59 protein-coding genes (1 of these 59 running past the window's edge) are annotated in these 57,671 nt (G+C 26.6%); 21 read left to right on the forward strand and 38 right to left on the reverse strand.

What is annotated here, in order from left to right; genetic code table 11:
• Positions 1 to 23: 23 nt before the first annotated feature.
• The 6 genes from fabG to AMYT_RS01840 are packed head-to-tail and all read right to left on the reverse strand — an operon-like array spanning position 24 to position 4,999.
• Positions 24 to 767 (reverse strand): 3-oxoacyl-ACP reductase FabG, encoded by a 744-nt coding sequence (gene fabG, locus AMYT_RS01815; protein WP_114840860.1) that lies wholly within the window; start codon positions 765 to 767, stop codon positions 24 to 26.
• 13 nt (positions 768 to 780) lie between these two features.
• Complete coding sequence (locus tag AMYT_RS01820; protein WP_114840861.1) at positions 781 to 1,836, reverse strand: 4Fe-4S binding protein; 1,056 nt, start codon at positions 1,834 to 1,836, stop codon at positions 781 to 783.
• A 2-nt stretch (positions 1,837 to 1,838) separates the two neighbouring features.
• Entirely contained in the window at positions 1,839 to 2,591 is a 753-nt protein-coding gene (locus AMYT_RS01825) for a 7-carboxy-7-deazaguanine synthase QueE (protein ID WP_114840862.1), read from the reverse strand.
• Positions 2,584 to 3,117, reverse strand: a complete 534-nt coding sequence (locus tag AMYT_RS01830; protein ID WP_114840863.1) for a 6-carboxytetrahydropterin synthase — start codon at positions 3,115 to 3,117, stop codon at positions 2,584 to 2,586. Before AMYT_RS01830 ends, AMYT_RS01825 begins: the two co-directional genes overlap by 8 nt.
• Positions 3,117 to 3,785, reverse strand: a complete 669-nt coding sequence (gene queC / locus AMYT_RS01835; RefSeq protein WP_114840864.1) for a 7-cyano-7-deazaguanine synthase QueC — start codon at positions 3,783 to 3,785, stop codon at positions 3,117 to 3,119. The genes AMYT_RS01830 and queC overlap by 1 nt, the downstream gene beginning before the upstream one ends.
• Positions 3,782 to 4,999 (reverse strand): molybdopterin molybdotransferase MoeA, encoded by a 1,218-nt coding sequence (locus AMYT_RS01840; RefSeq protein ID WP_114840865.1) that lies wholly within the window; start codon positions 4,997 to 4,999, stop codon positions 3,782 to 3,784. Before AMYT_RS01840 ends, queC begins: the two co-directional genes overlap by 4 nt.
• A 70-nt stretch (positions 5,000 to 5,069) precedes the next feature.
• On the opposite strand from AMYT_RS01840, the gene AMYT_RS01845 reads away from it, so the two are divergent.
• Together AMYT_RS01845 and AMYT_RS01850 are read left to right on the forward strand one after the other, a co-directional pair.
• Positions 5,070 to 5,474: a hypothetical protein gene (locus tag AMYT_RS01845; protein WP_114840866.1), complete on the forward strand. Its 405-nt coding sequence runs from the start codon at positions 5,070 to 5,072 to the stop codon at positions 5,472 to 5,474.
• Positions 5,474 to 6,145, forward strand: coding sequence for a 16S rRNA (uracil(1498)-N(3))-methyltransferase (locus AMYT_RS01850; RefSeq protein ID WP_114840867.1), 672 nt, complete (start codon positions 5,474 to 5,476; stop codon positions 6,143 to 6,145). Before AMYT_RS01845 ends, AMYT_RS01850 begins: the two co-directional genes overlap by 1 nt.
• Positions 6,146 to 6,180: 35 nt before the next feature.
• Here the strand turns inward: AMYT_RS01850 and AMYT_RS01855 are convergent, their stop codons facing one another.
• From AMYT_RS01855 to AMYT_RS01885, 7 genes are all read right to left on the reverse strand, one after another.
• The gene (locus tag AMYT_RS01855) at positions 6,181 to 6,576 is read right to left on the reverse strand and encodes a hypothetical protein (protein ID WP_114840868.1); all 396 of its coding nucleotides are present in this window, start codon (positions 6,574 to 6,576) and stop codon (positions 6,181 to 6,183) included.
• Positions 6,577 to 6,756: 180 nt separating this feature from the next.
• Positions 6,757 to 7,629, reverse strand: coding sequence for a c-type cytochrome (locus tag AMYT_RS01860; protein WP_114840869.1), 873 nt, complete (start codon positions 7,627 to 7,629; stop codon positions 6,757 to 6,759).
• Positions 7,629 to 8,876: a cytochrome b gene (locus AMYT_RS01865; RefSeq protein WP_114840870.1), complete on the reverse strand. Its 1,248-nt coding sequence runs from the start codon at positions 8,874 to 8,876 to the stop codon at positions 7,629 to 7,631. The genes AMYT_RS01860 and AMYT_RS01865 overlap by 1 nt, the downstream gene beginning before the upstream one ends.
• 11 nt (positions 8,877 to 8,887) lie before the next feature.
• The gene (locus AMYT_RS01870) at positions 8,888 to 9,388 is read right to left on the reverse strand and encodes a Rieske 2Fe-2S domain-containing protein (RefSeq protein ID WP_114840871.1); all 501 of its coding nucleotides are present in this window, start codon (positions 9,386 to 9,388) and stop codon (positions 8,888 to 8,890) included.
• A 165-nt stretch (positions 9,389 to 9,553) separates the two neighbouring features.
• A complete protein-coding gene (gene thrC / locus AMYT_RS01875) occupies positions 9,554 to 11,035 on the reverse strand; it encodes a threonine synthase (RefSeq protein ID WP_114840872.1) in 1,482 nt (493 codons plus the stop codon).
• A 12-nt stretch (positions 11,036 to 11,047) separates the two neighbouring features.
• Positions 11,048 to 11,950: an acetylglutamate kinase gene (gene argB, locus AMYT_RS01880; protein WP_114840873.1), complete on the reverse strand. Its 903-nt coding sequence runs from the start codon at positions 11,948 to 11,950 to the stop codon at positions 11,048 to 11,050.
• An 83-nt stretch (positions 11,951 to 12,033) separates the two neighbouring features.
• Complete coding sequence (locus AMYT_RS01885) at positions 12,034 to 13,860, reverse strand: GGDEF domain-containing protein (protein ID WP_162919454.1); 1,827 nt, start codon at positions 13,858 to 13,860, stop codon at positions 12,034 to 12,036.
• Positions 13,861 to 13,975: 115 nt separating this feature from the next.
• On the opposite strand from AMYT_RS01885, the gene AMYT_RS01890 reads away from it, so the two are divergent.
• A complete protein-coding gene (locus AMYT_RS01890) occupies positions 13,976 to 16,717 on the forward strand; it encodes a RecB-like helicase (protein WP_114840875.1) in 2,742 nt (913 codons plus the stop codon).
• A 22-nt stretch (positions 16,718 to 16,739) separates the two neighbouring features.
• Here AMYT_RS01890 and AMYT_RS01895 read toward each other — a convergent pair whose 3' ends face one another.
• From AMYT_RS01895 to ilvA, 4 genes are all read right to left on the reverse strand, one after another.
• A complete protein-coding gene (locus AMYT_RS01895) occupies positions 16,740 to 17,297 on the reverse strand; it encodes a thiamine phosphate synthase (RefSeq protein WP_114840876.1) in 558 nt (185 codons plus the stop codon).
• 83 nt (positions 17,298 to 17,380) lie between these two features.
• Positions 17,381 to 19,639, reverse strand: coding sequence for a methyl-accepting chemotaxis protein (locus tag AMYT_RS01900; protein WP_114840877.1), 2,259 nt, complete (start codon positions 19,637 to 19,639; stop codon positions 17,381 to 17,383).
• Between the two features lie 160 nt (positions 19,640 to 19,799).
• Positions 19,800 to 20,486: a F0F1 ATP synthase subunit A gene (locus tag AMYT_RS01905; RefSeq protein ID WP_114840878.1), complete on the reverse strand. Its 687-nt coding sequence runs from the start codon at positions 20,484 to 20,486 to the stop codon at positions 19,800 to 19,802.
• A gap of 97 nt (positions 20,487 to 20,583) precedes the next feature.
• Positions 20,584 to 21,789, reverse strand: coding sequence for a threonine ammonia-lyase (ilvA, locus tag AMYT_RS01910; RefSeq protein WP_114840879.1), 1,206 nt, complete (start codon positions 21,787 to 21,789; stop codon positions 20,584 to 20,586).
• Positions 21,790 to 21,899: 110 nt separating this feature from the next.
• Between ilvA and trmD the strand changes: the two genes are divergently transcribed.
• Genes trmD through AMYT_RS01930 form a run of 4 tightly spaced genes read left to right on the forward strand, consistent with a single transcriptional unit; the run spans position 21,900 to position 24,722 of the window.
• On the forward strand, positions 21,900 to 22,577 hold the full coding sequence (gene trmD, locus AMYT_RS01915; RefSeq protein WP_114840880.1) for a tRNA (guanosine(37)-N1)-methyltransferase TrmD: 678 nt from the start codon (positions 21,900 to 21,902) through the stop codon (positions 22,575 to 22,577).
• Entirely contained in the window at positions 22,574 to 22,930 is a 357-nt protein-coding gene (gene rplS, locus AMYT_RS01920; protein ID WP_114840881.1) for a 50S ribosomal protein L19, read from the forward strand. Before trmD ends, rplS begins: the two co-directional genes overlap by 4 nt.
• Positions 22,931 to 22,962: 32 nt before the next feature.
• Positions 22,963 to 23,481, forward strand: coding sequence for a 5'-methylthioadenosine/S-adenosylhomocysteine nucleosidase family protein (locus AMYT_RS01925; RefSeq protein WP_114840882.1), 519 nt, complete (start codon positions 22,963 to 22,965; stop codon positions 23,479 to 23,481).
• The gene (locus AMYT_RS01930; protein WP_114840883.1) at positions 23,478 to 24,722 is read left to right on the forward strand and encodes an SPL family radical SAM protein; all 1,245 of its coding nucleotides are present in this window, start codon (positions 23,478 to 23,480) and stop codon (positions 24,720 to 24,722) included. Before AMYT_RS01925 ends, AMYT_RS01930 begins: the two co-directional genes overlap by 4 nt.
• A 2-nt stretch (positions 24,723 to 24,724) precedes the next feature.
• Here the strand turns inward: AMYT_RS01930 and AMYT_RS01935 are convergent, their stop codons facing one another.
• The gene (locus tag AMYT_RS01935; RefSeq protein ID WP_114840884.1) at positions 24,725 to 26,461 is read right to left on the reverse strand and encodes an ABC-F family ATP-binding cassette domain-containing protein; all 1,737 of its coding nucleotides are present in this window, start codon (positions 26,459 to 26,461) and stop codon (positions 24,725 to 24,727) included.
• Positions 26,462 to 26,636: 175 nt separating this feature from the next.
• On the opposite strand from AMYT_RS01935, the gene AMYT_RS01940 reads away from it, so the two are divergent.
• Positions 26,637 to 27,488 (forward strand): delta-class carbonic anhydrase, encoded by an 852-nt coding sequence (locus AMYT_RS01940; protein WP_114840885.1) that lies wholly within the window; start codon positions 26,637 to 26,639, stop codon positions 27,486 to 27,488.
• Between the two features lie 15 nt (positions 27,489 to 27,503).
• Here AMYT_RS01940 and AMYT_RS01945 read toward each other — a convergent pair whose 3' ends face one another.
• Entirely contained in the window at positions 27,504 to 27,917 is a 414-nt protein-coding gene (locus tag AMYT_RS01945; protein WP_114840886.1) for a hypothetical protein, read from the reverse strand.
• A 116-nt stretch (positions 27,918 to 28,033) separates the two neighbouring features.
• On the opposite strand from AMYT_RS01945, the gene AMYT_RS01950 reads away from it, so the two are divergent.
• The 4 genes from AMYT_RS01950 to AMYT_RS01965 all read left to right on the forward strand — a co-directional run bounded on the left by AMYT_RS01950 (position 28,034) and on the right by AMYT_RS01965 (position 30,915).
• Positions 28,034 to 28,636 (forward strand): DedA family protein, encoded by a 603-nt coding sequence (locus AMYT_RS01950; RefSeq protein ID WP_114840887.1) that lies wholly within the window; start codon positions 28,034 to 28,036, stop codon positions 28,634 to 28,636.
• Positions 28,624 to 29,256 carry an SDR family oxidoreductase gene (locus AMYT_RS01955; protein WP_114840888.1) on the forward strand — a complete coding sequence of 211 codons (633 nt, stop codon included), beginning with the start codon at positions 28,624 to 28,626 and terminating at the stop codon, positions 29,254 to 29,256. The genes AMYT_RS01950 and AMYT_RS01955 overlap by 13 nt, the downstream gene beginning before the upstream one ends.
• Positions 29,257 to 29,317: 61 nt before the next feature.
• Complete coding sequence (locus AMYT_RS01960; RefSeq protein ID WP_114840889.1) at positions 29,318 to 30,148, forward strand: hypothetical protein; 831 nt, start codon at positions 29,318 to 29,320, stop codon at positions 30,146 to 30,148.
• Positions 30,149 to 30,150: 2 nt separating this feature from the next.
• On the forward strand, positions 30,151 to 30,915 hold the full coding sequence (locus tag AMYT_RS01965) for an ATP-binding protein (RefSeq protein WP_196779639.1): 765 nt from the start codon (positions 30,151 to 30,153) through the stop codon (positions 30,913 to 30,915).
• Here the strand turns inward: AMYT_RS01965 and AMYT_RS01970 are convergent.
• Complete coding sequence (locus AMYT_RS01970; protein ID WP_114840891.1) at positions 30,912 to 32,882, reverse strand: EAL domain-containing protein; 1,971 nt, start codon at positions 32,880 to 32,882, stop codon at positions 30,912 to 30,914. The genes AMYT_RS01965 and AMYT_RS01970 overlap by 4 nt on opposite strands.
• 141 nt (positions 32,883 to 33,023) lie before the next feature.
• Between AMYT_RS01970 and AMYT_RS01975 the strand changes: the two genes are divergently transcribed.
• From AMYT_RS01975 to AMYT_RS02005, 7 genes are all read left to right on the forward strand, one after another.
• The gene (locus AMYT_RS01975; RefSeq protein ID WP_114840892.1) at positions 33,024 to 33,356 is read left to right on the forward strand and encodes a hypothetical protein; all 333 of its coding nucleotides are present in this window, start codon (positions 33,024 to 33,026) and stop codon (positions 33,354 to 33,356) included.
• Positions 33,325 to 33,969, forward strand: coding sequence for a type III pantothenate kinase (locus tag AMYT_RS01980; RefSeq protein ID WP_114840893.1), 645 nt, complete (start codon positions 33,325 to 33,327; stop codon positions 33,967 to 33,969). Before AMYT_RS01975 ends, AMYT_RS01980 begins: the two co-directional genes overlap by 32 nt.
• Positions 33,947 to 34,555 (forward strand): ATP phosphoribosyltransferase, encoded by a 609-nt coding sequence (gene hisG, locus AMYT_RS01985; protein WP_114840894.1) that lies wholly within the window; start codon positions 33,947 to 33,949, stop codon positions 34,553 to 34,555. Before AMYT_RS01980 ends, hisG begins: the two co-directional genes overlap by 23 nt.
• Entirely contained in the window at positions 34,555 to 35,247 is a 693-nt protein-coding gene (locus tag AMYT_RS01990; protein ID WP_114840895.1) for a class I SAM-dependent DNA methyltransferase, read from the forward strand. The genes hisG and AMYT_RS01990 overlap by 1 nt, the downstream gene beginning before the upstream one ends.
• Before the next feature lie 73 nt (positions 35,248 to 35,320).
• Positions 35,321 to 35,917: an FmdE family protein gene (locus AMYT_RS01995; RefSeq protein WP_114840896.1), complete on the forward strand. Its 597-nt coding sequence runs from the start codon at positions 35,321 to 35,323 to the stop codon at positions 35,915 to 35,917.
• 66 nt (positions 35,918 to 35,983) lie between these two features.
• Positions 35,984 to 36,328 (forward strand): hypothetical protein, encoded by a 345-nt coding sequence (locus AMYT_RS02000; RefSeq protein ID WP_114840897.1) that lies wholly within the window; start codon positions 35,984 to 35,986, stop codon positions 36,326 to 36,328.
• A gap of 286 nt (positions 36,329 to 36,614) precedes the next feature.
• Entirely contained in the window at positions 36,615 to 37,304 is a 690-nt protein-coding gene (locus tag AMYT_RS02005) for an outer membrane protein (protein WP_162919455.1), read from the forward strand.
• A 19-nt stretch (positions 37,305 to 37,323) separates the two neighbouring features.
• Here the strand turns inward: AMYT_RS02005 and trpS are convergent, their stop codons facing one another.
• The gene (trpS, locus tag AMYT_RS02010) at positions 37,324 to 38,295 is read right to left on the reverse strand and encodes a tryptophan--tRNA ligase (RefSeq protein WP_114840899.1); all 972 of its coding nucleotides are present in this window, start codon (positions 38,293 to 38,295) and stop codon (positions 37,324 to 37,326) included.
• Between the two features lie 193 nt (positions 38,296 to 38,488).
• Here trpS and AMYT_RS02015 point away from each other — a divergent pair, with 193 nt between their 5' ends.
• Positions 38,489 to 39,424, forward strand: a complete 936-nt coding sequence (locus AMYT_RS02015; protein WP_114840900.1) for a cyclic nucleotide-binding domain-containing protein — start codon at positions 38,489 to 38,491, stop codon at positions 39,422 to 39,424.
• Here AMYT_RS02015 and AMYT_RS02020 read toward each other — a convergent pair.
• The 9 genes from AMYT_RS02020 to AMYT_RS02060 all read right to left on the reverse strand — a co-directional run bounded on the left by AMYT_RS02020 (position 39,410) and on the right by AMYT_RS02060 (position 51,047).
• Positions 39,410 to 40,693, reverse strand: a complete 1,284-nt coding sequence (locus AMYT_RS02020; protein WP_114840901.1) for a TAXI family TRAP transporter solute-binding subunit — start codon at positions 40,691 to 40,693, stop codon at positions 39,410 to 39,412. The genes AMYT_RS02015 and AMYT_RS02020 overlap by 15 nt on opposite strands.
• A 77-nt stretch (positions 40,694 to 40,770) precedes the next feature.
• Positions 40,771 to 41,445 (reverse strand): amino acid ABC transporter permease, encoded by a 675-nt coding sequence (locus AMYT_RS02025; RefSeq protein ID WP_114840902.1) that lies wholly within the window; start codon positions 41,443 to 41,445, stop codon positions 40,771 to 40,773.
• Positions 41,445 to 42,221 carry an amino acid ABC transporter substrate-binding protein gene (locus AMYT_RS02030; protein ID WP_114840903.1) on the reverse strand — a complete coding sequence of 259 codons (777 nt, stop codon included), beginning with the start codon at positions 42,219 to 42,221 and terminating at the stop codon, positions 41,445 to 41,447. The genes AMYT_RS02025 and AMYT_RS02030 overlap by 1 nt, the downstream gene beginning before the upstream one ends.
• An 80-nt stretch (positions 42,222 to 42,301) precedes the next feature.
• A complete protein-coding gene (locus tag AMYT_RS02035) occupies positions 42,302 to 42,856 on the reverse strand; it encodes a manganese efflux pump MntP (protein WP_114840904.1) in 555 nt (184 codons plus the stop codon).
• On the reverse strand, positions 42,850 to 44,028 hold the full coding sequence (locus AMYT_RS02040) for an MFS transporter (RefSeq protein WP_114840905.1): 1,179 nt from the start codon (positions 44,026 to 44,028) through the stop codon (positions 42,850 to 42,852). Before AMYT_RS02040 ends, AMYT_RS02035 begins: the two co-directional genes overlap by 7 nt.
• Positions 44,015 to 45,238, reverse strand: coding sequence for an MFS transporter (locus AMYT_RS02045; RefSeq protein ID WP_114840906.1), 1,224 nt, complete (start codon positions 45,236 to 45,238; stop codon positions 44,015 to 44,017). Before AMYT_RS02045 ends, AMYT_RS02040 begins: the two co-directional genes overlap by 14 nt.
• Positions 45,235 to 47,013: an ABC transporter ATP-binding protein gene (locus AMYT_RS02050; protein WP_114840907.1), complete on the reverse strand. Its 1,779-nt coding sequence runs from the start codon at positions 47,011 to 47,013 to the stop codon at positions 45,235 to 45,237. Before AMYT_RS02050 ends, AMYT_RS02045 begins: the two co-directional genes overlap by 4 nt.
• Positions 47,006 to 48,787, reverse strand: coding sequence for an ABC transporter ATP-binding protein (locus AMYT_RS02055; protein ID WP_114840908.1), 1,782 nt, complete (start codon positions 48,785 to 48,787; stop codon positions 47,006 to 47,008). Before AMYT_RS02055 ends, AMYT_RS02050 begins: the two co-directional genes overlap by 8 nt.
• 163 nt (positions 48,788 to 48,950) lie before the next feature.
• Positions 48,951 to 51,047: a TonB-dependent receptor gene (locus AMYT_RS02060; protein ID WP_114840909.1), complete on the reverse strand. Its 2,097-nt coding sequence runs from the start codon at positions 51,045 to 51,047 to the stop codon at positions 48,951 to 48,953.
• A 115-nt stretch (positions 51,048 to 51,162) separates the two neighbouring features.
• On the opposite strand from AMYT_RS02060, the gene AMYT_RS02065 reads away from it, so the two are divergent.
• Positions 51,163 to 52,146: a helix-turn-helix transcriptional regulator gene (locus tag AMYT_RS02065; RefSeq protein WP_114840910.1), complete on the forward strand. Its 984-nt coding sequence runs from the start codon at positions 51,163 to 51,165 to the stop codon at positions 52,144 to 52,146.
• A gap of 11 nt (positions 52,147 to 52,157) precedes the next feature.
• Here the strand turns inward: AMYT_RS02065 and AMYT_RS02070 are convergent, their stop codons facing one another.
• From AMYT_RS02070 to AMYT_RS02105, 8 genes are all read right to left on the reverse strand, one after another.
• Entirely contained in the window at positions 52,158 to 53,321 is a 1,164-nt protein-coding gene (locus AMYT_RS02070) for a tetratricopeptide repeat protein (RefSeq protein ID WP_114840911.1), read from the reverse strand.
• The gene (locus AMYT_RS02075; RefSeq protein ID WP_114840912.1) at positions 53,318 to 53,944 is read right to left on the reverse strand and encodes an energy transducer TonB; all 627 of its coding nucleotides are present in this window, start codon (positions 53,942 to 53,944) and stop codon (positions 53,318 to 53,320) included. The genes AMYT_RS02070 and AMYT_RS02075 overlap by 4 nt, the downstream gene beginning before the upstream one ends.
• Positions 53,945 to 53,947: 3 nt before the next feature.
• Positions 53,948 to 54,352: an ExbD/TolR family protein gene (locus tag AMYT_RS02080; RefSeq protein ID WP_114840913.1), complete on the reverse strand. Its 405-nt coding sequence runs from the start codon at positions 54,350 to 54,352 to the stop codon at positions 53,948 to 53,950.
• Positions 54,353 to 54,871 carry a MotA/TolQ/ExbB proton channel family protein gene (locus AMYT_RS02085; protein ID WP_114840914.1) on the reverse strand — a complete coding sequence of 173 codons (519 nt, stop codon included), beginning with the start codon at positions 54,869 to 54,871 and terminating at the stop codon, positions 54,353 to 54,355.
• Positions 54,864 to 56,189 (reverse strand): MotA/TolQ/ExbB proton channel family protein, encoded by a 1,326-nt coding sequence (locus tag AMYT_RS02090; RefSeq protein WP_114840915.1) that lies wholly within the window; start codon positions 56,187 to 56,189, stop codon positions 54,864 to 54,866. The genes AMYT_RS02085 and AMYT_RS02090 overlap by 8 nt, the downstream gene beginning before the upstream one ends.
• Complete coding sequence (locus AMYT_RS02095) at positions 56,186 to 56,932, reverse strand: DUF3450 domain-containing protein (RefSeq protein WP_114840916.1); 747 nt, start codon at positions 56,930 to 56,932, stop codon at positions 56,186 to 56,188. Before AMYT_RS02095 ends, AMYT_RS02090 begins: the two co-directional genes overlap by 4 nt.
• A 108-nt stretch (positions 56,933 to 57,040) precedes the next feature.
• Positions 57,041 to 57,520, reverse strand: coding sequence for a hypothetical protein (locus tag AMYT_RS02100; protein ID WP_114840917.1), 480 nt, complete (start codon positions 57,518 to 57,520; stop codon positions 57,041 to 57,043).
• Positions 57,521 to 57,530: 10 nt separating this feature from the next.
• Positions 57,531 to 57,671 carry the final stretch of a PepSY-associated TM helix domain-containing protein gene (locus AMYT_RS02105; RefSeq protein ID WP_114840918.1) on the reverse strand. It continues 1,416 nt past the right edge of the window, so the window shows 141 of its 1,557 coding nt (coding positions 1,417-1,557); its start codon lies beyond the right edge, outside the window — the gene reads right to left on this strand; it ends in the stop codon at positions 57,531 to 57,533.

A 57,671-nucleotide genomic window follows, 5' to 3' on the forward strand; every position in this document is an offset into this window, starting at 1 on the left:
TTTAAATTACTTTTTTAGCAAAATTAAACGTATAGTCCACCATTAACTTTTAAGATTTCACCTGTAATATACGAAGAGTGATCACTTAATAAAAACGCAACTGCTTCAGCGATTTCAGCAGGTTGTCCAAATCTAGCTAAAGGAATATTTTTTTCATATTCAGCTTTAACTTCATCTTTTAATTCATCTGTCATATCTGTTTGAATAAATCCTGGAGTAATTGCATTGTATCTAATACCTCTTGCTGCAGCTTCTTTTGCAAAAGATTTAGTCATAGCATTTAATCCACCTTTTGAAGCTGAGTAGTTAGTTTGACCAGGGTTACCCATTTCTCCCACAATTGATGAGATATTTACAACAGAACCAAATCTTTTTTTACCCATTACTTTTAATGCACTTTTACATCCAATAAAAGCAGAAGTTAAATTTGCACTAATTACATCATTGAAATCTTCAATAGACATTCTTAATGCTAATTTATCTTTTGTAATTCCAGCATTGTTTACAAGGTATGATAATTCACCATCTGCATCAATAATAGTTTTAATAGCATCGTTAAATTGTTCTTCAGAAGTAACATCAGCTTTTATAATAGCAGCTTGACCACCATTTGCTTCAATCTCTTCTTTGATTTTTAAAGCAGCATCTGCGCCACTTCTATAGTTTATCCATACTTTTAAACCATATGATGCTAATGTTTTAGCTATTTGTGCTCCAATTCCTCTACTTGCACCTGTAACTAATACATTTTTTCCGCTAAATTTCATTTTTATCCTTTTTTTAAAAATCTTTTGCAAGTGTAAACATAGACGAGTGATTATCTCTAAAATCTTTACATCTAGGACATATTATATCACCATTTTTATAAATAAATACACTATTACACTCTTGACAAGTTTTATAAGTGAACTCTACAAGTTTTGAAGCTTTATCAAAAGTAAAGTCTATAAGATTTATTTTTTCTTTATTTGAAATAGCTTTTTCTTTACAAATATCATCACAAATATTACAACCTATGCACTTACCAGCTTGAAAATAAATTGAGTCTTTTTTTTCATTTTGAAATAAAGCATTTGTAGGACAGAAGTTAATACAATCTAAGCAATTTGTACAACTATTAAAATCTATTTGTTTATTAAAAAGTAAGGTAGAATCCAAAGTAGAAAGTTCTATATTTTCAACTTCTTCAATAATTAATTTTATAGAGTTTTTTAGTAAAATAAGTTTTGAAATAGTTTCTTTATTTTTTATTTTTAAATTATTTGAAACTGAAGTTTCTTTTTGCAATTGTTTTTTATTTTCAAAAATTGTTTTAAAAAGATTTCTTCTAATTTTATTTTCAATATTTAGTTCATCAATATGTTTTTTTAGTTCCACTTTATATTTAAAGTTTATACTTTGCAAAAAGTTATTAGTTTGTTTTTGAATTTGTTTTAAATATTCTAAGTTTTTACAGGCTTCATCATATTCTAAATATAAATTTTCTTTTTTTCTTATAATTATTGTAAGAAGATGGTGAGAATCTAACATTCCAAAACTTGGAATATCAACTTTTTCTAAAATTGTTGATTTTTGTGTATTTATAAAATTTAAGATAAATTCTTCTGTATCAAAATTTTCCAAGTTTAGTGCTTGAGTTGGGCAAATACCAATACAATCCCCACACTCAATACATCTATTTTCAAAGAGTTTAATTTTTTCTTTTTGTAAACCTAAAGCCATTTCAGAACATCTGCTAAAGCATAAATCACATTCATTGAAAAAATATTCATTTCTTAAACACTTTAGAGTATTTAATGAAAAAAGCTCTTTTTTTTGTAAAAAATTGTTATGCAAAGTTAAACACCTCTTTTATTATCCCAAACTCTTATATGTAATCTATCACAATATTTAAAGCCACTTTCAAGTGCAAGATTTATTACTGCTTCACTATTTTCATTCATTTGTAAAGCAGTATCTCCCATAGGCATAAGATAAACTTCTACTTTTGGAATTTGCTTTAAAATTTCATCTATTTCCTCTTTTGCTTTTACTAAAAAATCTTTATTTATTACAAATTTTAAATATTTATCTTCACAGTTATTAATAATTTGTGTTAAAGTTTTTATATTAACTCTTTTTTTTAGAGGTTCTAAAGAGTTACTTAATTTTACACTCATAGAAAAAAGAATCTTTTTTTGATACTCTTGTGTAATTTGCATATTTAAAGAAGCATTAGTTTCAAGTGTAACTGTATATTCATTTTCAATATAATATTTTAAAACTTTTTGAAACTCTTCATTTTTCCAATATAATAAAGGCTCTCCACCTGTTATTACAATATCACATTTGTATGAAGGAAGAAAAGTATTTACTTTTAATATTAGTTCTTTTGCAGAAGAAAAAGTATGCCATTGGTCTTTAAATGCAGGATCAACAGCATAATATGAATCGCATGAACACTTTTTTACACCACTTGGAGTTTCATATTCAACAGCAAAACCTTCACATCTAAAATTACATTTACCAAATCTTATAAAAACAGAAGGGGAACCAACTCTTTTCCCTTCTCCTTGTATTGTTGGCCCAAAGATTTCATTTACTTCAAGCATAAAAAGTGCTCTTACTTTTTGGCGTTTCTAAAAACTCCACATGGGATACTTTTATCCCTAGATGATTCATTTTTTCTTGAACTATTTTTAAAAACCAAGCTGAAAGATTTTCACTAGTAGGAACAAAATCAACTAATACATAGCCTTCATATAACTCTTTTATATAATGTTCATCATTTGAAAATTTTGTTAAATCAACTAAATAATACCCTTGCTCAAAGTTTATAAGTTCTTCTTTTTTTACTTTTGGTAAAAGTGTTTGAAAAAGTGGATCATTTATATCTAAAATAAATTTATGGTCTAATACATCATCTATAAAAGCTTTAAACCAATTTAGATGTTTAAAATCTGTAACCATCCCATCTTGCAATTTTGAAGCTTCCAAATATACTAAAATTTTACCTTGATGACCGTGCAAATGTCTACACTTTAAACATCCATCTAAAGAAAAGTCAGTATTTAAAGTCTGTGACCAAACCCTATGCCCATAGCAAAATTCAAACTCTTTTGATATTTTCCAATGCATTATAAAACCTTATAAGGAATTTTATCTTCACAATTTGCTTTTTTAAATCCATTTAATCTTAATCTACAACTATCACAAACCCCACAAGCTTCCTCTTCTTCTTTGTAACAAGACCAAGTTAAATGTAGTGGCACATTAAGTTCAATAGCTTTTAATACAATTTCATTTTTCATTAAATGAACAAGTGGAGTTTTTATTTGTATTTTTGTTGTCTCTTTTGTTCCTGTATTTATACTATTTGTAATTGAACTTATAAACTCTTCTGTACAATCAGGATAACCAGAGCTATCCTCTTCAACAACACCAATATAAATAGCTTCAGTATTTTCTTTTTCAGCAATTGCTGCTGCAATTGATAAGAAAATCCCATTTCTAAAAGGAACATAAGTAACAGGAACACCAGCTTCAATTCCACCTATTGGAACTTCAATTGATTTATCAGTTAATGCACTTGCTCCAATTTGAGTAAAAAATGGAATATCAATTTCGTATTTTTCTTTAATTTGTAAATCTTCACAAATATCTCTAAAGGCTTTTAGTTCTCTAGTTTCTGTTCTTTGTCCATAATTGAAATGAACAGCAATAATTTCATAACCTTCATTTTTTGCAATATAACTACTTAAAGTAGAGTCCATCCCTCCACTTAATATACATACAGCTTTTTTCATTTTGTTAAAAAATCCTTTTTCTCTTCTGTAAAGAATTTCCAATCTATTGGTAAGATTTTAATTTTTTCATCTTTTTTGATTTTTTCTACATTTTCATCTAAAACAATTATAGAGTTTGCAGTAGCTAGTGTTGAAACCATACCAGGAGTTCTTTTTTGAGAAGGAGTAAAATATTCTCCATCAAAAAAACCTGGAATAATAGTAATTCTTCCTTTTTTATTATTAAAGTTTTCAGCCATTTTTGCATAGATAAAATTATGATAAATTTGTGAAGAACCAAGAAGTTTTTGTATAATCAATCTTCCAAATAGTTCAAAAACTAAAGTTGAAGCTAAAGGATTACCTGGAAGATTTAAAATATATGTATCTTCTATTTTTCCAAAAACTGTTGGTTTTCCTGGTTTTATTTTAATTCCATCAAAAATAGCTTTAAACCCTAAAGTATTAAAAGCCTCTTTTGTAAAATCAGCATCTCCAACACTTACTCCACCAGAAGTAATAATTAAATCAGCATCCAAAGAGTTTTGTATTAATTCTTTAATTGCTTCAATACTATCTTTTGCTTGTCCCATAAAAGTAACTTCACATCCAAGCTCTTTTGCCCTTGCTATAAAAGTTGGAGTATTTGAATTATAAATTTGATAATCTTCTATTTTTTCATAATGAAGTTTTAACTCTTCTCCTGAAGCAAAAACTGCAACTTTAGGTTTTTTATAAACTTTTATATGTGAAATTCCTTGAGATGAAAGTAGGGTGATTTTGGCAAAATTTATTTTTTGTCCTTTTTTTATTAATAATTCACCTAATTTTATATCTTCACCAATAAATCTAATATGTTGAAACTCATTTACATTTTTTGTAATTTCTATTTTATTGTTATTTATAATTGTCTCTTCTTTTGGTATTATAGCTGTGGCATTATATGGAACTTTTGCACCAGTCATTATTTTTACACAAGTGGCAGTATCTAACTGTATATCTTTATTATCTCCTGCAAAAACTGTATCAACTACTTCCAATGGTTTATTATAATCTTCATATCTAATAGCATATCCATCCATTGCAGAATTATTAAATTTTGGTAGTGCATAAGTAGAAAATATCTCTTGGGCGCAAATTCTATTGATACTTTTTTCAATAGGAATTATTTCAAAACCTAAGTTTTTTTCCAAATTATAGATAATTTCTAATGTATCATTTACACTTAAAGCCATATAACTCCTTTACTAATACCTTATGACAAGTTTGCTATAATACCAAAATTTTTTAAAAGAGAGATAAACAATGGAAATTATGCAAGAAGCAGTAACAACTCATATCTATGCTATATATATCTTTTTAGCAATTATTTTATTTAATTTTTACAGTGTAGTTACACAAAAAGATTTTATAAAATTAGCTAAAAGACTAAAATTTATGACTCCTATGTATCATCTATCAAATGCAATTATTATGTACACAGGAGCAATAGTTTCAGCATATGCAAAAAACTTTAGTTTAACAGTTGTTTTAATGATAGCTGCTTCAATATTTTTATTAGTAATTGAGATAAAAAGATATAAGAAGATGAGAATTATAAAAAGTAATGAACTTAAACTTCAAGAAGAATTTATTCCTTATGCAAAAAAGATTTATACAATTGAAGTTAGTGTTTTAGTTTTTGTATATATTATTTCTAAGGTATTTTAATGCAATACACATATGATGAAAATGCTGGAATAGTTCAACTTATTTTAGACAATGATAATTATAAACATTTAATAAAAGCTAGAAGGCAAAAAGTAGGGGATTTTTTATCTTTTAGAAATCTAAAAAATAGTTTTTTATATAATTATAAAATTATCTCAATTGATAAAAAAAGTGCAACATTGGAACTTTTCTCTTCTGAAGAAAAAGAAGTAGAAGTTGAAAAAAAACTTCATCTTGGTTGGTGCATTGTTGATCCAAAAACTGTAGAAAAAGAGTTGCCTTATTTAAATGAATTAGGAGTTGATAAAATCACTTTTTTCCCTAGTGATTATTCTCAAAAGAATTTTAAATTAAATTTTGAAAAATTAGAGAAAATTTTAATAAACTCTTCTCAACAATGTGGAAGAAGTTCTATTATAAAACTTGAAAGTGAAAAAAGCTTAAAAGAGTTTATCCTAAAAAATCCAGAAGCATATATGTTAAATTTCTCTTTAAAAACAGTTGATAGTGTAAAAGAAGAGATAAATACTATAATTATTGGTTGTGAAGGTGGTTTTTCAAAAGCTGAAATTCAAAGTTTTAATCAAGAAAAAATAGTAGGTTTTAAAACACCATTAATTTTAAAATCTCAAACTGCAATTAGTGCAGTTGCTTCAAAAATTATAATTTAAAAGATAAACTTTTAAAGTTTATCTTTTAATTGTTCTTACCAGCTTCTTACAATAGAGTGGCATCTAGAACATGCATTTAAAATATCAGAGTATGCATTTGCAGCATTTAAATATGCTTTATCATCTAGATTTAATTCTAATATATTAATATCTAAGTTAATTCTTTTTGCAGCATTTGAAGCAACATTTACCATATGTTTTTTATCTTTTGGTAAATATTGAGCGATTACTTTTTCTTCAGAAAATAATTTATTCCCATCTTTTACAAGTTTAACTCCACTTCTAATTAATTCAACATTATTATTTAAAAATCCTTGTTGAATTTGAGTCATACCTTGCTCCATGATAGACATAGATTTTTGCATAACATCTTGAGCATTAGCCACACCAAGAGCTAATGTACATGCTAATACGATTTTTCCTAACTTCATATTTGTCCCTTTATTTTTTGTTACAAAAATGTTACTATTTAATGCGTTAAACTGTACTTAAGTTTTATAAAAAGATTTAATAATTAAAAAAATAAAATAATTTTTAGTAAAAAAGTAGCAATAATAAAAAAAGGAGATTAGAAAGCCTAATCTCCTTTTAGATTTTTAAGAAAGAGGTTCTTAGTGAACATCTCTCCATTTGCTTGCTTTCCATAACCATGCAAAGATAGCAAAAATTACTAAGTAAATTAAGAATTTAGGACCTAAAGCTTCTCTTTCAGCTTTTTTAGAATCACCAACTTCTTGCATATATGCCACAACTTGTTGTTCAGCTTCTTGAGTTAAACCAACTCTTGGCATAGCTGTACCTTCTAAGTGTTTTTGTGGGTCATTTACAAAAGTATGTAAGTAAGACTCACCTCTACTTCTGATATATTGAGATAAATCAGGAGGTAATTTACCCATATATGCTTTGATATGTTCATTTGGAGTTTTAGCAGCCATAGAACCACCTTTCATATCTCCATATTTAATACCATGACATCTTTGACAAGCATCAGTAAATACTTCTTTGTTTGTCATTTTTTCTGGTGCAATTGATTGTAAATATGCTACCATATCTGCAATCTCTTGTGGTTGCATCCAATCATAACTTGGCATTGGATGAACTCTACCATCAACAAATTTATGCTCAACTTTTGAAGCTTTTGCAGGATTTTTAATAAATGCAGCTAAATATTCAGCATTATATAATTTCCCAGAAGAACTTAAATCTGGTGGAACAACTCCATAGCTAGCAGCTGCAGTTGCATCATCCATAACAGGAGGGAATCCCTCTTTATTAATCGAGTGACAAGCAGTACAGTTTGCTTGAACTAAAGATGCACCATTTGCAGCATCACCTTTTAGTCCTCCTAATCCATCAACATCTTTAAATTGATAGTCAGCAGCTTCAACATGTGGGTGCATTTGTGAGTGAGCGAATGGTTCAACTCCCCAGTAAGTAATAAGTGTAAAAACTACTACTACTGCTAATATTTTTAATTCTCTCATTATGCACCTCTCTTTTTAGCATCTGCTTTTGTGATAATTGGTAATACTAAGAATAAGATAATAAATAACATAGCTGAAACAAATCCAACCCATGCATTGATACCTGTTGGAGGTAATTTACCATAAACAGTTAATACTATTAAATCAACCATTAAAATCCAGAACCATACATTAAATCCAGGTCTTTTATAAGCTGGTAAAACAGCAGGATCTCTATCTAAAAATGGTAATAATAAGAAAATAGCATTTGCAAAACCAAATGCAGCTAATCCAATATCAAATGCTTTAATAGGACCAACATCAAAGAAGAAACCTCTTAATACTTCATATGACCATAAGAAATACCACTCTGGGTAAATATGTGCAGGAGTAACCATATTATCTGCTGGATCAAAGTTTACTGGGTCCATAGCAAAGTTATAATGGAAGAATACTAAATAGAAATAGAAAATTAAGAAAATTCCTAATACAGCTAAATCTTTAGAGATAAAAATTGGCCAGAAAGGAATAACTTTAGACTCTTTTTTATTTCCACTTAAATATTTTTCAGCTTCAGCATCAAAATCAATATCTTCAGAAGATTGGTTATTAACGTGAGGAATTCTTAATGTATAGAAGTGTAATCCAATTAGACCCATAATAACAATAGGTAATAAGAATACGTGTAACATAAAGAATCTTGTTAATGTAGCATCAGCAACGTTAAAGTCACCTCTAATCCATACAACAAGAGCATCTCCAATAATAGGAACACCACCAAATAGGTTTGTAATAACCATTGCAGCCCAGTAAGACATTTGTCCCCATGGTAACATATATCCAGAGAATCCAGCAGCAGAGAATGTCATAAATAATAACATACCTGAAATCCAAATCATCTCTCTACCTTGTTTATAAGAACCATAATAAATTCCTGTAAACATGTGAATATAAATAATTAAGAATACAACAGAAGCTGCAACACCATGCATATGTCTAAATAACCAACCATATGCAACTTCTTGCATAATTGTGTAATTAACTGAATCAAAAGCTAGATTTACATCAGGCTTGTAATACATCATTAAAAATAGACCAGAAATTACTAATATACCAAAAGTAGTAGCTAGTAATACACCCATTGCCCATAAGAAGTTAATATCTTTTGGAATCCAATACTCAGTCATTAAAACTTTGTTTAGTGCTGTAGTGTTTAATCTTTGATCTAACCACTCACCAACAGAGTTTGCTTTAGTAAATTTTGCCATTACTTAACTCCTTATGCCTTCATCGCAGAAGCGATTTTTTTGTATTCTGGACCTTCTTCACCTAAAGTAAGAGTATTCCCAGAAACACTAAATGGAGGTAAATCAAGAGGTCTTGGAGGAGGTCCAAATACTTGCTTACCACTTGCATCAAATTCTCCCCCGTGACATGCGCATTTCCACATAGATTTTTTCCATGCAGGAATACATCCTAGGTGAGTACATAGACCTATAGCAATTGTAAATCTATCATTTCCAATTACTAAATCTCTATCAGAATTTTCCATTTCAGCAGTTTTTTTAAGCACAAAAATCGGTTTCCCTCTCCACATGATTGTACTTGGTTCACCAGCTTTAATTCCACTAAGATCAACCTTAGTAAAACCACCTGCTAGTACGCTTGGTAGTGGATCCCATACCTTCTTCATCCCAACTAAAGAAGCGGCACCACCAACTGCAGCAACTGCAGCAAACGTATAACCAAGAAAATCTCGTCTATTTGTATCGTTAGACATTTATCTTCCTTATTTTAAAATAAAATTCATATATTATATTAATAATTTTCTTAAAGTGTTATGACGTAGGTCAAATTGAGCTATTTTAAAGCTATTTTGTGAGGAAAATACACAGTGGATATATAAGAGTAAGTTATTAATGTATAGAAATGCTCACTAGAGAGACTATTTCTCTCTAATGAAATTTACAATTTCTTTTTCTATATCTTCTTTATTAATAACCAAATTATGGATTATTTTTGCAGAAAATAATTCTTTAATACTTTCAGGTAATTTAGCATTGTATCTAGAAGAAATTTCTTCTAAAGCTTCTTTGTCAGAATATTTAATATTATTTTCATTTAAAGCATTTAAAACTGTTGGTGAAAACTTTGTCCATTCAGCAGTTGAGTAAATAACTGTTTTTAAATTTTTTTGTTTTAAATTTTCATAAGCTTTTAAACAAGTAGCTGTATGTGGGTCCATTAAATACCCTTGATCTAAAAATTCTTTTATTTTTTTAGCTCCAAAAGCATCATCTGAATAAATAGCACTAAACTCTTCTTGTAAAAGTTTTGTCTCTTCATTTGATAATGTAAAGATATTTTCATTATTTAAAGAATCAAAAATCTCTTTTGTTCTTTTTGCTCCAAATAAGTCAAAAATAACTCTTTCAATATTTGAAGATTTTAAAATATCCATAGCGGGTGATTTAGTAAGAATTAATTTTTTATCTCTTATATCATATACCCCTGTATTTAACCATTGAGTTAAAATATTATTTTCATTTGAAGCTACTAAAAGTTTTTCAATTGGTAACCCCATTTTTTTAGCATAATATCCTCCAAGTACATTTCCAAAGTTACCACTTGGTACTACTAAATAAATTTTTTCACCAAATTTAATTTCATCTTGTTTTAATAATTCAATATATGAATGGAAATGATAAATAATTTGGAAAATAATTCTTCCAAAATTTACAGAGTTTGCAGCACTTAATTTAATCCCATCATTTTCTAATTCTTGTTTAAAAGATTTTGAGGCTAAAAGGTTTTTTAATGCAGTTTGAGCATCATCAAAATTACCTTTTATTCCAATGATTTTTTGATTTTCTCCATCTTCACAAACCATTTGTAATCTTTGAACATCAGATGTTCCTCCATCTGGATATAAACAAGCGATTTTAATATTTTCTTTATTTTTAAAAGTATTAAGAGCAGCAGGTCCTGTATCTCCTGATGTTGCTGCTAAAATAAGATATTTTTCATCTCTTTTTTTAGCAATTGAAGAAAGAATTGAACCAAAAGGTTGTAAAGCCATATCTTTAAAAGCTCTTGTTGGTCCATGATATTGTTCATGTACAAATAAATCCTCTTTTACTTTTACCACTGGACAAGGATTATTTTTATCATCAAAGTTATCATATAAAGCTAAGGCTTTATTTATCTCTTCTTCTTCAATATCAATTTCAAATGCTTTTAAAATATCATAAGCAAGCTCTTTATAGCTTTTATTGATATGATTTAAAATGAAGTTTTCTTCTAATTTTGGTAACTGTTTTGGTACATATAATCCACCAAATGAAGCACTTGGATTTAAAATTGCTTCACTAAAAGTTACTTCTTTTGGATGAATTCCGTCATTTCCTCTTGTTTCAATAAAATTCATAATATCCCTTCTTTATTTTTCATTTAATAATTTTTCTATATCTATACCGTTATTATTGCCATCTTTTCTTATAAATTGTGTACCTATTCCATCACTTGTAAAAAGTTCTAATAAAATTGAGTGTTCAACTCTACCATCAATAATATGAGCTTTATTAACTCCATTATAAATAGCATCAATGCAAGAATCAACTTTAGGTATCATTCCTCCTGCAATTGTCCCATCTGCTTTATAGTTTTCAACATCATTTTGATCTAAAGAGTTTAGAAGATTTCCTTGTTTATCTAAAACTCCAACTGTATCAGTTAAAAATAGAACTTTTTGTGCTTTTAAAGCTTGTGCAACTTTGCTTGCTGCCACATCAGCATTTATATTAAATCCTGGATGATTTGGTTCAGCACTATCTGCAATTGGAGCAATAACAGGGATAAATCCCTCTTTAATCAAGTTATTTATAATTGTTCCATTTACTTCAGTTATCACACCAGTATAACCAAATTTTCCATTATCTTTAGGTGTAGCTTTTATAATTGAAGAATCTTTTCCTGAAATTCCAATTGCTTTTGCTCCATGATGATTTAATAGTGAAGTGATATTTTTATTTATCTCACCACTTAAAACCATTTCAACTACTCTCATAGTCTCTTTACTTGTAACTCTATGTCCATCAACAAACTCAGAGTGAATTTCCAATTTATTTAATAATTCAGAAATTCTAGCGCCCCCACCATGAACTATTACAGGGTTCATCCCAACAAGTTTTAATAACACAATATCTTCTGCGAATTTTTCTTGTAATTCAGGAGAAGTTTGTGCAGAACCACCATATTTTATAACAATTGTTTTTCCATAAAATTTTTTAATGTGAGGAATAGCATCAAGTAGAACTTGAACCTTTTGATGTTTCTTTTGCATAACGTTTCCTAGGATAATTTTAAGGCATAAATTATATCTAAAAGATTCTTAATGGGAATAGTGAAAAAAGAAGTAGTATTTTTCTACTTCTTTTCTAAAAGTTTTGTAGTAAAGGCTACTACTTTATTTCTTCCTGTTTCTTTAGCTTCATATAAAGCTAAATCGGCATATTTTATACACTCTTTTACATTTTTATGATCTTTTGGATACATAGATGTTCCAATACTCATAGTTTTAGTAATTGTTGTATTTCCAGCAGGAATTTTTTTAAGAGTAAAGGCTTCTTTAATTTTAAGTGCAATTCTTTCAACTGAAGATTCATCGCAGTTATATAACAATACAATAAACTCTTCACCTCCAAATCTTACTACAATATCTGATTCTCTTGTGTTTTCAAGTAAAGTTTCAGCTACTATTTTAATAGCATTATCTCCCACATCATGTCCATATGTATCATTAACCATTTTAAAATGATCAATATCTAGCATAAGTACACCAAAAGTAATATTTGCTCTTGTTGCTTGTGCAGTTATTTTATCAATAGAGTCATCTAAATATTTTCTATTGTATAGTCCTGTTAATGGGTCTGTTCTTGCATTTAATTCAAGAATATTCATCAGTTTTTTGCTAACAATTACTGTTTTTGCTGAATCTATATAATCTTGAATATAAGGTATAATTTCTCTTATTCTTTGTGTTTCTTTAACTGAATCAGTATAAATAGACACAATTAAATCAAGCTCATTTGAAATTGAGTATGGAATACAAAAATAGTTTGTCTCTTCACAATCTTTACAAGAAGAACAAACATTTTTAAATTGTGTTGAATCAATTATCGTATTTGTTCTATCTGCTCTACATCCTGTATCTACAATATTGCAATACATTTTATTTTGAACATAAACTACACTTACTTTATTATGTATAGTATCTGATTCAAAGAAGTTAAAGTTTTGAATATCTAATTTATCTCTAAATACATGGGCAAGTCTTGAATAAATTTCATCTAAAGTTTCATCATATTCAATTGTTTTTCTAAATCTATAAACATCAGATAATCTATCTACTGTATTTTTTACATTTATTAAGTGGTCTTTTTCTTCACTTAAATTATCTGATAAGAAAATAGAAATTTTTGAATCAATTGCATCTAAAGTTATTTCTAGTTTTTCAAGTAAACCATTAATCCATGAAGCAACATCTTTTGACTCTTTACCTCTGGCATTTTCAATTCTATGTGAATAATCTCCACTTTGAGCTTTGTTCATTACATTTTTAATCTCATCAAATAAACTTAAAAATGGTGAAATTAAAAAATTAATTAAGAAGATAATTATTACCATTAAAACAAGAGCAATTATAGCTGTATGTGTAACAGTTGTAATTCCCACTTCTTTTGAATCATCTATTGACATAGTAATAGTAATAGCCCCTAAAGTATCCCCTTCTTTAGCATTTGTATGACATTTCATACAGTCAATTTTTCCTTGACTTGTAGCTTTATATGGAATTGTAATTCTATAATGACTTTTTGAAAAGATATTTTCAGTTACTACTCTTTTTACTTCACCGTTATTTAAAACTTCATTATCTATTTCATCTCTGGCTATTTCATTATTAAATCCTATTCCAAACATATCAACTACATCTTTACCTCTACTTAACCAAATCTTATCTATATTTGGTAAGTCCTCTAATTGACTTAAAAAAAGCTCTCTATTTTCGATAACACCAGTTACCATCTGTGAGGTTAAAGAGTGTTCAATTGTTTTAGCTATAGAATGTGCTTTATCATCAATATTCTTAATACCATAGTCTCTAAAATTATAAATTAAATTTACAATTAATAAAACAAACATCGAAAAAGTGATAAAAATAACTAGAAAAATAATTTTATTCTTTGTCTGCATATACGCAACTCCCCAAAAAAATAATAAACTTAATAATATCATTATATTAATAAAATAAGTTAATATTAAAGTTAAAATATAGAAAAATTTATAATTTCTTTTGTATTATTAACAAATGAAACAATATTTAGCATTAAAAGCAAGTGCAGGAAGTGGTAAAACTTTTGCATTAACTGTACGATATATTACCTTACTTTTAAAAGGTGCAAATCCTAGTGAAATTTTAACTTTAACTTTTACAAATAAAGCTGCAAATGAAATGAGTGAAAGGATATATAAAACTTTGCAGACTTTAGGTGATGATGAAGCATATTTAAGTGCAATTCAACTAGAAGCAGGGATTTTAAAAGAAGAGATTTTAGGTAAAAAAAATCTATTATTAAAGCAATTTACTAATGCTACTTTATCTATATATACAATTGATAAGTTTGTAAATAAAATTCTAAGGGAATTTTGTGGGTATATTGGAATAGGTGATGATTTTGATATAAAAGAAGATGATGTAGAAAAACTAAGTTATAACTTTTTAAAATCATTAAATTTAGAAGATTTTGATAAGCTTATTGAGTTTTCATGGTATGAAAATAAAAAGTTTAACTCTTTATTTGAACTTTTTAAATTATTAATTGAAAAAAATGAGACAATAACTACTGTTAATGTAGATGCAACTTTAATTACTTTACAAAAGCAAGAGATTTTAAAATATGCTTTTAAAATAAAAGAATTAGTATTAAATTGCTCTATTGCTTCAGCTTCAGCAAAAAAAGCAGTAGATTTTGAAACTTTTGAAGATTTACTTGGAAGAACTTGGCTAGAAAAAACAAGTGTTAGTGAATATAGCTATTTTAAAAAATTTGCAGATGACTTAATGCAAGAGAATTTTCTAAATTTAAAAGAAGAACTTTCAAAATATTATAAATTAAGAAGTGCATATTCTTTAAACAAACTTTTTGAGTTATTTACTAAGTTTAAAGAGTTTAAAACTTTTTATAATAAAAGTAAAAACTATTTAGAGTTTAATGATATTTCAAATTTAGTATATGAACTTTTAAGTTCAAAAATAGATAAAGAGTTTTTATATTTTAGGCTTGATGCTAAATATTCACATATTTTAATAGATGAGTTTCAAGATACTTCTCTTTTACAATATAATATTTTAAAACCTCTTATTGAAGAGATTTTATCAGGAAATAGTGAAAGATTTAAAACTTTTTTTTATGTGGGAGATACTAAGCAATCTATTTATAGATTTAGAGGTGGTAAAAGAGAGCTATTTGATTATGTGGCAAAAAGTAATCCTTTAATCAAAGTTGAAGTATTAAATACAAACTATAGGTCTTGTGAAAATATAGTAAATTATGTAAATTCACTTTTTAAACCTTTAGGAAATTATGAATATTATGACCAATTGTCTGTAAATAAAGAGGGATATGTTGAAGTAATAGAAGATAGTTCTTTAGAAGATGAGGAAGAAAAATTTAAAACAATAGCTTCTACAATTGCAACTTTAATACAAAAAGGTGTAAATAGTAATGATATTGCAATTTTAACATATACAAACTCTGATGTATTAGCTTTATATTCATACTTAAGCGAAAAATTTCCTTCTTTAAAAATCTCAACTGAAATGACTTCAAAGCTTATAAATCAAGAAAATGTAAAAGCTGTTATAAATATGATAAAGTACCTTTTCTTTAATGAAGAAATATATAAAGAAAATGTAAATGCAATTGTAGGAAAAGCTCCTTTGTCAAAACTAGATTTAAAAGTTGATTTATATAAAAATACTTTACAAGAGGTTATAAAAACTATTGCAAATAATTTAAATTTAATGGATGAAAATGTAATTAAATTAATAGAAGAAAGCAGTAATTTTGAAAATATAGTAGAGTTTGTTTTTGATATAGATAAGCTTGAATCTTCTATGGTAAATAGTGAGCAAAGTGGTTTACAAATTTTAACTATATTTAAATCAAAAGGTTTGGAGTTTCAAACGGTAATTTTGCTTGATAGAATAAAAAGAAAAACACCAGATAGAAGCTCTTTATTATTTGAATATGATGAGGTATATTTAAAAAATATCTATTATAAAATTAAGGATTTAGAAAATTATAATGAAAACTATAAAAAAGCTTTACAAAAAGAAAAAGCTTTAAGTTTTGATGATGAATTAAATATTTTATATGTGGCTTTAACAAGAGCAAAAGAGAATCTAATAATCTTTAAAAAACAAAAAAGTTCAGTTTTTGATATTTTAGATATAAAACCTTTAATTATCGGTTCGATAATTGAAAGTTCAAAACAATCAAAAAATTATGAAAAACAACAAAAAGTAGTTTATACTAAACTTGATTTGGGTAAACAAGACAATATTATAAAAAAAGAAGATGATGAAAAAGATTATTCAAACTCTTTATATAATAGATATTTTGGTTTAGCAACTCATTACTGCTTAGAAATGTTAGCAGATTTTACAACTGAGAGTTTAGAAAAAGCCTTAGGTTTAGCTATTTATAAATATTCACAATATTTAAGTGAAAATGATTTTAAGCTAATAAAACAAAGAATTCTTTTAATGTTTGAAAATATACACTTTCAAGACTTAATTAAAGATGCCAATTTTATAAGTGAACAAGCTATTTTATATAATGGTGAAATAAAGATTATTGATTTACTTTTAGAAAAACAAAATAGATATTATATTTTAGATTATAAAACTACAAAAGAAGAGATGAGTGAGCATATAACTCAAGTAAGTACATATGTAAAAGCTATAAAAGATATAGTTAAGTGTGATGAGGTTGAGGGATATTTACTTTATTTAAAAGAAGATAGTTTTAATATTAAAAAAGTTTAAATAGAAAAGAACTCTTTTCTATTTAATTTAAAAAATATCTAATTGAAGCAAAAGCATAAGGTTGAGCACTTTTGATTTTTTCTAAGTGCTTTTCATCTGTAATTCCTCCAAGAGCAATAATATCTATATCTTCATATAATCTTACAGCCTCTTTTAGTTTTTGAATTCCTTTAGGTTCACCTTTATTTATTACTTCAAAAATAGGAGAGTAAGTTACACAATTTGCATGAAGGTTTTGTGCTTTTTCTATATCGCTATATGAGTGGCATGAGATAACTGTATATAAATCTTTTTCTTTTGCATTTGAAATAAGAGAAAATTGTTCTGAATTTAGATGAACACCGTGAGCATTTAATTTGCAAGCAATTTCAATATTTGAGTTTATTAAAATAGTTTCTATATCAAACTCTTTACATACTTCTACAAAAATTTCTGCTAATTCTTCAAAATTATTTGATTGTTTATCTCTAAAACAAGCCATATTTACTTCATGATTTTTTAAAACTCTTGTTAAATTTTTTCTAAATAGGGTTGTGTCATTTGAGTAATACTTTGGGTCAGTTATTAAATACTGTTTCAACTTTTTTCTCTTTTTAAATTTTCTTAATTTTATAATGTTTAATATTAAGAATAATTAGCTAAAACAAGAGTTAAACTCTTGTTTTAATCTTGGTTAAATTTTGCTTTTTTAGCCTCTTGTACAATAATATTTGCAATATTATTTGTACTATTTGAAATATCAGTTGCTTTTCTTGCAACATTTGCATTTGTTTGAGTTAATTTATCTAAATCATTAACTGCATGATTTATCTGTTCAATTCCTTTTAATTGCTCATTTGAAACAGTTGTTACATGATTTATAATATCTGATGTTTCTTGGATATTATTTTTAAGTTTTTCATACCCTTTTATCATCTCATTTGCTATATCTTTTCCACTATTTGCTTTAACTGTTGCATTTTCTACTAACTCTTTAATCTCTTTTGCAGCTTCAGCACTTCTACTAGCTAGGTTTCTCACTTCTTGTGCAACAACCGCAAATCCTTTTCCAGCTTCACCTGCTGTTGCAGCTTCAACAGCTGCATTTAATGAAAGAATATTTGTTTGAAAAGCAATTTGATCAATAATTACAATAGCTTCAGCAATTGCATTTGTTTGTTCATTAATTTCATCCATTGAAACAGCAGTATTTTGAGCATATTTTTGCCCAGAAGCCACTTCTGAAAGAAGATTATTTGAGTTTTCTCTCATTTGATACATTGATTGTTGGCTATTTTTCATAGTTGAAGTTAATTCTTCAAGTGAAGCTGCTGTTTCTTCAAGTGAAGCTGCTTGTTCATTTGAGCTATTACTTAAATTTGAAATTATTTTATTTAGTTCTTGAGCACTTTTTTGTAGTTCTTGACCATTATTTAAATTTAGTTTTAACATTTGTGTAGCTGAACTACCTAAGAAATTACTATCATCATATAGTTTTTTAATATGGGCTTCAACACCTTTTACATCTAACTTTTTAGTATAGTCATAATTTGTATATGAATTTAAAAGTGTTTGAACATTTTGTATATGATTTGAAATATTAACTAACATATTATTTACAACTTCTTTTAGTTCATTTAACATTTTGTTATTTGAATTTTGAGTTATTTTTTTATCTAAAATACCCTTATTTACAGAATTTGCAACTTCTACTGTATTTTCAATAAGTTTATTATCAATATTGATATTCTCTTCAATTCTTTTTACATTTTCATTTATAACTTGTGACATTACTCCTATTTCATCATTTGATAAAACAGGAATTTGATTTGTTTTAGTTTTTTCATTATTTAAAAAAGCAAAGAAGTCATTTAATCCTGTTTGTAAGTTATGTAAAGGTTTAACAACAAGTTTTTTTATAATAAATAAAATAACCAATGCAAGAACACAAATAGACACAATACTTAAAACAGCAAGAATAATAGTAAAATCTTTACTTTCATGTAAAAAGTCTTCTTTTGTTGTTCCTAAAACTACTTTCCATCCTCTATCTTTATAATCTTCAAAAAGAATGATTTTTGTTTTTATTTCATTTGTTTTAGGGTCAGTCCATTTATATTCGATATTTCCTTTTTCATTATCAAACATTTTAAGAACATTTTTATCAGTATCTAATTTAAAAATATTCTCTTTTTCTTTTGTAGGATGAAGGATTAACTCACCTTTATTTTTCTCTTTTGTACTTACAATAAATAAGTATCCATTCTCTCCAACTTTTATATTTTTTAATTTTGCTTTAAAATCCTCAAAACTTTTTGTATAGTTGTATCCCACATATAAAATCCCAATAACTTTTCCATCTTTTATTATAGGATTATATACAGCCATATAATCACTACCAAATAAATGGGCACTTCCAAAATATTTTTTACCATTCATAATTGGTTCATATGCTGGAGATTTTTTACCTAAAAAAGTTCCTAAAGTTCTACTTCCATCAGGTCTTTTTAGTGAAGTTGTAACTCTTATAAAATCATCACCCATTCTAGCAAATACTGTTGCTGTTGAGCCTTTTAGTCTTGTATAGTTATCAACATAATCAAAATTATTGTTTAATTTTATGCCATTGTCAGTTATAAGAGGAGTATCTACTCCATTAACTTTAACTAATTTAGATTCATCTAATTCAATTCTTTCAAATTGTGAAGAAAAAGCTTGAAATAGACTATCTGCTGTATTTTTAAGTAAATCATCATAAGTTATAAAAGTATCTTTTATTTGATGTATTCTTTCTTGTAGTTGTGTTGTAACCTTTTCTGAAATCATAGATTTAGTATAAGCAGCACTAAAGATATTTATACTAACCAATAAAAAAGATAGCACAATTGCTAATAAAATGGTAGTTTTTGTAACTAAATTCATATTATTTAATCTATTTGTCATAACCTTACTCCTATTTAAGTAAATATTATTTTACCTTAATATAAATAATATATTATTTAAATTGATTAAAAAAATAATTTTAGATTATCATAATAAATAAGCACAAAAAAAGGGAGAGAAGCAATACTTCTCTCCCTTTTAAAAACTAAATAATTTAATTTTAGTGATCTTCGTGTTCCATCATAATTGAACCAGCAATATAAACATAAGTTAATATACTGAAGATAAATGCTTGTAATAAACCAAAAGCAGTTAGCATGAAGAAACCTGGAAGAGGTAAAATCCAAGGTACTAACATTAATAATACCATTAAGAACATATCATCCCCTCTAATTGAACCAAAAAGCCTAAATGATAATGATACGATTCTTGATAAATGAGAGATTATCTCAATTGGGAACATTAAAGGTGCTAATACAGGCATAGGACCCATAAAATGTTTAAAATAGTTAATAAAACCATTTTTCTTAATACCTAAATAGTTATAGTAAACAAAAACAATTAATGCTAAAGATAAAGTAAAGTTAATATTAGCAGTTGGTGCTTCAAAACCTGGAATAACACCTATCATATTACTAATAAAAATTACTAATGCTAAAGAAGCGATTAATGGCATATAAACTCTAGCATTCTTTTCACCCATAGTACCTTCACCTACGCTAATAATACCAGCGATGAATGCTTCCATAACGTTTTGTGAACCCGTTGGAACTAATTGCATTTTTCTTGTTGCAGCTCTTGCAACTAAGAAAATAATTCCAATAACTAAAATGTAATGAGATAAAACAATCCACTCTTGTCCGTGCCCACCAATAGCACCCAAGAATGTAAATAATCTTCCTTCCATTTTCTTCCTTTTTCCTAGTTTTCTATTTTATTTTTCAATATGCCCAGTATTATATGATTTATTTACTAAAAAATTGATAAATAACTATATACAAAAATTAGATTTGTTTAAATCTGTAACCTTTTTCTTTTAACTTCTCTTTTATTAACTTTTGATGTTCTTCACCTTTTGTTTCTAATGCAATAGTAACATAAGCTTCACCAAACTCCAGTTTTACCGAGTTTCTATCAAAATCAATCTGTACAATATTTGTAGAACATTCTGTAAAAATATTTGTTAAATTCATAAGTGCTCCTGGCTTATCCATAAGTGTTACGATAAGGTTCAGTTTTCTATATGATTTTACAAGTCCTTTTTCTATAATTTGTGATAACATAGTAACATCAATATTACCACCACTTACTATTGCACAAACTTTAGAGTCTTCAATCTCAATTTTTTCATGCATAATAGCAGCAGTTGCAGCAGCTCCCGCTCCTTCAACCACAAGTTTATGTTTTTCTAATAAAAATAAAATTGCATTTGCTATTTCATTGTCAGTTACTTCAACTATATGATCAACATAATCTAAAATAATATCTAATAGTTTTGGATTTACATCTCTTACTGCTATTCCATCTGCAATAGTTCTAACAGAAGCAGAATCAATTGGCATATGCGCTTTATATGACTCTTTCATACCCCTTGCACCACTTGCAACAACACCTATTATTTTTATATCTGGATTTATGCTTTTTGCAGCAATTGCTATACCAGAGATAAGACCACCACCTCCAATTGGTACAATAATTTGTTTTAAATCAGGAATTTCATTTAGAATTTCTAAAGAGATAGTTCCTTGACCTGCAATTACATCATCATCAGCAAAAGGATGAATAAACTCCACATTATTTTCTTCTTTAAACTTCATTGCTGCTGCGTAAGCTTCATCAAAGTTTTCACCATGTAATACTACATTAGCTCCATAAGATTTCACACCTGATACTTTTGTAAGTGGTGTTGCTTCTGGCATAAAAATAGTTGCTTCACAACCAAATTTACTAGCTGCATAAGCAACTCCTTGTGCGTGATTTCCTGCACTAGCTGCTACTACACCTTTATTTCTTTTCTCTTGTGATAGATTTGCTATTCTATTATATGCACCTCTTAATTTAAAGCTTCCTGTTAATTGAAGATTATCTTTTTTTAGATAAATCTCACTATTGAAAATTTCACTTAAAATTGGAGCTTTTGATAAAGGAGTCTCTTGTACTACGTTTTCTAAATTTTTTTTGGCTTCTTTTATTTGGTCTATTGTAATCATTTTTCTAGCTTTATTCTTTTTTGGGAATAATATCGAAAATTTGTTTTTATGGAAATTAAAGAAATATAATAACTTTTATGATAGTATTACAAAAAAATTAAAGGGCATTATTGAAATTTACTTATGTGACACTGTTTCCTAATTTAATTGAACCATATTTTTATGATTCGATTTTAAAAAGAGCAATTGAATCTAAGCTTATAAGTTATGAATTTTATAATCCTAGAGATTTTACAAAAGATAAACATAAAAAAGTAGATAAAGTTATGGTTGGTGGTGGAGCAGGTATGCTTATGACTTGTCAGCCTCTTTTTGATTGTTTAGATGAAATAAAAAGAAAAAATAAAGATGCATATATCATCTTTCCTTTAGCTGCTGCAAAACCTTTTAAACAAAATGATGCTAAAAGATTGGCAAAAAAGAAAAATATTGTTTTTGTTAGTGGAAGATATGAAGGAATTGATGAAAGAGTTATTGAAAAATATGCAAATGAAGTTTTTTCTATTGGAGAATTTGTATTAACAGGGGGAGAATTACCCTCTTTAGTAATGAGTGATGCAATTTCTAGAAATATTGAAAATGTGCTTGGAAATGCCCAATCTTTGGACTATGAAAGCTACGAAAACAATCTTTTAGAAGCACCATCTTTTACAAAACCTGAAATTTTCCAAAATTTAAGTGTAGTTAAAGAATTCTTAAAGGGAAATCATAGTAAAATTTCCGACTTAAAATTCCAGATGTCAATTTGTAAAACAAAATATTATAGACCCAATAAGGAAAAGAGATGAAAAATAGATATATTGCTAGCTTTGAGGCAGCTCAATTAGAAACTAAAGAGATTCCTCAATTTAGAGCAGGAGACACTGTAAGACTTGGTGTTGAAATTAAAGAAGGTGAGAAAAAAAGAGTTCAAACTTACGAAGGTGTTGTAATTGCAAGACATGGTGAAGGAACTTCTGCAACATTTACAGTTAGAAAAATTGCTGCTAACTCTGTTGGTGTAGAGAGAATTTTCCCATTATATACTGACTCAATTAAAACTTTTGAAGTTATCAGAAGAGGTAGAGTAAGAAGAGCTAAACTTCACTATCTAAGAGAATTAAGAGGAAAAGCTGCTAGAATTAAAGAGCTTAAAAGATAATCTAAACTAAGGCTAGTCCTTAGTTTTATTTTATGAATAAGACTTTAATTCATAGTGCACTCCTTTGTGAGTGCCAGATTCTAATAAATTACTACAAATTAAAACAAGACAAGAGTGTTCAAGGCTTTAAGCTTTTTTATAATGAAGAAATCGTTATTGCTGTATCTGGAATAGGTAAAGAAAATACTTTAAGTGCATTAGATTATGTTTTTAAAAACTTTCAAATTGACAAAGCAATTAATATTGGAACAGCTGGTTGCAAAGATAAAAAGATAAAAATTGGAACACTTTTTTGTACTAATAAAAACCTTGAAAATATTGCTTATGCAACTTTAAGCACTTTTGACATACCTATAAATGACCCTTTAAAAATTAAAACTACATTAATTGATATGGAAGCTATTTATTTTGAAGAAGTTTGTAAAAAATTTATAGATAATATTCTCATTTTAAAAGTTGTATCAGACCATTTGGATATAAAAATACCTAAAAAATCTTATATTATTGAGTTGATGCAAAATAGTTTTAAACAATGGAAAGATTTAATATGAGTTATAATATAAAATTTAATGAAAATATAGAAAAAACAAATTATAAAAATTTGGATTTAAAAACCCAAGAGTTTATTAAAGAAATAGCTTTAAAATATCAGTTCTCTTTTCAAGAATTACGACAGCTAATTGATTTTGCTATTGATTTTAAAATGTGGCATGAAGATGAGATAGAAGCTGTATTTAAAGAAGAATATGCCAATAAAAAACAAGCTTTTAATGATATACGAAAAAGATGGGAAGAGTTAAGAGTTCGGCCAAATTCATATAAAAATTTTTCAAAAGAGCTTTATAAAGATGATGTAAGAAAGTTCTCTTTTAGAACATATGAAGCTTCACAAGTGGCTTTAGGCTCTTGTCCTGTTGCAAGTGAAAATACTAGATGCTGTAATTTATTAACTTTAGATGCTGTGCAATCTTGTGGTTTTGACTGTTCTTATTGCTCAATTCAGTCTTTTTATAATCAAGATAAAATAGGCTTTGATAAGAATTTTAAAGATAATTTAAAAAATCTAAAATTAGACCCTAATGAGATTTATCATATAGGTACTGGTCAAAGTTCTGATTCTCTTATGTGGGGTAATAAAGAGGGTATTTTAGATGCTCTTTTTGAGTTTGCAAGAACAAATCCTAATGTAATACTAGAATTTAAAACAAAATCAAATAATATTAAATACTTTTTAGAAAATGAAGTTCCAAAAAATATTATTTGTACTTGGTCTTTAAATACTTCAACAATAATAGAAAATGAAGAACACTTAGCAGCAAGCTTGGAAAAAAGAATTGAAGCAGCAAAATTAGTAAGCCAAAAAGGTGTTCTTGTAGGGTTTCACTTTCATCCAATAGTTCATTATGAAAACTATTTAGAAGAGTATGGAAAAGTTTATCAAACCCTAATAGATACTTTTGAGCCTTCTAAGGTTGCATTGGTATCTTTTGGAACTTTAACTTTTATAAAACCAGTTATTCAAAAAATAAGAAGTAGAAACTTTAAATCAAAAATTCTTCAAATGCCTCTAAGTGATGCAAATGGTAAGCAATCTTATCCTTTAGAAGTAAAAAAAGAGATGTTTAAGCACGCTTATGAGAGTTTTAAACCTTGGCATAAAGAAGTATATTTTTATCTTTGTATGGAAGATGTATCTTTATGGAAAGAGGTATTTGGTTATGAATACATCTCAAATAATCAAATGGAAGAGTTTATGAAAATGAGTTATATGAATAAGATAAGGAAGTTATAAAACTAAACTTCCTTCATCCTTTTTTCAAACTCTGCGTTCATCTCTTCTAATTTAAGTTGTAAATCAAGTAATTGTGATTCTTTTTGAAATTTTTCCGTTGGATTTAATGTTGGAATTAAAGCTTCAAGCTCAGCTATTTCTTTTTTAAGAGGTGCTGTTTCTTTACTTTTTTGCGCAACTATTGCAGCTCTTAATCTTTTGCTTTCTTTTTTATTTACTTTTGGTTTTGCAACTGGTTTTTTTTCAGTTACACTATCATCATCCCAACCAATTTTTTCTAAGAACTCATCATAAGTTCCATTAAAATAATCTGCTCCATCATTTGTAAATACAATTAGTCTATCACAAACAGCTCTTAAAAGTTCTTCTGAGTGAGTTACAATAATACAAGAACCCTCAAAGGCTTTTATAGCATTTGTTAAAGCTTCAATTGAGTCTATATCTAAGTGGTTTGTAGGCTCATCAAGGAAAAGTAAATTTACATCTTGAGCAATAATTTTACCAAGCATTACTCTACTTTTTTCTCCCCCTGAAAGAAGAGAGATTTTTTTCTTTGCATTATCTTTACTAAACATCATTAGACCACAAATACTTCTAATTACAGGTTCTGAAAGTTTATTATTAACACTATATATTTCATCCATAATTGTATTATTTTGATTTAAATGAGAAATATTTGTTTGTCCAAAGTGCCCAAAAACACAACTTGGATGATAATCCACACTTCCAGATAGCTGTTTTAACTCACCTGCAATTACATTTAAAAGTGTAGATTTTCCCTTACCATTTTTTCCAATAATTCCTAAAGTTTCCCCTTTACTAAGTGCAAAAGTTATATCTTTAAATAGGATATTTTCAGGAGTATAACCAAAACTTAAATCTTTTACTTCAAGTAAAAATTTAGCAGCAGTATCTTTATAATTAAAATCAAAATTTAGATTTGAATCATATTCTAAATCATCCATTATGTCCATTTTTTCTAAGATTTTAACTTTTGATTGGGCAAGTGTTGCTGTTGCTGCTCTTGCTTTATTTTTAGCAATAAACTCTTCAAGTTCTTTGATTTTTTTCTCTTGAGCAATTTTTTGTTTTTCATAATGCTCTTCATTACTTGCAAGTTGTTCATAGAACTTTCTTGTTCCACCTTGTATCATAAATGCTGATTTTCTAATTATTCCTAAAGTATGTGTACAAACACTATCCATAAAGTCTCTATCGTGAGTGATAAGTATTACTTCCCCTTGGAAAGATTTTAAAAAGGCTTTTAGCCATCTAATTGATAAAATATCTAAGTAGTTTGTTGGCTCGTCTAATAAAAGCATATTTGGTTCTGTTAAAAGAAGCTTTGCAAGATTTATTCTAATTTGATAACCACCTGAGAAAGATTTTGGGTCTTTATCTAAATCTTCTTGAGTAAATCCTAGTCCAAATAGTATCTTTTCTGCTTTATAAATATTATATTTATCATCTTCACTTAAAGCTAAGGCAGTTTCATCAAGTAGTGTTTTTTCACTAAAATTAAAATACTGCTTTAATGCACCAATTTTATAACCTTTTGGAAAGTTAATATCTCCACTATCTGCGTGTTCTTCACCTAAAATAAGTTTAAATAAAGTTGATTTTCCTGTACCATTTCTTCCTACTAATCCAACTTTATCTCCTGAATTCAATCTAAGATTAAGCTCACTATAAAGCTCACTTGTTGGATAACTTTTTGATATATTTATTAGTTCTATCATGATTTTCTTTTTATATGAGATTTTATATTTTTTAAGTTTGCAATTATAAAATATAATGGGTTATATATTCATAAATTATCTATTTTTAGAATTAGAATTTTAAATTTTTATCAATTTTAATAAATAATTAAATAAGTTATGTTATGATTTTATTAAATTAATATTGGAGATGAATATGAAAAAAAAGATTTTTCTTACGTTTGTTGTTTCTGCTTTTTCAGTAGCAAATATTTATGGTAAAGATTTATCAGAAGTTAAAAATAGTGTTATTGAAGCACAAAAACTAAAACTTGCTGAAAATACAAAAAATAAAGGTTTTGGTCCCCAATCTCCTAGAGATATTGACTTAAAAAAAGGAAATAATAAAATCATATTTAGTTCTGCACCAGATTATACGAAAATGAATTTATGTAATATTCATTTTCATAAGAATGCAGAGCATAAAGGAGGAGAATTTAGCGTTTATGCAGGTAATGGAAATGGGAAAGGTTATGAAAGTGGATATAAATATTCTGGACTATTAAGTAAAAAAGAGTTAATTCCAACAAAAGAAAAAATTTGTCCAAATAAAAACGGGGAGTTAAAAGTAGGAGAAACTATTGAGGTTCATTATGTTCATTCTACTGCACAAGTTAAGCCAGGACCAACTTTGGGTGCTTGTTTAAGTGATTCAATTAAAAATCCTCAATTAAGAGTTGAAGCACAAGTATATGTTCTTGTAAATGATAAAAATGCTTTAGATTTTAATAAACTTGCAGAATATGGAACAAAAAAAGGTTACTATCAAGCTTTAAATATTCCAACAAATAGTGGAACACCTGTTTTATATGAAGGTTCAACTACAGGTCCTAGTTATAATGAAAAAGGTTCACCCCTGCAAGTTACTTGGAATGTACGTCCAAAAGTTCAAAAAGTTGATATTAATACAGTTGGACAATGGTGCAAGGGAAATACTTTTAACGAAGATCATGCCCATGGCGTAAGAAATTTAGTTACAAACCCAGATTTACTTTCAGAAATAAAATAAAAACATTAAGGTTATTTACCTTAATGTTAATAAAGAGTTTTCTACTTTTTCTAAGTGTTTATAAAATAGTATAAAACTAATAAGACTAATAATTAAAAATGGTGAAAAAGGAAGACTTATAATAGAAGTAAGAAACCATATCCAACCATAACTTGGCTTATATGTATTTTCTAAGTTATTTTCTTTTAGATAAGCTTTTACTTGTTTATTGATTTTTATAAGGGTTATTGGTATGGCTACAAAAGACCAAATAGGGATAATTTGTGTCCAAATCCAAAGGAAATTGATTTTTTTATTGATTTTTTTTATAAAACCTAGTTGTTTTAGTATAAGTATAAATATACAGATTGTTAAAACTAAAACTACAAAAGTTAATAATAATAGTTCAAATAAAGATTCTGCAGCTGCAACTGACATTCCTCCCATCATAGTATTCCTTTTATTTAAAAAATAAGCATATCAAGTCTATTCTTTAAAAAGTATAAATCCACCATTAACGAAATTTTTGCTAATATTTTTAAAAAATTTTAAAGAAGAGAGTGAAGTTGTTAGAGCCTATTATAAATTATATTGTAAGTACAGTTGGTGCCTTGGGGTATTTTGGGATATTTATTATGATGTTTTTGGAAAGTTCTTTTTTCCCTTTTCCAAGTGAAGTTGTAATGATACCAGCAGGATATTTAGCCTATAAAGGTGAGATGAATATTTTTATAGCTATTTTTTCAGGAATTGCTGGAAGTTTAGCAGGAGCTTTATTTAACTACTTTTTAGCCATAAAATATGGAAGAGCTTTTTTAGTTAAGTATGGAAAATACTTTTTTATAAGTGAAGATACTATTTTAAAAGTAGAAGACTTTTTTAAAGAACATGGACATATCTCTACTTTTTCAGGAAGACTAATTCCTGCTGTTAGGCAATATATCTCTTTTCCAGCAGGACTTGCAAAGATGAATCTTTTTACTTTTTGTATTTATACTACTTTAGGTGCTGCAATTTGGGTGATAATACTTACATATTTAGGATATTTTATAGGTGGAAATGAAGCACTTATAAAAGAGTATTTAAGATATATAATTATTGCAATTTTAATCTGCTTAGCAGCTTTAGCATATTTTTATATTAAAAAGAGAAAAAAATGCAAGCAATAGTTACAGGATATAGCTCTGGAATTGGTAAAGCAATTGCAAGTTTACTTGAAGAAAACTCATATAAAGTTATTAGATTAAAAAGTAGATTAAATGATAAAAAAGCTTTAGAAAAAGAAGTAAAAGAACTACTTAAAAGCCAAGAAGTAAATTTACTTATAAATTGTGCAGGAGTAGGGGTATTTAAGCCCCATGAAGAGATAAGCTTAGATAAAATTCAAGAGTTAATAGATGTAAATTTAACTGCACCAATAGTTCTAACAAATCTATGTTTAAGAAGCCTAAAAAAAACAAAAGGGCATATTATAAATATCTCATCAATAGAAGCCACAAGGCACTCAAAATTTTCAGCACTTTATACAGCAACTAAAGCTGGACTTAGGAACTTTTCTTTGGCACTTTTTGAGGAACTTAGGCGTTGTGATGTAAAAGTTACAAATATAAATCCAGACCTTACAAAAACAAACTTTTTTGAAGAGTTTAATTTTGAGCCAAGTGATAGTAAAAATGCCCATCTAATTCCAGAAAATATAGCAAAAGCTGTATGGGAAGTGATAAATTTTGATGGGGTTATTACTGAACTTACAGTAAGACCACAAAGGCTTGAAATTAAAAAAAAGTAAAACTTTTACTTTTATGAAAATATAACTTTTTTTGGAAATACTATTTAGATATAATAACTTTATGAAAAATTTTATATTAACAAATTGGAATAAACTTTTATTATTGTTTTTTACTTTTATAGCACTTTTTTTTGCCCTTTCTCTTACAATAGATGAAAATGCAAAAAAATTAGTTGATGATTCTTTCACTCAAGCTATTGTTGTATTTGGTAGTGCAAAAGCTTTAAATGCTGTTATCTCACTTGCCCAAGGAACACAACTTGATTTACCTTTTGTTACGGTTGCCATAGGAGAAGTGCTTGACCCAATCAATGATTTAGTTGAGCAGTTTTCTTTAATAATGCTTGCAAGTATGACTTCTTTGGGTATTCAAAAAATACTTTTAAATTTTGTATCAAATGAGATTTACAATTTTGTACTTATAGTTCTAATTATAATTTTTAATTTATGGTTATTTAAAAGATTTAAAAAAGATGAAAAGTTAAGAGAAATATTTTTTAAAACAACTTTTATTCTTTTATTTTTAAGATTTTCAATCCCTTTGATTGGGTATATTAATGAAGTTTCATATAACTACTTTGTAAAGCCAGAGTATAATATCGAAAAGTTAAATGAAAATATTATAAAAGTAAAAGATGAAGTAAGTAGAGTAAATCAAGAAACAATAATGCAAAAAGAACAGAGTTCTTTCTTTGAAAAAATTAAAGAGAAATTTGATAGTAAATATTATGAAAAAAAGATTGAAGAATATAAAGTTGCAGTTGATAATTCAAGCAATTATATTGTTGATTTAATAATAGTATTTATTTTTCAAACAATTTTTCTACCACTTTTATTTTTATTTATCTTATATGGATTTATAAAATCTATTTTTAATATGGGAAGGTCATAATGATAGTTGATTGGTCAAATACATATGCTGCAATATATAGGGCAAAAAAACAGACTTTAAAGCCTGTAAAATATCTAGATGAAATCTCTTTTGAACACTTAGTAGGTATAGACAAACAAAAAGAAGCACTAATTGAAAATACACAAAGATTTTTAAATAATCTTCCTTCAAATAATGTTTTATTATGGGGTGCAAGAGGAACAGGTAAATCTTCACTTATAAAAGCAGTTTTAAATAGATATAAAACTGAAGGGCTAAGGGTTATTGAAATAGATAGGGATGATTTAGATGATTTAATAGAAATCTCTGATGTAATACGAGAAGAACCATATAAATTTATAATTTTTTGTGATGATTTATCTTTTGAAGAGGGAGAAAAAGGCTATAAAGGTTTAAAAAGGATTTTAGAAGGTTCTATTGAAGCTACTCCTACAAATATCAAAATTTATGCAACTTCAAATCGAAGACATCTAATAACTGAATATCAAAGGGATAATAATGGAACAGTTGTTGGAAATAATGGAGAGATACATTATAGTGATAGTGTAGAAGAAAAAATCTCTTTAAGTGATAGATTTGGACTTTGGTTAGGTTTTTATCATGGTACTCAACAAGAGTATTTAAAAGTTGTAGAAAGCTATTTTAAAGAGTATAAAGCAGATAAAGAAGAACTTTATAAAAAGGCTTTACAGTTTGCTCAAAGTAGGGCAAGCAAAAGTGCTAGAACTGCAAAACAATTTTATAATAGTTTTTATAATAAAGCCTAAATTTCTGCTTTAGGCTTTTGTATATAATATCCTTGAAGATAATCAACTTCTAAACCTATTAAAAGTTCATAGATTTCTTGATTATGAACTTTTTCAGCAACAGTTTTTATATTTAATTCATGAGCAAAGTTTATAATACTTTTTACAATTTTTAAGGCTTGTTTATCCATATGAATATTTTCAATTAAAGAACTATCAATTTTTAAATAATCAATATCCAATTTAGTAATATAAGCAAAGTTAGAATACCCAGACCCAAAATCATCAATAGCAATTTTTACTTTTTTATCTTTTAGTTTTTTTATAAATTCATTAATAATATTAAATTGACTTAACTCTTCACTTTCTAAAAGTTCAATTGTAAGTTTAGAGCCAATTTGATATTTATCAATCATTTTAAATAAATAGTCAATAGTCTCTTGATTTTTTATATCATCCATAGAAAAATTTATAGAAAATTCAAACTCTTTTTTATCTTTAAAATATTCAAATGTTTTATAAATAATTGTTTGAGTGATTTTATGATATTGCTTTGAGTTTTTAGAGATTTGCAAAAACTTATCAGGAGTTAAAGTCTCTTCTTTTCTTACAATTCTTGCTAAGGCTTCATATTTGTCTATCTTTCTTGTTTTTGCATTTTCAATTGCTTGAAAAAAGGGAACTAATTGGTTATTTAATAAAGACTCTTTTAAAATAGAAGTTAGTTTTATATGATTTTTATATTCATCTTTTAGTGTTAATTCATCATTAAAAATCTCAAAATCTTTTTTCTCTTTTTTTGCATTTCTAACTGCTAAAATAGCCTTTTCTAAACCTCTTTGTGTAGTGTTGAAAACTACTCCAATTGAAGCTTGAATACAAATATCAATTTGTTTATATGTAAAATGTGTTTTTTCTATTTTTTCTAATAACTCTTTACAAAAGTTTATATTTATTTCATTAGTTGTTAAAATAGCAAATTCATCACTATGAAGTCGATATACTTTGCCAGTTTTTTGTGTATAGTTTTCTAAAAGATTAGCAATTTTTTTCATAAGAAAATCTCCAGCTTTTACACCATAAAAACTATTAATTGTTTTAAAAGAATCTAGTGAAACCACTATAATTGAGTACTTTTTTAATTTTTTAATATCTTCTTGCAGTTTTATTAAGTTTGGCAATTTAGTAAGATTGTCTTTATATAGATTATTTAATAATTTATTGTAGTAATAAGTTATAGTATCTAGTAGTTTATTAAAACTATTTTGTAAAAGAAAAATCTCAATAGTTTTAGTTTTTATATGGGCTCTTTTAGAAAAACTTTTAGTTTCTATTACTTTTTTTATCTCTTCTGTAAAACTAACAACAGGTTCTATGATTTTTTTATTAATTATTTTATAAAAAATAAAAAAGTAAAGAATCATAAATAAGATAAAAAATATAAAGAAATAGTATACAACAATATCTAAAGAGATTTTAATTTCATTTGGAGGGTATGCGACTTCTAATACTCCATTTATATCACCAACTTTTGTATTGTAGTGGCAAGTAATACATTCATTTGATACTTTTATTGGAAATAAGTATCTAATACTTCCATCTTCTTGAATAAGAAACTGCTTTTCTCCAAGCATAGCTTTTTGGATAAGTTTATCATTTTTTACAATTAATTTATCTTGTTTATTTTCTCCTAGTATCTCTTCTACTTTAGAACTTCTATAAGAATGAACCTTAAGACCTTCTCTTATATGTTCCATTCTTTTTAAAATCTTTGCTAAATCCTCTTTTGCCCAACCTTCTTGCATCCTTGTGTACATATTTTCAAAGATAAGTTCACTTGTCTTTCTAGCATCATCTTCTGCAAGATTTGTAAGGGCTGTTTTTTTTATATAAATAGTAGCAAAAAATATAGAAACTACTCCAAATAAAAGTAGAACTATCAGTATTCTTAAAATTAAAACTTTATTTGTGATTAAAACTTTTTTCATATAAAAACTCTCGTATTTTTCTTAATAGATTGGAATTTTATAGTATAAATACTATAGAGTAATTTAAAATTTTTAGAATTTTTTTATTTTATGAAATTAACTTAGATTTAGATATAATAGTAACACTTTAAAAGGATAAAATTGAAAGAATTAACTACTTATTATACAAAAAAAAATATATTATTTAAAAATATTTCTTTGATAGAACCTAAAGTTTTGGGAAGTAGAAAGAAAATTGAGATTTATACTGCAACAGATATAAAATCTTCTTATTGGGCTATTTTTAAAGTAGATTCAAAAAGTAGATTTATTAGAAAAAATGCACAAGAATTATTAGAACTTTATGAAAAACTAAAAGAGTATAAAGACCATAATTTTAAATATAAAGAGTTAGTTATTACTTCACCTATTTGTTCTAAAGCAAAAACTTTTTTACAAGAAAATGATTGGAGAGTTAGAGTTGATTTTATGTGATATTGGAAATACAACTTTTCATTTTTTAATAGATGATGTTGAACAAAAATATTTTTTAAATGAAAGATTGCCTGATTTCAATGAAACTATTTATTATATCTCTGTAAATGATAATGCAACAGCAAATTTAAAACATTCTAATGATGATTTGGTTGATTTAGAACAATATGTTAATTTTAAAACAAAATACAAGGGTATGGGCTTAGATAGAAAAATCGCTTGTATTGGTTATGATGATGCGATTATTGTAGATGCAGGAAGTGCGATTACAGTTGATATTATGAAAAAAGCAAAACATAAAGGTGGGTTTATTTTACCTGGACTTAAATCTATAAAAGATTTATATCCTAAGATTTCCCATAAATTACAGTTTGATTTTAATACAAAGGTAAATTTAGATAAAATCCCACTTTGTACACAAGATGCTATATCATATGCTATATTACAATCAATAATTGAACCAATTAAAAAGATAAGAAAAAAACAGCAAATAATATTTACTGGTGGAGATGGAGAGTTTTTAAGTAAATATTTTGAAAACAGTATCTATAAAAAAGATTTGATTTTTGAAAATATGAAAAGGATAATTAATGCTAACAATTGCATTGCCTAAGGGAAGAATTGCAGAAGAAACTTTAGAAAAATTTGAAAAAGCTTTTAATGAAAAGTTTATATTTGAAGATAGAAAATTAATACTAGAAAAAGGTGACTTTAGATTTTTAAATGTAAGAAACCAAGATGTACCTACATATGTTATGCATGGAGCAGCTGATTTGGGAGTTGTTGGGCTTGATGTTTTAGAAGAAAAAGAGTATGACTTAATTAAGTTATTGAACTTACACTTAGGAAAATGTAAAGTAGCTTTTGGTCTAAGAAAAGGTGAAGAGCTAGATTTTAGTAAAAGTGAAATAAAAGTTGCTACAAAACATGAAAATATTGCAAAAAAATATTTTGAGCAAAAGGCAATGGCTGTTGAAATTATTAAACTATATGGTTCAATAGAATTAGCGCCTATTGTAGGACTTAGTGATTGTATTGTGGATATTGTAGAAACAGGAACTACTATGAAACAAAATGGGCTTGAAGTGGGACCAACTATTATGGAGAGTTCAGCTCATTTAATAGCAAATAAAAACTCATTTTACGCTAAAAAAGATAAGATTTTAGATCTAAAAGAGAGAATAGAAAAAGTATTATAATGGGATTAGAATTATATTCAAAAATAGAAGCATATTTAGATTTTGAAGATGAGGTTTACTCACTACATAAAGAGTTTATGACTTTTGTAATGGTAAATGAACTTGATAATATTATTGATATTGGATGTGGTCAAGGTTACTTTTTAGAAAATCTAAAAATTAATGGTAAAAAAGCCTTTGGGATTGATTTAAGTAGTGAACAAGTAAAAGTTTGTTTGCAAAGAGGTGTTGATGCACAATGTATGCCTTTAAATGAAGTAAAAGAAAAATATGATTGTGCAACAGCTATCTTTGATGTAATTAATTATATCCCTAAAAAACCTTTAAAAGAGTTTTTTAAAGACACTTATAATGTTTTAAATGAAGGTGGATATTTTATGTTTGATGTAAACTCACTATTTGGTTTTAGTGAAGTTGCAGATGGAAGCCTTACAATTAATAAAGAAGATATTTTTATAGCAATTGATGCAGTTTATGATAATGAAGAATTAAATACAAATATAACTTTATTTGAAAAACAAGAAAGTGGTTTATACGAAAGACAAGAAGATTGTATTACTCAATACTATCATGATAAAAATAGCTTAAAAAAACTACTAAAAGATGCTGGTTTTCATGTGGAAAAGATAAAAGAGTTTAATCTACATGGATATGACCAAGCTGATAAATATATATTTATTTGTAAAAAATAAAGACTTATTTTAAATCAATGACTTATTAAAAGGATTTATATAAGATTATAAATCTTTTTTAATAAGGAAAATAATGAACTATCCAAATTTTTATAATCAAATTGAAAATATAAAACTACAAGATAATTTATCTGATTTTTTAGGTGCATTTGAAGAAGGGATTATTGAGTTTTCCTATTTAGATGTGGTTAAAATAGCAGGACATTCTTGCCCAACAGTATTGGGGGCATATCTTATGACTTTGGAAGGCTTAAAAGCTTTATACCCTTTAGAATTACCTAAAAGAGGTGGGATAAAAGTAGAATTTAAAGAGAGCCTAACTGATGGAACTGCTGGAGTTGTAGCTAATGTAATAAGTGCAATCACAGGGGCTACTACAAATAGTGGCTTTAAGGGAATTTCTGGAAGTTTTGATAGAAGAAACTTACTATTTTTTGAAAAAGAAATATCTTCAAATGTAAAATTCACAAGACTTGATACACAAGAGAGTGTAGAGGTTTTTTATGACCCTTCATCTATTTTATTTGATGAAAATATGCAAATACTTATGAAAAAAATGATTCAAAAACTAGCAACTAAAGAAGAAAAAATCAAGTTTGGAATACTTTGGCAAGAAAGAGTTGAAAAAATCTCAAATAATATAAATAAAGTAATAAAAACTATTAAATAACTTATTATATTATTACTTAAACTTAAATTAAGCTTTTAAGGATTAAGATTCTTTAAAGGCTTAATAATGAAAAAAGTTATTATTATTAATATATTATTGTTTTCTTTTGTCTTACACGCATCAAATAAAATAAAAGAAGTAATTAAAGATAAAGATTTATTTGAAGGACAAAAACAACAGTATAAAAATTTACAAGATAAAAGTAATGAAAAAATACCTTTTTTTAATGTCCCTAAACCACAACTTTTAAAAAGTGATGATAAAAGATGTTTTTTTATCAATCATATAAATACAGACTCTACTACACTTCTTTCTTCTTTGGAAAAAGAAAAAATCTTAGAGAAATATCTAAATAAATGCAATACTTTAGTAGATTTAAAAAACATAAAAAATTTAAAAAAAAAGCTATAAAAAAATAAAGTTATATTTATTTTTAATTTAAAATATCACTTTTTATTTTTATTTCAATACGAAATTAATAAGAATTATAATAATTGTTAATCAAAAAACAATCTTCAAAATCCCTATATTTATAATAGATAGCAAAAATAACACTTTTGAGTCTTTAATATAACTTTTTCTTTTTTTCTATTAAATATAATAAGATGAATAATAATTTATTATATTATTAATTTATATATATTATAAAAAAATTACGTTAAGATTTATGAAATTTACAAAAAAAGGAGAAATAGTTATGAGTAAATTTCTAAGAGTTTTTATTGGGTTAATGTTGTTTATTTCAACATATAGTTTTGCAGATAGTAGTAATAAGTTTTATATTAAGACAGGGATAAGTTTAAATAAAACTTCTAGTCAAGTTGTAAATGTACGTGATGAGTATGATTCATTTGACTTTGATTTTAAATCTAAAAGTTATGGGAGCTATACTTTAGGGCTTGGGTATGAAGTAAATAGTTTTTATAATATAGAAGCTTTATTTCAATATACTCCAAAAATCAATTATAAAGAAAGAGAGATAGAACATGAAACGAAGGTTGATCATTCTGCATTAATATTAAATAATATTATTAGTATTCCAGAGCTAATTGATGCAAAATGGCCTATAAAACCATATGTAGGTTTAGGATTAGGGTTTGTAAGATATAGTATAAAGATACCGTATACAGAGTATAGTTATACATCTACAGGTTATGATTATAAAGAAAAATATACAAGAGATAGTGGGACAAATTTTGTATGGAAAGCAACAGTGGGTACAGTATATCCTATAACTAAAAGTATAGATTTAGATTTATCTTATTCTTATGGAGATTATGGAAACTTAAAAGCAAAAGAATTTAGTAAAGAATTTGAATTAACAAAAGATTTTTCTTATAGTTTAAAAGCTCATGAACTATTTTTAGGTTTAAGATATAAATTTTAAAAGGGCAGGTGCCCTTTTATTAGTATAGTCCAAGTCCTACGATTTCTCTTATTTGTTCCATCTTTGCTCTTGCAACTTTTCTTGCTTTACTTGCTCCAAATTCAAGTATCTCTTTTACTTTTTGTGGATTGTTTATAAAGTATTCTCTTTTTTCTGCATATGGTTCAAAATGTTCATTTATTTTATCAAGTAAAGTTAGTTTAAAGTGACCATATCCTTCACCAGGAGTTGCATATCTTTGTTGTAGTTCTTTTAGCTCTTCTTCACTCATAAATAATTCACAAAGTTTATAGATATTGCAGTTTTCCCACTCTTTTGGTTCATCTAACTCTTTTGAATCAGTAACTATACTCATAACTTGTTTTTTTACTTTTTTCTTGCTTCCAAACATATCAATAGTATTTCCATAAGATTTTGACATTTTTGCTCCATCTGTTCCTGGAACAGTGGCAACAATCTCATCAACTTTTGCTTCAGGAAGAATTAAAATCTCTTTTTTATAAGCATGGTTAAATGAGTTTGCAATATCTCTTGTCATTTCAACATGTTGGATTTGGTCTTTCCCTACTGGAACAATATTTGAATCAAATAGTAAAATATCAGCAGCCATTAAAACTGGATATGAAAACAGTCCATGATTTGCCTGAATTCCTTTTGCTGTTTTATCTTTATATGAATGTGCTCTTTCAAGTAGTCCCATAGAAGTATGATTTGATAATATCCAGTATAACTCAAGTACCTCTTTTACATCGTGTTGTACCCAAAATGTAGATTTTTCCGGGTCCATTCCTAAAGCTAAAAAATTAACTGCAGCTTCAAAAATATTGTTTTCTAAAGCCTCTTTTTCTTTTACCGATGTTAAAGCATGATATGATGCTAAAAATGCAAATAGTTCACCATCATCTTGTGATTCTACCATTTTTTTGATCATACCAAAATAGTTTCCTATATGAATTGTACCTGATGGTTGAATTCCTGATAATATTCTCAAATTAAAATCCTTCTGTTTTTTGGGGAAATTATATCTAATTTAGGCTAAAATAGTGTATCAAGTATAAGACACAAAGAGAGAAGCATTGGAAGGGTATATTAGGTCAAAACTCGATAATTTCTATAAGATTATAGAATATCATGACACTATATTAGGGATAAATGAATCCTTACAAAACAACGAATATTTAAATATGAAAGATAAAATTTTCAATATTATAAATCTTTTTTCAGTGATGGATGAGAATTTTAAAACAGAATTAATGAAAAAGTTTCTAAATGATACTGTTTCACTAATCAACTATTTTTATGATGTAGAAATAAAATATAATATTGAAAAAATATATAATGAGTTTGAAAATAAAAAAGATATAAAATTCGAAGAATTCAATAAAGCTTTTAGTAAAGTACTAAAAGAAGAGAAGCTAAGAGCAGTTAAGATAATGAATACAAAGTTATATTATCTTGATTTGTATATTTGGCATGAAGCTATGCGTTCAAAAATACTTACAAAGTTTATTAAGAATTTTACTACTTCAAATATCTTTGGAACAAAAGAGTTTCTAAGACATACAAATAAAAAGTTTGATACAATCTGTAATTTCAAGATACAAACAGACACAAAACCTTTAGACATCTCATATACAAAGTTAGAAATTGGCGAATTAAAATCACTTGAACCTAAAGATGAAATAGAGTGTGATGAGATAATTCAAAGATTGGTTGATTCAAAAAAGAATATTAAGTTTTTTAAAGATATGAGAGATGAAGATATTAAGCATATTATAAAAGATGTAAAATTTATTAGATATAAGCCCCATGAAATTATTTTAAATTTAAATGAAGAAGGTGATGAAATTTTCTTTATTTTAAGTGGAACATGTAGAGCAATTATTGGAGCTAAAGTAGTAGGAGAATTAAAAGAAAATCAAATCTTTGGAGAGTTTTCACCTATTACTAAAGAAAAAAGAAGTGCAACTGTAAGAGCAAATACAAAGGTGGAAGTGATTAGTTTCAAACTAGCACTTGAGTTATATGAAGAAGACCCTTATGTATTTACTCACTTATATAAAAATATTATTGGTGAACTTATAGCAAAAATCAATGCAAAGAATCTAAATAAGCTTTAGTTTTGTTTTAATTCTTTGCTCAATTAGATTTATATGCATTATTAAATTATAATATTCTCCCATAAATGAAAGAGGCACTTTTGTCTCTTTTGAAATTTCCTCTTGAAGCTTTTGGATTTTTTCTAATTCAAGTTCTAACTCTTGTTTATTTAATGTTCCTATTTTTTTATCAAAATCTTTTACTTCTTCATACCATTTATAAATTTTTGATCGCATACTCCATTGATATAAAGGAAATACCCCTTTGTATAAAGGTAACATTAAAGTAATAAGAGGGATTAAAAATATTTTTAATCTATCAATATTTGAAGCTATCCAATATGGAAAGATTTTTTCTAGCCAAGTATCTCCATTTTGAAAATATATTTGTGCTTCATCGTGAACTTCTAGTTTCATATTTAAAATATTTGGAAATTCTCCTTGCTTTGCAAAAAGGTCTTTATTATTGTGTACTTCTTTTACTTTTTTTAAAAAAATTCTTATTAACTCTTCAGAAAAACCATCTTTTACTACTAAAGTAGCAGCAGAAGCTAAAAGATTGATATTTTCATCTGGAAGATTTTTATATAAATCTAATGTGCCTTCATATAAAGTTAGGGATTCCAAATAAGAGTATTTTCTACTATATGCCTTTGCTCTTTTAAAGCTTAAGATATTTATATTTGGATTTGCAAGTAGTTCTTTTACTATTTCTGAGTTTTGAGAGCTTACCACAAAAAGTGTATCAAGTTCACCTTTTAAAAGAAGTTCTTTTGCCTTTTCATTTGTATAATTTAATATTGTTGAGTTTTCTTTTGTAATTCCATTGTCTTTTAATATCTTAGAGACAAGATTTTGTGTGCCACTACCAACTTCCCCAATAGAGATTTTTTTAGTTATTAATTGAATAATATAATCAATTTTAAAACCTTCATTTTTATAAAACACCCATAAAGGTTCATAATATATAGAAGCTATTGCTTTAATGCTATTATCTTCTTGTGCTGTAATAGAGCCATTTTGCATAAATGCAATATCAGCTTTATTTTCTTGTAAAAGCTTGATATTATCCATAGAGCCTTTAGAAGTAATAAGATTTACTTTTACTTTCTCTTTTTCTAGTAACTCTTTATATATTAAAGCTGTTTTATAATAATTTCCATCTTCTGTGCCTGTTGCAATAGTTATCTCTTTTTTTGGTGCAGGTTTTACAAACTTGGAAGTTATATAAAAAGAAGCAATTATTAGTAATAAAATGGGAATTGATATTGTAAAAAATCTATTTTTCATACTCTGAAACTTTATATTAAGATTATTAACTTTATAGAAAAATTGATAAATCTATTATAAAAGAGTATGAAAATAATTTAGATTGAGTAAGCTTTGTTTAGTCTTTTCTCTATTCTTTTTTGAAGATATGTAAATGTTATTACTATTACCCAATATACAAGAGCCACTGCTAAAAATGCTTCAAAGTATTTATAACTACTTGAGGCTTCAAGCTGTGCTTTTGCCATAATTTCTGGCACACCAAGAGTAAATGCTAAAGAAGTGCTTTTTATTAGATCAATAAAATTGTTCATTAAACTTGGGATTGCTACTCTTATAGCTTGAGGTAAAATAATATGTGAAAAACTTTGTGTTTTTGACATCCCTAAAGAAGAAGCAGCTTCAAATTGTCCTTTGTCTATTGATGAAATAGCTCCTCTTATAGATTCAGCCATATATGCAGAAAAATGCAAAGACAACCCAGCAATTGAAGCACTATACGCATCCAAATTTGAAAAAATAGGAAGGATTTGAGGTAGTCCAAAATATAATAAAAATAGCTGAACTATTAAAGGAGTTCCTCTTAAAAAAGAGATATATAAATCACAAAATGATGATAAAAATTTTATCTTAAAAGTTTTTATTATTGCTATAATTATTGCTATTACTAAAGCTATGGCAGTTGCGATAAGTGCCATAGAAATAGTAATATCTATATATTTAAAAAGTATTGGGAAAATTCCCAATGTATAATCTATATCAAAGCTAGTCATTATTTCTCTGTAATATTAGTATCAAACCATTTTACTGAAATATTTTTTAATGTACCATCTTTTTTTAACTCTTCAATAGCTTTATTTACCTCTTCAAGTAAAGCTTTATTTGCTTCATTTTTTACAAATGGAAAAGAGTTTGTTAAAATTTCTAAAGGCTCACCTACTATTTTAAGAGGTAGATTTGCTTTTTTGATAAGTTCTACTGCTGAAATTCTATCTTGAACAAAAGCGTCAATTCTTTTTAGTTTTACATCTTGCTCAAATCCATTACCTTCATAAGTTATAAGTGTAACTTCATCATTTTTATCTAAACTTTTTACTATTTGTGCGTAGTTTGTACCAAGTGTAACACCTACTTTTTTACCTTTTAAATCTTCAAAAGATTTAATTTCATTATTGTCTTTATGTACAATAATTTGTGCTCCATCATAAACATATGGTGTTGCAAAATAGTACTTTTCTAATCTTTGAGGTGTTGTTGTAATTTGATTTGAAATAGTATCAATTTTTCCTGTTTCTAACATTCCAAATAAACCTGAAAATTTTGCAGTTTTAAATTCAATAGTAGCACCTAATTTTTCACCAATTGCATTCCAAACATCAATTTCAAAACCTTTTAATTGGTCATTTTCATAAAATGTAAAAGGGAAGTATCCACCTGAAGTTCCTACTTTGATAACTTTTTTTTCATTTGTTTGTGTAGAATTGTTTTCTCCACATCCAACAAATAAAAAAGTAAGGATAGTTAAAAAAGTTAAAATTATCTTATTCATAATATTCCTTTATAATATTTTTTATAATTTTACATGTTTTTTGTTAATTGACACTTACTTTTTAATTAAATTTTTAAAAATTAGAAAATTGTAATATTCTTAAATAGAATTTTAAAACCAATAACTATTAAAATTACCCCACCAAAAATCTCTGCTTTTTTTTCATATTTAGCATTTCCTTTTGAGCCAATAAAAACTCCTAAGAAGCTAAAAATAAAAGTTATAATTCCAATAAGTAAAAGAGAAATATAGATATTTAAACTAAATAAATGTAAAGTAAAACCTGTTGCTAAGGCATCTATACTTGTAGCTATTGCTAAAGTAAATAAAACTTTATTTGAAATAACTTTTATTTGTTTTTCAATATTTTCATAAAAAGCTTCATATATCATTTTACTTCCAATTATTTGTAAAATAAAAAAAGCTATCCAATAATCAAAATCCTTAATTATATCTTTTAATCCAACTCCTCCTATATATCCTATAAAAGGCATTAGTGCTTGGAAAAAGCCAAAATAAACTCCTGCTTTAAAAGCAAGAGTCTTAAGATTTTTACTATTTTTTATTCCTAAACCAATAGATACAGCAAAGGCATCCATACTAAGTGCAACTGCTAAAATAAAAACTTCTAACATACTAAAACTTCTTTTTTTCTATAAGAAAATGAAACAAAGGTTAATACTAAAAAGATAATTGAACAAAAAATAAAAGGATAAGTAGGGTTTACCTCATAAAGTATAGTGCTAAAAAGTGGACCAATTATAATACCTAAACCTTGTGAAGCTGATACTGTACCTGCTGCAACTCCTTGCTCATGTGCTTCTACATTGTTTGCAGTTATTGCCATAAATGCAGGCATTATCATACCTAAACCTGCAATTGCTATTGAAAAAGCTATTGCTAATTCAATTTTTGTTGAGATAAGACTAACTAAAAAATATCCCAAAGCTGTTAAAAGTGAACCTAGAAATAACCAAGTATAAGGGCTTATATTTTTTAGTTTAGATACTATAATTTGAGTGATTATAAAAACAACTCCAATTATAGATAAGATATATCCTGTAACTTTTGCTGCTTGTATTGCTTGGATATTAAATTTATCTAAAATATAAAAGCCTAAACAAACCTGAGAAGTAACAATACAAAACATAGTAAAAAATGAAGCAAGCATCGGTAGTCTAATTCTTTTATCAAAGAGTTTAAGAACTGTATCTTGGGTCTTTTCAATTTTTTTATTTGGTTCTAAAAATATTATTAGTACAAAAACAGCAATTAAAGGTAAAATAGCAGCTATATATAAAGGTACTGCTAAACCATAAATTGCTAAAACTCCCCCAATAATAGGCCCTAACACCATACCTATACCATTTGCAGCTCCGATACTTGCCATATATGAAGTTCTTTTTTGAATTTCTACTTTATCAGCAATTAGTGCATTTGAAACAGGAGGAATAGCTGAATAAAATACTCCTATCATAACTCTTGTAAAAATTAATACACCAAGACAGATTATTATACTAGGAGGTGTAATAACTGCATAATTTACAAAAAAAGCAAGTAATAAATATGAAAAAAAGAAACCAATACTTGCAAAAACTAAGATATTTTTTCTTCCGTAAAAATCACTTTTTTTACCCCAAAAACGAGATAACATAACCCAAGCAACTCCTGCAAGAGCAACCATAAGACCTGCATGCCATTCTTGTAAATTTAATTGTCTAATTATAGGACCAACCACAGCTAAAAAAGCCATCATAGATGAGGCACATAGTATAGTAATAATCATTAAAGGTTTAATCTCTTTCATTTATTTTTTCCTTTTTTATAATAAGTTCAATTTTTGTTGAAAGATACATTGAACATAAGCCAATAAAGGCACAAATCAATATTATTTTTTCATAGCCTATGATACCAGCCATAGAAACAGACATTGCGCTAAAAAATATTCCTGAAAACATATAAATACTATGTTGTATTGCAAATTGTGAAGCTGGAGATTTATTTGAAGATAAATCCATCATTAATGTTGTCATAAGGACTTGTGAAGGGGTATAAAATAAAAATACAAAACCAATTATAAACATCACAAGAAAATCATTTTCATGATGTTTAAAAATTAGTAAAAGCATTAAAATACCAACTATTTGCCCAATAGCAGCAATAATTAAAATATTTTTTTTACCAAATTTATTTATTAAAAATGAAGCTGCAAATGAGGCTAAAAAACCTATGCCATAACCTACTATATGAACAGTAAAACCTATTTTGTCCAAACTCCAGTTTAAATCTACTAATAAAGGAGTGGTCATACCAAAAGCTGAAGAGATAGTTGCAGGATAAAGAAGAAGTAAAATAAACCATAATTTCTTTTTTTTTGTTTTCCAAAAGTAAATATACTGCTTAAAATCAATTTTTTCAACAAAATTTGAATGTTTTATAGTTGGTTCTGAGTAAAAAAATATTTGAATAAGTGAAATAGCTGTAATTATTGTCATAATCATCATTGTATAATTCCAGTTAAGTTTAGAATAAAGTATAAGACCAACTCCTCCACCTAAAATCATACCAATTAATCCACCTGAGGCTTTAATTCCATTAATAAGTGAACGCTCTTTTTTAAAAGTTATTTTAAAAGCAAAGGCATCTAAAGCTATATTTTGTGAAGCTGCAAAAAAAGCAAAAAATATTGCTAGATAAATAATTAGATTTAAATTATCTTTTATATGCAAAATAGATATAAGAAAGAGTGTAATAACCATCAAAGATTGGAAAATAAGAATCCAACCTCGATAGTGACCCATTTTTTTAAAATATATTTTATCTATAAAAGGAGCCCATAAAAATCTAAATACCCAAAAAAGTCCAAGCATATAAATAAACCCAAGATTTTCTAAAGGAACTTTGTTTTGTCGTAAAATTCCTATAAAGGCTTCCATAAAAAAACCTAAACCTAAAAATTGGGTTGTATAAAGGCTAAATAATAAAAATAAAGTTGTCCAAGTTAGCTTTTTTTTCATTTATTACTACTTTTAACATTCCACTGTTTTACTCTTTGTTGTGCTTGAAACATTGCATAATATTTCCCTTGTTTTTCAAATAGTTCTTGATGTGTTCCTTTCTCTTTTAACTTTGCATTTTCAATAACTAAAATATTATCAGCGTGGGTAATAGTTGAAAGACGATGGGCTATTACAATTACAGTTTTATCTTTTATAAGTGCATCTAAAGCATTTTGAACAGCCACTTCACTTTGAGTATCAAGTGCTGAGGTAGGCTCATCTAGTATAACTATGGGAGCATCTTTTAAAATAGCTCTAGCTATGGAAATACGTTGTCTTTCTCCTCCACTTAAGCTTCCTCCTATTTCTCCTACTTTAGTATCGTAACCTTTTGGAAGTCTTGAAATAAACTCATGGCAAAATGCTGCTTTTGAAGCTTTTAAAACTTCTTTTTCACTAGCATTTGCTCTTCCCATACGAATATTATTTAAAATAGTATCATCAAAAAGATATACCTCTTGAAATACTACAGAGATATAGCTCATTAAAGTAGTTTGCTTCATATTTCTTATATCAACATTTCCTATTTTTATATTTCCTTCTTGGGGATTGGCATATCGCATAATTAGTTTTGTAATAGTTGTTTTTCCACTTCCAGAGGGACCTACAATTGCTGTAAGTGATTTATCTTGTATTTTTATACTTAGATTTTCCAATGCTTTTTGTTTTGTTCCTTCATAAGCAAAACTTACATTTTCAAATTCAATATCAAATTTACTAGGTTCTTTTATTGGCTGTTTTATAGAAAAATCTTTAACCTCTAAAAGTTTTTGAATATGCTTAAAAGAGGCTTCCATTATATCTAATACCCCAGTAACTGCTAAAAAATTTGCTAAAGGTTCAGATAATCTTCCTAAGATAATAAGTAAGGCTATTAGTGTTCCTATACTAAGTTGTGCATTTGCTATATATAGACTTCCTAAAGTTAATACAAATAAAAAGATAAACTCTATTAGTGTATTCATAATAATCATTGGAAAAGTTGAACCATAAACACCTTTTTTTTGTATTTCTCTTAAGTTTATAATAGATTTTTGAAGATTATTTGCATTTTTTCCCACTTGATTTACAGCTCTTAAAACGGGTAAGCCTTGGATATATTCAATAATATCTGCTTCAAGAGTTGCATGAGCATTTGCTCCTTGAGTTTTATCCCATTTTGTTTTTTTTCTACTCCAAGTATAAATAGGAATAGCTAGTGGAAAAGCAATAAGAAGAGCAAAAGCTAAACTTACATCTATAAAAAATGTAGCAATAATAATTACAATAGGTATAATAGCAACTTCAAAAAACATCCCTGAAACTATCCCCATATGAAGAATAGAATCATCAACATTTTGAGCTAATATTGAGTTTAGCTCTCCAGTTCTATATTTATATAAACTTTGAAGGGGCATAGTTTTTATCTTTTCTCCAAGTTTAACTCTAAGATTATGAGTTATTTCAATAATATCTTTTGAGTATTGAAACTGTGAACCCAACCATCTAAAAATAAAAGATACAATACTAAATATAGCAATTATTACTAAGTAAAATAAAGTCTCATTTAAATTAAACTCTTTTGAAAAAATATTATTTAATAGTGGAAAAAATAAAGTAAAAGCTAGCCCTTGAAAGACATAAGCAAAAATAAAAAATAAAAAACTTCTTTTTACTATATTTGCACTTTTACCTGCAATATCTAAAGTAATATTATATGACTGTTTAAATGAAGATACTTTTTCATTATTCATAAGATTCACCTTTTTCTAAATTCCATTTAGTAGATTTTTTGTAGTTATTCCAAAGTTTTTTATAAATTTTATTATTTTGCAAGAGTTCTTTATGTTTTCCACTTTCAACTATTTTACCTTTATCAAATACAATAATTTGATCAGCATCTTTAATAGTTGAAAGACGATGAGCTATCATTATTACAGTTTTATTGCTTGTTAAATTTGCTAAAGCTTTTACAATTTCTTCTTCATTTTCTGGGTCTGCAAATGCTGTAGCTTCATCCAATACTACAATAGGAGTATCTCTTAAAATAGCGCGTGCAATAGTAATACGCTGTTTTTGTCCACCTGAAAGATTTGCTCCTCTATCTCCTGCTTTAGTTTCATATCCTTTGGGTAAGGTTTCTATAAAGTCATGTATTTGAGCCAAACGTGCAGCATTAATTATTTCTTCTTTTGAAGCTTTAGGATTTGCTATTTTAATATTGTTGTAAATAGTATCTTGAAAAAGAAAAGTATCTTGAAATACAAAAGAAATGGTATTCATTAAAACTTCTGGGTTTATATCTTTTATATTTACTCCACCAATAGTTATCTCTCCACTAGTAACATCCCAAAACCTTGGTATTAGTTTTGCAATAGTACTTTTTCCTGCGCCACTTGGTCCCACAAGTGCCGTTACACTACCATTTGGTATTTTTAAATTTATATTTTTTAAGGCATAAGTTTCTACATTATCATATTTAAAAGATACTTTTTTAAACTCCATATAAAAATCTTTAGGAATTTGTGGCTTATTTGAGATACTAAGTGTAGGAATATCTAGTATTTCTTGAATCTTTAAAGCAGAAGCTTGAGATTTTTTTATAAAATTTTGAAGCCACATTATAGGCATCATAGCATCTGCCATTCCTGTACTTAAAAAAAGTGCAGTAATTAAGGCAAAAAGCCCTATTTGTGAACTATTTAAAAGAATTATGCCTGTTACTAAAACTGCTAAAAGTGTAGGAAGAGGGCTTAGAATTATCATTCCAAGTTTTGCAGGAGTTGCACTTATTTTCATCCAATTATTTAAGTTTTCTTTATAAGAAAGAAGTGCTTTATTATACCTTCTAAAAGAGCTTGTTCCATCATCAAAAGTACGAACTACCATCATAGCTTGCGTAAATTCTATTACAGCTTTATTTATATCATTTTGGCTTTGGTCATACTTTTTTCTTAACTCTTCTGAATCTCTCATTGCATAAGCCATAGCAATAAATCCAAGAATTAAAATAGAAATACTAGCAAAAGCCAATCTATAATCAATTACTAAAAGAATTATTAGTGTTGTAATAGGAGCAACTATACTTTTTGCTATCATTGGAGTACTATCAGCTACAAAAGTATGTAATGCTTTTACATCATTTTGTATTACTTTTTTAAGTGTCCCTGAACCATTTGAGATAATATATCCTAAAGGAACTTCTGCTAAATGTTGCGCAAGATTGGTTCTTAAAATCTGCTCTAACCTAAAAGCTGCTAAATGGGAAACTACAAAAGCATAAAATCTTGATAAAAAAGCAATTGTTGTCATTATTGCTAGCAATACAATAGTATTAAAAAGATTAAGTTTAATTCCGAAAATCTCCAAAGCCGTTCCTTGCATAATATTACTTAAGCTTAAAGATAAAACTATTAGTGTTGCAATTAAACTTAAAGCTGCAAATGCTGATAAAAGCATGGCTATTTGTATTTTAAACATTACAGGTTTCATAATAACCCAAAGACCATATTTTTTTTGTTTATTCATAAATAAATTCCTAAAATTTTGATTTTTAATTATATAGATATTGATAAAAGCTATCAATATCTATTTTATTTTTAAAGGATTATTTTTTTATATAAAAGTATTTTTTGTAGATTATGGCTCTCTTGATTTTTATAAGAGAGAATAATATTACAATTAAGGTATTTTAAAAAGTGTATTTAACCCCTATACCAAATCTTCTTGGTTCATTAAAACCTACCCAAGCAGTACCTGGTTTAGACATATATGAAGTAATATAATCTTCATTTGTTATATTTGTAATATAGCCGTAAATATCAAAGTTTTTAGTTTTATAACCAACTTTTGCATTTGAAGTAATACCTCCATTGGCTTCAACTAAGTTATCATTATCCGCCCCATCAATATAAGTAGTTTTACCTCTTGCAAAAATATCAACTCTTCCATAAAGACCTTTTTCTTGAAGATAAGCAAGACCTAAACTTGCTGTATATCTAGGAGTAGTCTCTATTTTTTCTCCATCATATTTTCTAGTACCATTATCATAATCATCATATTTAGCATCAATTAATCCTACTGCTGCTGAAAGTTGAAGCTTATCAGTTATAAAGTATGTTCCATCTATTTCTATACCTTGTGAGTGAGCTTTATTTGCATTACTTGTTGCAAATAATGTTCCTTGCATTAATTGTTTATAAACATGAATATCTTTTATATCCATTCTAAAAATAGAAATATTAATATTATAATCTTCTGCTAAATGTTTTAATCCAATTTCATAATTTGTTGATTTTTGAGCTTCAAAGCTATTATCTTTACTTTTATTATTTGAAGGATAGTAGTTAAACCCTCCTGGCATATAACCTTTTGAAATAGAAACATAAGTTGAAGTGTTTTCATTTAGATAATACATTAATGCCACTTTGGGTAAAAAAGTATTCCAAGTTTTTTCATCAATATAATTTACATCTGGATTTGAAACTCCTGCCCAACTTGATTTTGCTGTAACATCAATCTCTTTTTTTATTCTTTGGTATCGTCCACCTAAAGTTAGTTCAAAATCTTCACCTAAAGGAATCATTGTTTGAGCAAAAATAGCTGCTGTTTTACTTTTTGAGTTTGAATTAGCATTTCCTATATATACAGAACCATAATAAAGTTGCTCTGCGCCATATGGACCTTGATGTCTATCTTCTTTGTCAAAGTAAAGCCCAGTTATCCATTTTATATCTTGATTTTTACTTGAAACTCTTAATTCTTGTGTCCATGTATCAAGTTCTGTATAATTGAACTGTCTTAAGTCATCACTTAAGTTATTAGCCAAATTATCTGTATCATAATCTCCATCAAAATCTACTTTTTTATGTGTTGTTGTTGATTCAAGTTTTACTTTTTCTAGGTCATAGTTTAAATTTAAACTTTGAGATTTAACTTTTGTTCTTTCATAAGTAGGAACATCAAAACTTACATTTTTAGCATCTTTACGTTTTAAATTATTTATTTTTATAGTAGGATTTGCACCATAACCATCCATAAAATACTCTTTTTCATAATTATCTGTTAAAACAAACTTTGCTGAAAGATTATCTGTTGGTTTATAAAGTAAAAAACCATTTGTTTTTCTCTCTCTTTTTTTATTTGCATCTTTATTCATACCTGAGTAATGATTTGTAATCCAGCCATCATCTGATTTAAAAGAGCCATTAATTCCTGCATAAAGTTTATTATCTATAATTGCTCCACTTGTATTTAAAGAAGTTTTATAAAGATTGTCTTCTCCATACTCCATTAAGGCACTTCCACTCCATTGATTTGTAGGAGTTTTTGTTATAATATTAATAACTCCTCCAATGGCATCTTTACCATATAGTGTCCCTTGTGGTCCTCTTAATATTTCAATTTGTTCAACATTTTCTAGTGAGGGATTAAAATCATATCTATCATAATATGGTACTCCATCAATATATATAACAATAGGATTGTTATTTGTAAACATAGATGAGTTTAATCCTCTAAAAGAACTCATTCCTCCATTTAAAGAGTTTTGAAAATTCATATTTGGAATTTCTTTTATCACTTCTGATATTTTTTTTATACCTTTATTTTCTAATTGTTCATCTGTTATAACTGTAATACTTTGAGGTACATCAATTATATTTTCTTCAATTTTATTTGCAGTTACAGTAACAGCTTCAAAATTTGTGTGTGTTTTATCTTTGCTATGTGCATAAGCAATAGAAGTTAGAAGTAAACTTGATAGTACAAAACTAATTGTTTTTTTCATTTTGTTTCCTTATATTATCTAAAGTAAATTTAAGATAATATTATAATGATAATGATAATTAATTGTAATATATTTTTTAATAGTTTAGGATTAATTTTTAATTTTGAGGGATTAAATGTCATATAGAATAAATAGTAGTGATTATGAAGATTTTTTATTAAGTACAAATAGATGTAATTGTTGGCAACACAATCTTCCAAATAATTTGGGAATTATACAAAGTAATAAAGATATTATTGAAGATAATATTTTTATGTTTAAAACAAATGCTTTAGTAAATAATAAATTAGAAGTTAATTCTTTTTCTAAAGTTTTAGGACTTTGTATAGCAATAAATCTTGGAGATGATGTTGTATATGTAGATAAAAGCAATAACTCAAAACTTCTTTTTAAAAAAGATGAACTATTAATAAAGTATATAAATAGTTATGAAGGCTCAATTATTTTTAATAATTTAACAAAAACAAAGTCACTTTGTCTTGTAATTAGAGATGAGTTTTTAGAAAAATATTTCTTTAAAAAGTTTAAAAATGAAGAGATATTAAAAAGAAATTTTAAAAATCATATCTCTACAAATATTAAAAAATCTTTAGCAAGTTATAAAACAAAAATTTTAGCAAATGAGCTATATGAATCTCCTTTTAAAGGTGAACTAGATACTTTATATCTTCAAAGTAAGGCTTATGAGATTATTTATAATGAGTTTAAAGATTTATTTAGTTTAAATAGTAGTATTTGTACTTGCAAAAATGTAAAATTTAATTCACAAGATATTGATTCACTAAAAAGAGCAAAAGAGTTAATTCAAAGTTCTCAAAAAGTTTATTCAATTAGTGATTTAAGTAAAGAAGTTGCCTTAAATGAGTTTAAATTAAAACTTGGATTTAAAGAGTTATTTGCTACTACTCCTGGAAGTTTAGTATTAGAAGCAAGGATGCAAAAAGCAAAAGCTTTATTAATTACAGGGGATTATAATATTGCTGAGGTTTCAAGTATTGTGGGATATAAACATCAGCAAAGTTTTTCTGTTGCTTTTACAAAATACTTTAAAATTAATCCAAAAGAGTTGTTGAAAAATAATAAATATTACTTTTATTAAGAAGTTAGTTTCTAACTTCTTAATTGTTGTAAAATAGATTTTGCTTTTGATTTAGAGTAGGGGTTATTTACTACTTGCTCTAAAGTTTTAATACTATCTTTTTTATTATCAAGTTCATAATAACATAAGGCTTTTAAAATATTTTTTTCACCATCAACTTTACTATTTTTAATTGTTTTTATACTATTTAAAACCTCTAGGCTTTTATCAAACTGATGTTTATTGTAATATAAGTTTGCAAGTAAAAATTGATATTTTTCTTCTTTAAACTCTGAATTTTCAAGTTTATTTATAGCTTTTTGTATCTGTTTTGAGTTTATATAACTTGAAACCAAAATTTCAAAAATCTTTTTATCTTCTTTTATTAGATTTTCTTTTACAGCTTTTGCTAGTAATAATGAGGCTTTATTATAAACTTCATTTTGAAGTAAAATATTTATAAAGTATAAGATATTATCTTTTTTTGTTAAAACTGAATTTTTAAAAGCAAGCTCTAATGTGGATAAAGATTTTTTTAGTTGATTAGTTTGTTGATATAAAGAGGCTAATTGTACCCAATACTCCTCTTTTGTATTAAAAAGCTTAACCATTGTTTTCATAACTTCAATACCATTTTTATAATCTTTTAATTCTATATAAGAAGAGTATAGGATTTTGTACCATGATTCATCAATTTTTTGTTTTGTTTGAAAATATAGTTTTGAGTATTCAATACTTTTTTTGTAGTTTTTATCATAATAGTAAGCTAAAATTAGATTTTCATAAATATCTTCTTTTTTAATTACTTTGCTATTTAAAAGTTCAAGTGAAAGTTTTAAACTCTTATTATATTTCATAGATGAAAGATAGATTTTTCCTAAAGAGTATTTTATACTATGGATATTTTTCTCTTCAAAAGCATTTAATTTAATAATCTCTTCATAAGCTTTTTCTACTTTTTCATATTGATTATTATAAATATGAATATTTGCTAAAGTTTGAAGAATAAAAGATTTTTCATAATCATTTTTCTTTTGTTTTAATAACTCTTCTAAAATAGTTTTAGCAAGTTTATAATCTTGTTTATCCATTAATTTTTGAGCTTTAATTAACTCATCATAAGTTTTTTGTGACATACTAGGCTTTGCCCAAAGAGGGCAACTTGCCAATAAAAGTATTAAAATTAATTTTTTCATTGTACTAACCTAAAATTAAAAGTAATTGTTGCATTTTTAAAAGTGCCTTCTATATCATCTTTTGAAGGTTTAAACCTCCATTTTTTAATAGCATTTATAGACTCTTCTTCAAATACACCTTTTGGTTTTGAATCAATAACTTTTACATCCAAAACAAATCCCTTTGAATCAATTTTAAAAGCAAGCTGAACAAAACCTTCTTCTCTTCTTATTTTTGCACGTCTAGGATACCTAGGATTAACTCTATTTAGAGTTGTTAGCATATTTGCATCAAGTAAATTAGAACCTAATTCAATTTTTGCACCAGCTAAAGAACTAATAGAAGAAATATCAATATTTCTATTTATCTCTAAAGGCTTAATTTTTACATTTTTATCAAGTTCTTTATTTAAATTTGTTTTTATTTCAAGTTTTTTTGGTTCTATTTTTTTTATTGGTTCTTTAGGTTTTACTCTATTTTTTTTCTCAATATTTGTATCTTTTTTATCTCTTAAATATACCAACTCTATAGGATTGGTATTTTTTTGTATTACTTTACTATCAGAAGTAATCATCTCTTGCATTAAAAAAAAGATTGAAATAGAGATAATAAAAGATAAACAAACTGCTATTAATAATCTCATTTTCTAGTTCTTTAATGTTGAAATAGAGATATTTGTAATACCTGCTAGTCTAACTTGATCCATCACTTTTACTAAAACACCAGTTTTTGCATCTTTATCTGATTGAACAACTACGCTATTTTGTGAATTTGAAGCTTTAAGTCTTTCAATATTTGACCTTACTGCTCTTAAATCAACCATTCTTTTATCAATCCAAATTTCATCATTGTTTTTAATAGCTATTAAAATATTTGCATTTGATTTTTGCTGACTTGTTTTGGCACTTGGTCTATTTACATCAATCCCTGCTTCTTTTACAAAAGAAGTAGTTACAATAAAAAATATAAGCATTATAAAAACCACATCAAGCATAGGCGTTAGGTTTATTTCTGTTTCTTCTTTATTGTTTTTATGTGAAAATCTTCTCATTTATAAAACCTTTGATATTTCTAAATATAACTTATCTGTATGGTATTTAATTGAAAGTTCTAGTTTTTTTTCAAATAAAATTCCACTTAAGGCAACTACCATTCCAGCCATTGTTGGAATAGTAGCCATTGATACACCATTTGCCATTGATTTTACATTGCTTGTTCCATTTATTGCCATTACATCAAACACTTCAATCATACCTGTAACAGTTCCTAAAAGTCCCACTAAAGGACAAACTATAATTAGAGTCTTTATAAAACTAAGACCTGATTTTAGTTTAATATTTGAATCTTCTATTAGATATTTTTTTATCTCTTCTTTAAACTTTTTACTAAAAGAAGCCTCTTTTAACTCGTTTATTAAAGAGTTTTTATATTTTTTATATTCAAAACTAATATAAATATATCTTTCAATTAATAGTGTCCATAAAAATAGGGCAATACCAAATACTATGTATAAAACAAAGCCTCCTTTATCAAAGAAGCCAAATAGGTTATCTAAATATATATCAATCATTTTGTTTTAAAGTTTTTGCTAACATTCCAATACTTTGTTCTTCTAAAATAGATACAATATTCTCAGATTTTGAAGAGATATATGTATATGCAAAAAGTAAAGGAATAGCTGTAATTAGACCTAAAACAGTAGTAATTAGTGCTGTTGAAATCCCACCAGCCATAAGTTTAGGGTCACCTGTACCAAAAAGTGTAATAGCTTGAAAAGTTGCTATCATTCCTGTAACAGTTCCTAAAAGTCCAAGAAGTGGAGTAACTGCTGCAAGAAGTTTTACAAAGCTTTGACCTTTTTTAATATTATTTGTCTCTTTTAATATTTCTTCACCAATTTTAATCTCTAAGTTGCTTATTGAATCATTTATATTTTTATAAAATACACTTGCAATTTTCCCTAAAGAGTTTGATTCATCATAATTTGAAATATCTTTTTGTTGTTTTTTAATTTTTGAATATATTAAGTTTAAAGAAATGATTTTATAAATTGCAAAAATTAATCCTAAAACTCCAAGGAAGATAATAATATATCCTACAATTCCACCTTGATGAACTCTATCAAGAAGTGTTGGATTATTTCCAAGCATTTCAAATAGTGTTCCTTTTGTAGGGTCAATTAAAATAGATTTAATCTCATTAGTGCTTTGTTCAAACTCTTTGGCTTCACTTTTAAAAGTAGAACTTGGTTGAATTGATAGTTCTATTAGTGAGTTTATATCTGTTGAATATTTTAAAAATTCTCCATTTGAGAAAGCAGAAAATAATCCTATTCTTGTAACTTCTTGAAGCTTTTTTTCTCCATTATTTGAAATAACATTTGCTTCATATTTTGAGATATTTCCACTTTGAATAATCTCATCTAACATTGTATGCCAAAAAGAAGTTAGTTCTTCAATTGTAGGAAGTTTTTTAGAATTTGAAAATTTTGTAAAAATTTCTTCTTTTTGTGGAAACTGTGAAGCTGTAAATGTTCTTTGATAATTTGTTAAAAAATCTGCTGAAGTTTGTCTAACACTTCCAAACATCTCTCCTAAATCACCAATTTTAACAGTTAATTCACTCTCTTTTTGACTTAACTCTTCTTCAAGTTTTTCAATTTGTTTTTTTAACTGTTTTGTTGTTTCATTTTCTTCTTTTAATTCTTTTTTAGTTTGTATTAAAAGTTCTTGTTGTTTTTGTTTATTATTTAAAAACTCTTCTAATCTTTGTTTTTCTTCTTGTAACTCTTTATTTGAAGTTTGTTTAACATTATTAAGCAAATTATTTAAATCAAGAGAAAATAATGATGTAACTAATAGTGCTGAAGCTAAAATAATTTTAATCATTTGCTTTCCTTAAGTGTTAAAAATGGTAAGTTTAAAAAATCCACATTTTGTTGTTTATTAGCGATTTTAATAGCTTTTCTAATATTTGATTTTGCATTACTATCTTCTATATTTATCCAAGAGTTAGTAGCTTTATTCCAATAACCATACTCTTTTAAATCTAAGCTTTGATAATAAAGGGCAGTTCTTCCTATTCTTAAGAAATTATATGTTTTATTGTCAATTTTATCTTGATAACTTTCCATATTATTTGCATAGTCATACTCTATTTTAAATGCTTCTAAAATAATTCTATATTTTTCTGCTGTTTTAATATCGGCTTTATTTAAACTATCTTCAACTCTTTTTATTCTATTAGTTCTTTCTTCAAGTAAAAAAGGAGTATCAAGTTTTACTAATTGTTTTAAGCTTTCAACCATATTTAGCATAAGAGGAAAGATATTTTTTTGAGTATTTTCTATATTTACTAATTGTTGATTTATACTTTTTAACTCTTCTTTTTGAGAAGCAATAATTTCTTTAAGTTGTTTATTGTAGATTCTACTAGTTTTTAACTCAGTATTTGTGTATTTATATTCATTTAATAGCTCTTGAGTTTTATCATCAATATTATTGATTTTTTCTTGATAGTTTTTTAATTTACTATTTGTTTGCTCCAATACATCCATAGATTTTTCTATTTCATTTGCAAAAAGAGTTGAATGTAATAGTAAAAAAAAGATAAGACTTGGTATCTTAAACATTTCACACCTTTTATTAGTTAATTTTGAGAATTATAATCAATAATGAATAAAATTAAACTTATTTAATATGTATTCATGATAAGTATGTAAATCTTTATGATTTACATACTATTTTTTAAGTTCATTTAGAAGTTTATTTGTATTTTTTATACTTATAAATATGGTTGCAAATAGAAGTATAAAAGCAATAATTATGCAAATTGTTACTGCATTACTAGAAGAAATTTGCATATTTGTTCTACTTTGTTCTTTTTTAATCTCTTGTTTTTTAAAACCTCCAATAGGTTCAACTCCTGCTTTTATAATTTTATGGTCTTCATCTTCATCATCAAAAACAATTTGATAGGGTTCTAGGGGTATTTTAAGAGTTAGTTTTCCATTATCATCCAGCCTTGCTTCTTTTAAAACTTTATTTGTATTTAAAGCTTCTAAAATAACTAAAGCCCCAGCTGCACTCTCTCCTGTATTAAATTGACCAAGAATAGTAAAAGTTCCATCTTTATTATCTACTATTTCAACTTCTAACTCATGTGCAAAAATTGAAAGTGGTAATAACATTAAAATTAATATTTTTAAATACTTTTTCATTTTTTTCCTTTTATTTTTGTATCCAAAAGAATTTTGCTTCAGCTCTACTTTTGGGAAGTTTTTTAGAAATATATAACTGCAATAAACCAAATATAAATAAAGTTAAATCAACAGCAAAAATATTACTTATACTAAGAAGTTCAAAAAAAGT

Origin of the sequence: Malaciobacter mytili LMG 24559 (assembly GCF_003346775.1) — a bacterium.
In the GTDB taxonomy this organism is placed as follows: Bacteria; Campylobacterota; Campylobacteria; order Campylobacterales; family Arcobacteraceae; genus Malaciobacter; species Malaciobacter mytili.

Bases quoted from the DNA above. Each gene is read 5' to 3' on its own strand.
- fabG (WP_114840860.1), bottom strand. From the start codon at position 767: ATGAAATTTAGCGGAAAAAATGTATTAGTTACAGGTGCAAGTAGAGGA.
- AMYT_RS01825 (WP_114840862.1), bottom strand. From the start codon at position 2,591: ATGCTTGAAGTAAATGAAATCTTTGGGCCAACAATACAAGGAGAAGGG.
- AMYT_RS01830 (WP_114840863.1), bottom strand. From the start codon at position 3,117: ATGCATTGGAAAATATCAAAAGAGTTTGAATTTTGCTATGGGCATAGG.
- queC (WP_114840864.1), bottom strand. From the start codon at position 3,785: ATGAAAAAAGCTGTATGTATATTAAGTGGAGGGATGGACTCTACTTTA.
- AMYT_RS01840 (WP_114840865.1), bottom strand. From the start codon at position 4,999: ATGGCTTTAAGTGTAAATGATACATTAGAAATTATCTATAATTTGGAA.
- AMYT_RS01845 (WP_114840866.1), top strand. From the start codon at position 5,070: ATGGAAATTATGCAAGAAGCAGTAACAACTCATATCTATGCTATATAT.
- AMYT_RS01850 (WP_114840867.1), top strand. From the start codon at position 5,474: ATGCAATACACATATGATGAAAATGCTGGAATAGTTCAACTTATTTTA.
- AMYT_RS01855 (WP_114840868.1), bottom strand. From the start codon at position 6,576: ATGAAGTTAGGAAAAATCGTATTAGCATGTACATTAGCTCTTGGTGTG.
- AMYT_RS01860 (WP_114840869.1), bottom strand. From the start codon at position 7,629: ATGAGAGAATTAAAAATATTAGCAGTAGTAGTAGTTTTTACACTTATT.
- AMYT_RS01865 (WP_114840870.1), bottom strand. From the start codon at position 8,876: ATGGCAAAATTTACTAAAGCAAACTCTGTTGGTGAGTGGTTAGATCAA.
- AMYT_RS01870 (WP_114840871.1), bottom strand. From the start codon at position 9,388: ATGTCTAACGATACAAATAGACGAGATTTTCTTGGTTATACGTTTGCT.
- thrC (WP_114840872.1), bottom strand. From the start codon at position 11,035: ATGAATTTTATTGAAACAAGAGGAAATGACGGAATTCATCCAAAAGAA.
- argB (WP_114840873.1), bottom strand. From the start codon at position 11,950: ATGCAAAAGAAACATCAAAAGGTTCAAGTTCTACTTGATGCTATTCCT.
- AMYT_RS01885 (WP_162919454.1), bottom strand. From the start codon at position 13,860: ATGCAGACAAAGAATAAAATTATTTTTCTAGTTATTTTTATCACTTTT.
- AMYT_RS01890 (WP_114840875.1), top strand. From the start codon at position 13,976: ATGAAACAATATTTAGCATTAAAAGCAAGTGCAGGAAGTGGTAAAACT.
- AMYT_RS01900 (WP_114840877.1), bottom strand. From the start codon at position 19,639: ATGACAAATAGATTAAATAATATGAATTTAGTTACAAAAACTACCATT.
- AMYT_RS01905 (WP_114840878.1), bottom strand. From the start codon at position 20,486: ATGGAAGGAAGATTATTTACATTCTTGGGTGCTATTGGTGGGCACGGA.
- ilvA (WP_114840879.1), bottom strand. From the start codon at position 21,789: ATGATTACAATAGACCAAATAAAAGAAGCCAAAAAAAATTTAGAAAAC.
- rplS (WP_114840881.1), top strand. From the start codon at position 22,574: ATGAAAAATAGATATATTGCTAGCTTTGAGGCAGCTCAATTAGAAACT.
- AMYT_RS01925 (WP_114840882.1), top strand. From the start codon at position 22,963: ATGAATAAGACTTTAATTCATAGTGCACTCCTTTGTGAGTGCCAGATT.
- AMYT_RS01930 (WP_114840883.1), top strand. From the start codon at position 23,478: ATGAGTTATAATATAAAATTTAATGAAAATATAGAAAAAACAAATTAT.
- AMYT_RS01935 (WP_114840884.1), bottom strand. From the start codon at position 26,461: ATGATAGAACTAATAAATATATCAAAAAGTTATCCAACAAGTGAGCTT.
- AMYT_RS01940 (WP_114840885.1), top strand. From the start codon at position 26,637: ATGAAAAAAAAGATTTTTCTTACGTTTGTTGTTTCTGCTTTTTCAGTA.
- AMYT_RS01945 (WP_114840886.1), bottom strand. From the start codon at position 27,917: ATGATGGGAGGAATGTCAGTTGCAGCTGCAGAATCTTTATTTGAACTA.
- AMYT_RS01955 (WP_114840888.1), top strand. From the start codon at position 28,624: ATGCAAGCAATAGTTACAGGATATAGCTCTGGAATTGGTAAAGCAATT.
- AMYT_RS01960 (WP_114840889.1), top strand. From the start codon at position 29,318: ATGAAAAATTTTATATTAACAAATTGGAATAAACTTTTATTATTGTTT.
- AMYT_RS01970 (WP_114840891.1), bottom strand. From the start codon at position 32,882: ATGAAAAAAGTTTTAATCACAAATAAAGTTTTAATTTTAAGAATACTG.
- AMYT_RS01980 (WP_114840893.1), top strand. From the start codon at position 33,325: ATGATTGGAGAGTTAGAGTTGATTTTATGTGATATTGGAAATACAACT.
- hisG (WP_114840894.1), top strand. From the start codon at position 33,947: ATGCTAACAATTGCATTGCCTAAGGGAAGAATTGCAGAAGAAACTTTA.
- AMYT_RS01990 (WP_114840895.1), top strand. From the start codon at position 34,555: ATGGGATTAGAATTATATTCAAAAATAGAAGCATATTTAGATTTTGAA.
- AMYT_RS01995 (WP_114840896.1), top strand. From the start codon at position 35,321: ATGAACTATCCAAATTTTTATAATCAAATTGAAAATATAAAACTACAA.
- AMYT_RS02000 (WP_114840897.1), top strand. From the start codon at position 35,984: ATGAAAAAAGTTATTATTATTAATATATTATTGTTTTCTTTTGTCTTA.
- AMYT_RS02005 (WP_162919455.1), top strand. From the start codon at position 36,615: ATGAGTAAATTTCTAAGAGTTTTTATTGGGTTAATGTTGTTTATTTCA.
- AMYT_RS02015 (WP_114840900.1), top strand. From the start codon at position 38,489: ATGAAAGATAAAATTTTCAATATTATAAATCTTTTTTCAGTGATGGAT.
- AMYT_RS02020 (WP_114840901.1), bottom strand. From the start codon at position 40,693: ATGAAAAATAGATTTTTTACAATATCAATTCCCATTTTATTACTAATA.
- AMYT_RS02025 (WP_114840902.1), bottom strand. From the start codon at position 41,445: ATGACTAGCTTTGATATAGATTATACATTGGGAATTTTCCCAATACTT.
- AMYT_RS02030 (WP_114840903.1), bottom strand. From the start codon at position 42,221: ATGAATAAGATAATTTTAACTTTTTTAACTATCCTTACTTTTTTATTT.
- AMYT_RS02035 (WP_114840904.1), bottom strand. From the start codon at position 42,856: ATGTTAGAAGTTTTTATTTTAGCAGTTGCACTTAGTATGGATGCCTTT.
- AMYT_RS02040 (WP_114840905.1), bottom strand. From the start codon at position 44,028: ATGAAAGAGATTAAACCTTTAATGATTATTACTATACTATGTGCCTCA.
- AMYT_RS02045 (WP_114840906.1), bottom strand. From the start codon at position 45,238: ATGAAAAAAAAGCTAACTTGGACAACTTTATTTTTATTATTTAGCCTT.
- AMYT_RS02050 (WP_114840907.1), bottom strand. From the start codon at position 47,013: ATGAATAATGAAAAAGTATCTTCATTTAAACAGTCATATAATATTACT.
- AMYT_RS02055 (WP_114840908.1), bottom strand. From the start codon at position 48,787: ATGAATAAACAAAAAAAATATGGTCTTTGGGTTATTATGAAACCTGTA.
- AMYT_RS02060 (WP_114840909.1), bottom strand. From the start codon at position 51,047: ATGAAAAAAACAATTAGTTTTGTACTATCAAGTTTACTTCTAACTTCT.
- AMYT_RS02065 (WP_114840910.1), top strand. From the start codon at position 51,163: ATGTCATATAGAATAAATAGTAGTGATTATGAAGATTTTTTATTAAGT.
- AMYT_RS02070 (WP_114840911.1), bottom strand. From the start codon at position 53,321: ATGAAAAAATTAATTTTAATACTTTTATTGGCAAGTTGCCCTCTTTGG.
- AMYT_RS02075 (WP_114840912.1), bottom strand. From the start codon at position 53,944: ATGAGATTATTAATAGCAGTTTGTTTATCTTTTATTATCTCTATTTCA.
- AMYT_RS02080 (WP_114840913.1), bottom strand. From the start codon at position 54,352: ATGAGAAGATTTTCACATAAAAACAATAAAGAAGAAACAGAAATAAAC.
- AMYT_RS02085 (WP_114840914.1), bottom strand. From the start codon at position 54,871: ATGATTGATATATATTTAGATAACCTATTTGGCTTCTTTGATAAAGGA.
- AMYT_RS02090 (WP_114840915.1), bottom strand. From the start codon at position 56,189: ATGATTAAAATTATTTTAGCTTCAGCACTATTAGTTACATCATTATTT.
- AMYT_RS02095 (WP_114840916.1), bottom strand. From the start codon at position 56,932: ATGTTTAAGATACCAAGTCTTATCTTTTTTTTACTATTACATTCAACT.
- AMYT_RS02100 (WP_114840917.1), bottom strand. From the start codon at position 57,520: ATGAAAAAGTATTTAAAAATATTAATTTTAATGTTATTACCACTTTCA.